General features: G+C 69.4%; 47 protein-coding genes (1 of these 47 only partly in view). 23 read left to right on the top strand and 24 right to left on the bottom strand.

Annotated features, from left to right (window positions below; all coding sequences use genetic code 11):
• The coding region (locus tag ENSA7_RS43850) for a hypothetical protein (RefSeq protein ID WP_181233877.1) at nt 1-625 on the bottom strand (625 nt) is incomplete at its 3' end.
• Between the two features lie 76 nt (nt 626-701).
• Nucleotides 702-3407 carry a protein kinase domain-containing protein gene (locus ENSA7_RS18475; RefSeq protein ID WP_181233876.1) on the bottom strand — a complete coding sequence of 902 codons (2706 nt, stop codon included), beginning with the start codon at nt 3405-3407 and terminating at the stop codon, nt 702-704.
• Nucleotides 3408-3465: 58 nt separating this feature from the next.
• Between ENSA7_RS18475 and ENSA7_RS18470 the strand changes: the two genes are divergently transcribed.
• From ENSA7_RS18470 to apaG, 3 genes are read left to right on the top strand one after another with little or no spacing between them, the layout of a single operon-like run.
• A complete protein-coding gene (locus tag ENSA7_RS18470) occupies nt 3466-4797 on the top strand; it encodes a DUF4388 domain-containing protein (protein ID WP_181233875.1) in 1332 nt (443 codons plus the stop codon).
• Between the two features lie 39 nt (nt 4798-4836).
• Nucleotides 4837-5415: a response regulator gene (locus ENSA7_RS18465; RefSeq protein WP_146157837.1), complete on the top strand. Its 579-nt coding sequence runs from the start codon at nt 4837-4839 to the stop codon at nt 5413-5415.
• Between the two features lie 56 nt (nt 5416-5471).
• Nucleotides 5472-5864, top strand: coding sequence for a Co2+/Mg2+ efflux facilitator ApaG/CorD (gene apaG, locus ENSA7_RS18460; protein WP_106090617.1), 393 nt, complete (start codon nt 5472-5474; stop codon nt 5862-5864).
• A gap of 68 nt (nt 5865-5932) precedes the next feature.
• On the opposite strand, the gene ENSA7_RS18455 is transcribed toward apaG, so the two are convergent.
• Nucleotides 5933-6415, bottom strand: a complete 483-nt coding sequence (locus ENSA7_RS18455) for a hypothetical protein (protein ID WP_106090616.1) — start codon at nt 6413-6415, stop codon at nt 5933-5935.
• 179 nt (nt 6416-6594) lie between these two features.
• A complete protein-coding gene (locus tag ENSA7_RS18450; protein WP_106090615.1) occupies nt 6595-7761 on the bottom strand; it encodes a D-Ala-D-Ala carboxypeptidase family metallohydrolase in 1167 nt (388 codons plus the stop codon).
• A gap of 224 nt (nt 7762-7985) precedes the next feature.
• On the opposite strand from ENSA7_RS18450, the gene ENSA7_RS18445 reads away from it, so the two are divergent.
• Nucleotides 7986-8732: a hypothetical protein gene (locus ENSA7_RS18445; RefSeq protein WP_146157836.1), complete on the top strand. Its 747-nt coding sequence runs from the start codon at nt 7986-7988 to the stop codon at nt 8730-8732.
• A 256-nt stretch (nt 8733-8988) separates the two neighbouring features.
• Here the strand turns inward: ENSA7_RS18445 and ENSA7_RS18440 are convergent, their stop codons facing one another.
• Together ENSA7_RS18440 and ENSA7_RS18435 are read right to left on the bottom strand one after the other, a co-directional pair.
• Entirely contained in the window at nt 8989-9321 is a 333-nt protein-coding gene (locus ENSA7_RS18440) for a hypothetical protein (protein ID WP_106090613.1), read from the bottom strand.
• Between the two features lie 278 nt (nt 9322-9599).
• Entirely contained in the window at nt 9600-10742 is a 1143-nt protein-coding gene (locus tag ENSA7_RS18435; protein ID WP_106090612.1) for an acyl-CoA dehydrogenase family protein, read from the bottom strand.
• A gap of 127 nt (nt 10743-10869) precedes the next feature.
• Between ENSA7_RS18435 and ENSA7_RS18430 the strand changes: the two genes are divergently transcribed.
• From ENSA7_RS18430 to ENSA7_RS18410, 5 genes are read left to right on the top strand one after another with little or no spacing between them, the layout of a single operon-like run.
• Nucleotides 10870-11658, top strand: a complete 789-nt coding sequence (locus ENSA7_RS18430) for a 4'-phosphopantetheinyl transferase family protein (RefSeq protein ID WP_181233874.1) — start codon at nt 10870-10872, stop codon at nt 11656-11658.
• Between the two features lie 41 nt (nt 11659-11699).
• Nucleotides 11700-12827 (top strand): hypothetical protein, encoded by a 1128-nt coding sequence (locus ENSA7_RS18425; protein ID WP_106090610.1) that lies wholly within the window; start codon nt 11700-11702, stop codon nt 12825-12827.
• Between the two features lie 48 nt (nt 12828-12875).
• The gene (locus ENSA7_RS18420; protein WP_106090609.1) at nt 12876-14018 is read left to right on the top strand and encodes an HD domain-containing protein; all 1143 of its coding nucleotides are present in this window, start codon (nt 12876-12878) and stop codon (nt 14016-14018) included.
• An 11-nt stretch (nt 14019-14029) separates the two neighbouring features.
• Complete coding sequence (locus ENSA7_RS18415) at nt 14030-15076, top strand: nucleotidyltransferase family protein (protein WP_146157835.1); 1047 nt, start codon at nt 14030-14032, stop codon at nt 15074-15076.
• Between the two features lie 4 nt (nt 15077-15080).
• Nucleotides 15081-16055: a sigma-70 family RNA polymerase sigma factor gene (locus ENSA7_RS18410; protein ID WP_106090607.1), complete on the top strand. Its 975-nt coding sequence runs from the start codon at nt 15081-15083 to the stop codon at nt 16053-16055.
• On the opposite strand, the gene ENSA7_RS18405 is transcribed toward ENSA7_RS18410, so the two are convergent.
• From ENSA7_RS18405 to ENSA7_RS18390, 4 genes are all read right to left on the bottom strand, one after another.
• Nucleotides 16027-21621 carry a trifunctional serine/threonine-protein kinase/ATP-binding protein/sensor histidine kinase gene (locus tag ENSA7_RS18405; protein WP_106090606.1) on the bottom strand — a complete coding sequence of 1865 codons (5595 nt, stop codon included), beginning with the start codon at nt 21619-21621 and terminating at the stop codon, nt 16027-16029. The two genes, ENSA7_RS18410 and ENSA7_RS18405, sit on opposite strands and share 29 nt — an antisense overlap.
• A gap of 133 nt (nt 21622-21754) precedes the next feature.
• Nucleotides 21755-22780, bottom strand: coding sequence for a hypothetical protein (locus ENSA7_RS18400; RefSeq protein WP_106090605.1), 1026 nt, complete (start codon nt 22778-22780; stop codon nt 21755-21757).
• Nucleotides 22777-23607, bottom strand: coding sequence for a gamma-glutamyl-gamma-aminobutyrate hydrolase family protein (locus ENSA7_RS18395; RefSeq protein WP_106090604.1), 831 nt, complete (start codon nt 23605-23607; stop codon nt 22777-22779). Before ENSA7_RS18395 ends, ENSA7_RS18400 begins: the two co-directional genes overlap by 4 nt.
• Nucleotides 23604-25700 (bottom strand): M3 family metallopeptidase, encoded by a 2097-nt coding sequence (locus ENSA7_RS18390; RefSeq protein WP_106090603.1) that lies wholly within the window; start codon nt 25698-25700, stop codon nt 23604-23606. The genes ENSA7_RS18395 and ENSA7_RS18390 overlap by 4 nt, the downstream gene beginning before the upstream one ends.
• A 78-nt stretch (nt 25701-25778) precedes the next feature.
• Here ENSA7_RS18390 and ENSA7_RS18385 point away from each other — a divergent pair, with 78 nt between their 5' ends.
• Nucleotides 25779-26648, top strand: a complete 870-nt coding sequence (locus tag ENSA7_RS18385; protein WP_146157834.1) for a patatin-like phospholipase family protein — start codon at nt 25779-25781, stop codon at nt 26646-26648.
• On the opposite strand, the gene ENSA7_RS18380 is transcribed toward ENSA7_RS18385, so the two are convergent.
• Both ENSA7_RS18380 and ENSA7_RS18375 read right to left on the bottom strand, forming a co-directional pair.
• Nucleotides 26645-28474: a D-alanyl-D-alanine carboxypeptidase/D-alanyl-D-alanine-endopeptidase gene (locus ENSA7_RS18380; protein ID WP_181233872.1), complete on the bottom strand. Its 1830-nt coding sequence runs from the start codon at nt 28472-28474 to the stop codon at nt 26645-26647. The genes ENSA7_RS18385 and ENSA7_RS18380 overlap by 4 nt on opposite strands.
• Nucleotides 28475-28645: 171 nt before the next feature.
• Nucleotides 28646-29917 (bottom strand): RNA polymerase sigma factor RpoD/SigA, encoded by a 1272-nt coding sequence (locus tag ENSA7_RS18375; RefSeq protein ID WP_106090600.1) that lies wholly within the window; start codon nt 29915-29917, stop codon nt 28646-28648.
• Nucleotides 29918-30920: 1003 nt separating this feature from the next.
• On the opposite strand from ENSA7_RS18375, the gene ENSA7_RS18370 reads away from it, so the two are divergent.
• From ENSA7_RS18370 to ENSA7_RS18360, 3 genes are read left to right on the top strand one after another with little or no spacing between them, the layout of a single operon-like run.
• Nucleotides 30921-31697, top strand: a complete 777-nt coding sequence (locus tag ENSA7_RS18370; RefSeq protein ID WP_106090599.1) for a peptidyl-prolyl cis-trans isomerase — start codon at nt 30921-30923, stop codon at nt 31695-31697.
• Nucleotides 31698-31754: 57 nt separating this feature from the next.
• On the top strand, nt 31755-32738 hold the full coding sequence (locus ENSA7_RS18365) for a peptidyl-prolyl cis-trans isomerase (protein WP_146157833.1): 984 nt from the start codon (nt 31755-31757) through the stop codon (nt 32736-32738).
• 29 nt (nt 32739-32767) lie between these two features.
• Nucleotides 32768-33166: a TerB family tellurite resistance protein gene (locus ENSA7_RS18360; protein WP_106090597.1), complete on the top strand. Its 399-nt coding sequence runs from the start codon at nt 32768-32770 to the stop codon at nt 33164-33166.
• On the opposite strand, the gene ENSA7_RS18355 is transcribed toward ENSA7_RS18360, so the two are convergent.
• From ENSA7_RS18355 to ENSA7_RS18335, 5 genes are all read right to left on the bottom strand, one after another.
• On the bottom strand, nt 33167-33526 hold the full coding sequence (locus ENSA7_RS18355; protein ID WP_106090596.1) for a Rieske (2Fe-2S) protein: 360 nt from the start codon (nt 33524-33526) through the stop codon (nt 33167-33169).
• A gap of 5 nt (nt 33527-33531) precedes the next feature.
• Complete coding sequence (locus ENSA7_RS18350; RefSeq protein ID WP_106090595.1) at nt 33532-34203, bottom strand: YceI family protein; 672 nt, start codon at nt 34201-34203, stop codon at nt 33532-33534.
• An 89-nt stretch (nt 34204-34292) separates the two neighbouring features.
• Nucleotides 34293-35321 carry a PA0069 family radical SAM protein gene (locus tag ENSA7_RS18345; RefSeq protein ID WP_244923841.1) on the bottom strand — a complete coding sequence of 343 codons (1029 nt, stop codon included), beginning with the start codon at nt 35319-35321 and terminating at the stop codon, nt 34293-34295.
• Nucleotides 35322-35328: 7 nt separating this feature from the next.
• Nucleotides 35329-36414 carry a lipase family protein gene (locus tag ENSA7_RS18340; RefSeq protein WP_181233871.1) on the bottom strand — a complete coding sequence of 362 codons (1086 nt, stop codon included), beginning with the start codon at nt 36412-36414 and terminating at the stop codon, nt 35329-35331.
• A 120-nt stretch (nt 36415-36534) separates the two neighbouring features.
• On the bottom strand, nt 36535-36714 hold the full coding sequence (locus ENSA7_RS18335) for a hypothetical protein (protein WP_106090592.1): 180 nt from the start codon (nt 36712-36714) through the stop codon (nt 36535-36537).
• Between the two features lie 101 nt (nt 36715-36815).
• On the opposite strand from ENSA7_RS18335, the gene ENSA7_RS18330 reads away from it, so the two are divergent.
• Entirely contained in the window at nt 36816-37643 is an 828-nt protein-coding gene (locus tag ENSA7_RS18330; RefSeq protein ID WP_106090591.1) for an undecaprenyl-diphosphate phosphatase, read from the top strand.
• 16 nt (nt 37644-37659) lie between these two features.
• On the opposite strand, the gene ENSA7_RS18325 is transcribed toward ENSA7_RS18330, so the two are convergent.
• Nucleotides 37660-38631, bottom strand: coding sequence for a homoserine kinase (locus ENSA7_RS18325; RefSeq protein WP_106090590.1), 972 nt, complete (start codon nt 38629-38631; stop codon nt 37660-37662).
• Nucleotides 38632-38640: 9 nt separating this feature from the next.
• Entirely contained in the window at nt 38641-39606 is a 966-nt protein-coding gene (locus ENSA7_RS18320; protein ID WP_106090589.1) for a DsbA family protein, read from the bottom strand.
• A gap of 144 nt (nt 39607-39750) precedes the next feature.
• On the opposite strand from ENSA7_RS18320, the gene ENSA7_RS43845 reads away from it, so the two are divergent.
• The 9 genes from ENSA7_RS43845 to ENSA7_RS18275 all read left to right on the top strand — a co-directional run bounded on the left by ENSA7_RS43845 (nt 39751) and on the right by ENSA7_RS18275 (nt 51850).
• Nucleotides 39751-40575 carry an electron transfer flavoprotein subunit beta/FixA family protein gene (locus tag ENSA7_RS43845; protein ID WP_181233870.1) on the top strand — a complete coding sequence of 275 codons (825 nt, stop codon included), beginning with the start codon at nt 39751-39753 and terminating at the stop codon, nt 40573-40575.
• The gene (locus tag ENSA7_RS18310; protein WP_106090588.1) at nt 40572-41537 is read left to right on the top strand and encodes an electron transfer flavoprotein subunit alpha/FixB family protein; all 966 of its coding nucleotides are present in this window, start codon (nt 40572-40574) and stop codon (nt 41535-41537) included. Before ENSA7_RS43845 ends, ENSA7_RS18310 begins: the two co-directional genes overlap by 4 nt.
• A gap of 248 nt (nt 41538-41785) precedes the next feature.
• Nucleotides 41786-43495, top strand: coding sequence for a sensor histidine kinase (locus tag ENSA7_RS18305; RefSeq protein ID WP_146157832.1), 1710 nt, complete (start codon nt 41786-41788; stop codon nt 43493-43495).
• The gene (locus ENSA7_RS18300) at nt 43492-45558 is read left to right on the top strand and encodes a sensor histidine kinase (RefSeq protein ID WP_106090586.1); all 2067 of its coding nucleotides are present in this window, start codon (nt 43492-43494) and stop codon (nt 45556-45558) included. The genes ENSA7_RS18305 and ENSA7_RS18300 overlap by 4 nt, the downstream gene beginning before the upstream one ends.
• A 331-nt stretch (nt 45559-45889) precedes the next feature.
• Nucleotides 45890-47080 carry a pyridoxal phosphate-dependent aminotransferase gene (locus ENSA7_RS18295; protein WP_106090585.1) on the top strand — a complete coding sequence of 397 codons (1191 nt, stop codon included), beginning with the start codon at nt 45890-45892 and terminating at the stop codon, nt 47078-47080.
• Between the two features lie 90 nt (nt 47081-47170).
• Nucleotides 47171-47845: a peptide-methionine (S)-S-oxide reductase MsrA gene (gene msrA, locus ENSA7_RS18290; protein WP_106090584.1), complete on the top strand. Its 675-nt coding sequence runs from the start codon at nt 47171-47173 to the stop codon at nt 47843-47845.
• A gap of 78 nt (nt 47846-47923) precedes the next feature.
• Nucleotides 47924-50860, top strand: a complete 2937-nt coding sequence (locus ENSA7_RS45790) for a serine/threonine-protein kinase (protein ID WP_181233869.1) — start codon at nt 47924-47926, stop codon at nt 50858-50860.
• A 37-nt stretch (nt 50861-50897) separates the two neighbouring features.
• Nucleotides 50898-51302, top strand: coding sequence for a type VI secretion system amidase effector protein Tae4 (locus ENSA7_RS18280; RefSeq protein ID WP_106090582.1), 405 nt, complete (start codon nt 50898-50900; stop codon nt 51300-51302).
• Nucleotides 51302-51850 (top strand): hypothetical protein, encoded by a 549-nt coding sequence (locus ENSA7_RS18275; RefSeq protein WP_106090581.1) that lies wholly within the window; start codon nt 51302-51304, stop codon nt 51848-51850. Before ENSA7_RS18280 ends, ENSA7_RS18275 begins: the two co-directional genes overlap by 1 nt.
• A gap of 33 nt (nt 51851-51883) precedes the next feature.
• Here ENSA7_RS18275 and ENSA7_RS18270 read toward each other — a convergent pair whose 3' ends face one another.
• From ENSA7_RS18270 to ENSA7_RS18250, 5 genes are all read right to left on the bottom strand, one after another.
• Entirely contained in the window at nt 51884-53125 is a 1242-nt protein-coding gene (locus ENSA7_RS18270; protein ID WP_146157831.1) for a hypothetical protein, read from the bottom strand.
• Between the two features lie 83 nt (nt 53126-53208).
• Entirely contained in the window at nt 53209-54084 is an 876-nt protein-coding gene (locus ENSA7_RS18265; RefSeq protein WP_106090579.1) for a hypothetical protein, read from the bottom strand.
• A 64-nt stretch (nt 54085-54148) separates the two neighbouring features.
• Complete coding sequence (locus ENSA7_RS43840; RefSeq protein ID WP_181233868.1) at nt 54149-55162, bottom strand: hypothetical protein; 1014 nt, start codon at nt 55160-55162, stop codon at nt 54149-54151.
• 119 nt (nt 55163-55281) lie between these two features.
• Nucleotides 55282-56670, bottom strand: coding sequence for an NHL repeat-containing protein (locus ENSA7_RS42300; RefSeq protein WP_146157830.1), 1389 nt, complete (start codon nt 56668-56670; stop codon nt 55282-55284).
• Between the two features lie 111 nt (nt 56671-56781).
• Nucleotides 56782-57185 carry the 3' portion of a hypothetical protein gene (locus ENSA7_RS18250; RefSeq protein WP_146157829.1) on the bottom strand. 493 nt of this gene lie beyond the right edge of the window, so only the last 404 of its 897 coding nucleotides appear in the window; the start codon falls outside the window, past its right edge; its stop codon occupies nt 56782-56784.

Raw genomic sequence — 57185 nt, 5'->3', positions numbered from 1 at the left:
CCCCCAGCCCAACCCCCGCGAACCCCAGCGGTCCGATCGCCTTCACCTCACCGCCATCACCACCATCATCCCCGCCGCCATCCTCAGCTCCGCCGTCCTCGCCACCGTCATCTCCCCCGGCCTCCACCACCTGGTGCTTGCGGGCCAGCTTCAACAACCCCGGCAGCTCGTCCTCGATCCGCTCGATCAGCTCCGTCCGCGTGCACAGCGAGCAGTCCGCCTGCCGGGCGCTTCCGGCCACGATCTCCTCGCCTCGCTCGATCGAGAACCCGACCACGAACCCGGGGTTCTCCTCGGTCCCGGTCCGCTCCACCACCACCATGATCCGCGGATCTCCGTCGTCCCGCGCACCGTCAAACCCCTCGGCCTCGAACAACCGCGCCGCGGTCTCTTCGATCTTCGCCTTCAGCGGCTCCCCGGCGCTGCCGAGATCCCCGGTCTCCACCTGCAGCCCGGCCCGCGCACGCGCGGGCCCCGGCTCGGGCGCGACCATCATCCGCCCGACCAGCCGCGGGGCCAGCTGATCGGAGGCGTGGGTCATACCTGGCATCCCGATCGTCACCACGCTCAGCGTCAGCGTGGCCACTACGATCGAGCTCATCTTCTCGCGGGCAAGCTCCTTCATGATCCGTCGTTCGCCCCCAGCAAACAACGAACCGCCGCACGGGGCAAGTGAAAAGCCGGCGTGCCGCTCGCGGGGGTCACAGGTGACCCTTGCAGATATTGACCCAGCCCTTGACCTTGCCGCTCGGATGGCTCGCGCCAGCCTTGACGCACTTCTCCCAGCGCTCGCTCTCCATCAGCGCCTCGACCTCGAGCTTGACGTTGTCGTTGCGCTGCGATTTTGACCAGCATTTGCGCTGCGCGGTCAGACTCAGCACGGCGTCCCACTTGAACGCCTTGGCCGCCGCCTCGGCGTCGTCCCGAACCCGCTTGCACTCGGCGGTCTCGTGCTTGGCGGTGGTTGGTGCCTGAACCTGCCCGGAATCGGTGCCAGTCTCGGTGCCAGAATCGGTGCCAGTCTCACCGCCGGTCTCCGTACCGCCGCCAGTCTCGGTGCCAGCCCCGGTCTCGGTGCCACCCGTCGCCGCGGTGTCCAGCGGGGCGACCTCCTCACCCGCGTCGGGATCGCCCTTGGTGTCACTCGGACGCGTGTCGACGGCGGCCGCAGAGTCTGCGGTCGTCCCCGACTCGGAGCCTGGACCACCGCCCCGATCGGTGAACGCGACCCACAGGCCCAAGATGATGACCAGCACGACGCCGACCAGCAGCACATAATAGATGGGAGGCGTCGGCGGCTCGACGACGACGGGCGGGCGCGGGATCGCGGGCGCGGGGGTCTGCTCGAGCTCGTCGGTGACGTCGCTGGCTTCGGGCGGAGTCGGCTTGGGGACGACCTTCGGCGGCACCCCGCGCGTCAGCGAGGCCTCGAACGCGATCTTGGTCGAGCCGCTCTCGCGCGGGATCCTGCGCAGGACGTCCTCGAGGCGAGCGAGGAACAGCTGCGCGGACTTGGGTCGCCGCTCGGGCTCCACGGCGAGGCAGTCGTCGACCAGGGAGACCAGATCGTCGGGGATGTCATCGCGCTTGGACCCGATCGAGGGCGCCGCCTCGCTGGTCTTGCGGGTGACAATCTCGAACACGTTGGTGCCATGAAAAGGCGGGTCACCCGTGAGCAACTCGAAGAACATCACGCCGAGCGCATAGATGTCGAACAGCTCGTCGGCCTGGTGGCCCTTGGCCTGCTCGGGCGCCATGTACTCTGGAGTGCCCAGCGCCTGGCCGACGTTGGTCAGGCGCTGCTCACCTGCAGAGCGCTCGGCCGAGGACGAGATCCCAAAGTCGAGGACCTTGACGAGCTCACCTTCGTCGCGGCCACGGTCGACGAGCATGACGTTGTCCGGCTTGAGATCGCGGTGGATCACCCCGACCTCGTGCGCGGCTCGGATCGCTCGACCGACGTCGCGCATGATGTGACACGCCCGCGCGACCGGCATCGGCCCGACGGTCTGGACCTCTTCGAACAGGTTGCGCCCGGTGAGGAACTCCATCACCAGGTACAGGCGACCATCCGCGAGCTCGCCGGCGTCGAACACCTCGACGATGTTGGGGTGGCCCGCCGCGCTCGCGGCTCGAGCCTCGGCCCGAAACCTTTGCGCGACCGAGGTGGTGCGACTCCAGTCGTGCGTGAGGACCTTGATCGCGACGGACCGACCCACGGTCACGTGCTCGCCCAGGTACACGTAGCCCATGCCGCCACGGCCGAGCCGGGACAGAACGCGGTAGCGTTCGGCGATCACCGTGCCCGCGTCGATCAACTCCTTGGCGTCGAGCCCGGGCGCCGCCGCGCCAAGCCGCGCCGACCCGCGCGAGTCACGGGGCTCCGCGTCGACCTGGTTGCTCTCCTCGAGGATCTGCGTTCCAGACGCGGCCCGGTGCGAGCTCGTGAGCTCACGCAGCAGCTCGGCCCGCGAGGAGGACTCGACCTCACGCGCGTTTCCAAACAACTTGCGCATGAAGTCCGAGACCATCTCCTGACCCATCTCGGGGGAGTGGTCCGCGAGCCACTGGTTCAGCGCGAGCATCATCGCCTGGGCGCTGTCCCAGCGCTTATCGCGGTGGCGCTCCAACCCCTTGGCGACGATCTCGTCGAGGTGCGCGTCGACCCGGCGACTGCGCGAGCTCGGGGGCGGCGCCTCGAACCGCGAGACCGAGTCGGTGCTCATGCCGTCGGGTGAGCGCAGCGGCCGGCCCGTCAGCAGTTCCCACAAGATCGCGGCGACCGCGCAGACGTCGGCCCGACCGTCGAGGGGTTCGTGGCGGGCCTGCTCGGGGCTCATGTAGCCGACCTTGCCAAACACGACCCCCGGCAAGGTCAGGCTGGCCTTGAGGCTCGAGGTCGCGAGGCCAAAGTCGGCCAGGCGGATCGCACCTGCCCAGTCGATCAGCACGTTGGAGGGCGAGACGTCGCGGTGCACGAGGCCGAGGCCCGGGAAGGTGTGGGCGTAGTGCAAACCGCGCAGGACTTCGCGGCAGGTGTGGACCGCGAGCGGCACGGGGAACGCCCGGCCGACCTCGGCGCAGCGATCCCAAACGTCTGCAAGGTCACGGCCCTCGATCGCCTCCATCGCGATGTAGAGCTGCCCGTCGATCTCCCCGGCGGCCCGGACGTCGACGATGTTGTTGTGGTGCAGCCGCACCACCAACCGCGCTTCATCGAGGAAACGGGTCATGTAGTCGTGATCTGGCAGGTTCGCTCGCAAGAGCTTCACCGCGCACATGCGGGCGAGGGGGCCGGAGCCCACGCCGGCCAGATAGACCGTCGCCATGCCCCCCTCGCCGAGCGCTGCGAGCAGCGTGAGTTCTCCGAGGACCCGCGGCGGATCGAGCCGCTCAAGGGCGCCCATGACCATGGCCGGGACGCTACCACGCCGAGCCCGATTCCGAGTAGACTTTGCCGGCTCAATGCCCGACTCGCCCAAAGCGCGCACGGCCCCGGGGATCCTCTACTACGACCCCAACCCCACGACCGCGAAGCTGGCGACCGCCAGTCTCCGGCTGGCGGGCTACAACGTCTTCAACGCCGCGGGACAACGGGACGCCGTCTCGATGTTCAAGGTACACGGTGCCAGCGGCGACAACTCGATCGTCGCGCTGCTGCTCGACGCCTCCGCCGATCCAACGGTCAGTGCGTCGGTCCTGCGCGAGCTGGTGCGTCTGCCCGGCGCCGCGAACCTGCCCGGCATCCTGATCGTGAGCCGGCGCAACCCCAACCCGATCCCCGCCGCCGCAGGGCTTCCGACGGTGCGGCGTCCGTTCTCGAGCCCCGCGCTGCTCAAGGTCGTCAGTGAGACCGTCGCGTCGATCGACGCCGCGAAGCTGCCGGCCGACATGGACGACATCCCGGACCAGCGCAAGGTCCAGCTCGCCCGGCTGTTGGCCAAGCACTTCCCGTCGCTGGGCGATCTCGATCACCTGGACATGGGCGCGGTGGACCAATTGTTCACCGATCTCGAGGGCGCAGAGGAGCTGCCCAGCCCGCCCGGTGAGCAGGCGATCCATGTCGATCTCGCGGCCCAGCGGCTCGAGTCGCTGCTCGAGATGCTCAGCGACGACTCGGTGACGGGCGTGCTGTCGATCTCCTCGGTCGGCCGTGAGGCCCGCCTCCACCTCGCTGGCGGGCAGATCCGCCTGGCCGAGTATTTTGGCGACGACGAAGATCTCAAGCTCGGCCGGTTCGTGGTCGAGGGCGGGTTCATGCGCGACGACGAGCTCGAGGCGTTCATCGTCGGCCGCGATCCCGCCGGTCGGCCGCTCGGGCAGCGCCTGGTCGAGGCCGGGTTCATCACCCCCGGCGAGCTGGCCACGGCGATCCTCGCCCAGGCCCGCGAGATCACCTGCCACGTGCTGACCTTTCGCAAGGGCATCGCGGGGTTCGTCCCGCTCGCCGAGCTCGAGGCTTCTTCAGCGGCGGGCGCCGACGAGAACAAGGTCGAGCTCGCCGTGTCCGAGGCGCTGCTCGACGGGCTGCGCCGGCTCGACGAGAACGCGATGATGGGCCCGCACATGCCCGAGCTCGAAGACATCTATGTGCGCGACGACGCCAAGGTCAGCCGCATGGCCCGAGAGATCCTCGCCCGCGACGAGCTCGAGGTGCTCGAGCTCATCAACGGGCGCAACTCCGTCAAAGACATCGCCCGGCGCACACGCACCGGCACCTTCGCGGTCTCGCGGATCGTCTACCGACTCAGCAAGTCCAACGTGGTGCGTCGGCGCGTGACCCCCGTGACCGTGTAGGTCAGGTGGCCGCCTGGCAACCTGGCATAGGAACCCCAATTGACCGCTCCCCCTCAGGTGCCTCCACGCCCCGCGCCGCCGCCACGCCCCGGCAGCTCGAAGCTCGCGGCGCCGGTGATCGTGCCCAAGCCCAACGTCAAGGTTGGCGCGTGGAAGACCATCATGGTGGTCGACCCCGACCCCGACAACCGCAAGCGGGTGGTCGGGCTCCTGCGCGAGGCCGCGCTCCGGGCCTCGGACTCCGAGACCGCGACGCCTCCCCCGGCCAACTCCCGCACCCTCGCGGTCCACGAGGCCGACAACGGCAGCGCTGCGTGGGCGCTGATCGAGGTCGTGAAGCCCGATCTGGTGGTCGCCGAGATCCTGCTCGAGGGGATCAGCGGGATGCAGCTGCTCCGCCGGCTCCGGGATCGCTACGGCGGCGACGCCCCCGCGATGATCTTCGTCACCTCGATGAGCAACGAGGTCGACCGCTACTGGGCGCTGCGCAACGGCGCGACGGCCTACGTCATCAAGCCGTTCGACGATGACTTCTTGCGAACCCGCGCGACGAAATTCTTCGAGGACCGGGTCGAGAGCGGCCTCGACTTGGACTCGAACTGGGTCGCAGATCCCTGACGGGCCCGGCCGCCGAACTTCAGGACTCAGGACTCAGGACTTCAGGACTCAGGATCATGCCCGACAGCTCACAGGCCGTCACGCGCAACATCCGGGTGAGCGTGCACGCTCACTACATCGAGCAGCGCTCTCGTCCCGAGGACGGGCTGTGGTTCTTCGCGTATCGGGTCGAACTCGAGAACGTCGGCGACGAGACCACCCAGTTGATCAGTCGCCACTGGGTGATCACCGATGGCGAGGGTCGCGTCGAGGAGGTGCGTGGACCCGGGGTGATCGGCGAACAGCCGGTGCTCGCCCCCGGTGACAAGTTCCACTACACCTCCGCGTGTCCGCTGCCGACCTCGTTTGGAACGATGCACGGCAGCTATCAAATGGTCACGTCGGAGGGGGACCGGTTCGACGCGAAGATCGCCCCGTTCTCGCTCAGCCTGCCCCACGCGGTTCACTGACGCTGAGCGGTGGCTGGACTGGCCTGGGCTGTGTTGACAGGCTGTGTTGACAGGCTGTGCTGTTGGGCTCAGGGCTTCGGGACCACGAGTGGTCGGTAGCGCGTCGAGCTGGTGACGCCCGTGCGCTCGACCTGCCCAGCCTCGACCAGGCGGCGCAGGGATCCGAGCAGCTTCCAGCGAGGCCCACCCACGCGCACGCGCAGGTAGCTGGCCGACACGGGTTGACCGCCCGCGCTCTGGATCGCCTGCAGCACGCACGCGTCGAACGCTTCACCGGTCAGCCGCTTGGCCCGCTCGAGCGCGCCGCGATCGATGACTGGCCCGCCGTCACTCGGGAGGTCGAGGGCGACCTTGGTGTCGGTCAGCTCGCGGATCGTGATGGTCTGGAGGATCTCGCCATAGCGACCGGTGAAGCACGCTTGCAGTTGGTCGAGGGTCAGCTCCGGCCGCGAGCGAAGCACGGCCACGAGCGCTCGGCGCTCGGCTTGGTGAAGGATCGTTTCGAGTCGGTCGCTGAGCTGCGTCATGTTGTTGCCCGGGAGATGCGGCACGACGGCGCTCGAGAGGCGGTCCGCAGGCCGAAGGTGTAGTCGGCAAATTCGTTCGACCTGATCCCACGACGACGCGCGCTGCGATGCGCGTCGTCGACAATCTAGCCTCCGAATGCAGCGGTAACATCTGCCCGGTCGGGACGACGATTCAGTCGTCCAACAATGCGATCTGTTCGTTGCTACTCACGCTCGCTGATCAGCCGCACCCGAGCACCGACGAGCACCTCGACGTACTCGGTCCCAAGCGGCGCTTCGAACGAGCGCCCACGCGCGTGCACGAGCACCTCATCATCCGCACCGTAGGCGGTCCAGCGCCGCATCGGCTCGCCCTCGTCAAACCCGCTCGCGGGCGCGCGCCAGTGCCCCGTCTGCTGATCCCGCTCGAGCGAAGCTGCGAGCACCGGGAGCTCGTCGTTGGGCGCCTCGCCGCTCGGGAGCCCAAAGAACCCGACGTGGACGTCGACGTTGCGCCAGTCGCAGTGGACGTGGCTCTCGTACTCGACCAGGAACCCGGCGTTGTTGCTGCACGCGGTCTCGAGCGTGGCGAGCGGGACGTCGATCGGATCGAGATCGAAGCCATCCCCATAGATGTGCCTCGACGAGTTGGCGCCGCCGATCATCAAGTTGTACGCGGGCGGGCGATATCCGGAGTTCACCGCGATCGCCCCGACCACGTCCCGCAGATCTTGGGCGTACGCCACCGCGTGTGGTTGCAGCACCGCGTAGCGGCCCTTCCATGTCTGCGCAAACTCATCGAGGGTGAAGTTTGGCGCGATCTGGGCGGACTGATCGATCGCGTCGAGATCGAGGTAGCGGACCGGCGCGCGATAGTTGGGGTTGCCCTGATAGGGCGCCGGGTAGTCGTAGCCATCGGGCAGCGGCGCGGGCACCACGATCGGAAAACACACGCTGTAGTCGTCGTTGGGGCCGGGATAGCAGGCCTGGTCGAGGTTCGGATCGCCGTCCCCGTCGCCATCCCCGTCCCCGGTCTCTGGATCACCGTCACCCGTATCGCCGTCGCCATCACCCGAGTCGTCGTCACCGTCGCCGCTGTCGCCATCGCCATCGCCATCGCCATCGCCGGCGTCTCCGTCACCGCTGCTGGCCGTCTCCCCGCCAAACCCCTCGTCGCCGGCCTCGCACTCGCAAGGCAGGAAGCCCGCGCCATCGACTCGACACCACGCCACGCTGCTCAGCCCGCTCGCGCAGGTGCACATCTGCCCCTCCCCTGGATCACAGACGATCCCGACATCCTCGGCGCCAGTGCCCTCGCTACACCCGAGGTACAGCCCGGCAGGGGCGGCGAGCAACAGACACAGGAGCGCGCGGTCGATCCGGGCAGGCATGGTGGTGATGGTCGTCCGAGTCCGCCACCACGGCAACTCTGTTTTCAGCTCGGGTCAGGCTCCTCGGGCATCGGTCGGAGCTCGAGCCACTTGGGGGCGCACACCCGCTCCCGCGAGGATCGGTCGAGTTTCGTCCCGACCCTGCAGATAGCTTGAAAACCGGCCCGGCGGGGGCCGAAGAGATGTCGAAGGCGTCCCTCGGGCGCGCCCAGGAGACCGACATCATGCCCAGCTCAACCCGACATGGACGCATCCTCAATACACTGCTCCTCCTCGCCTGCGTCCTGTTCTCGGCCGCCTGCGGAGTCTCGAGCGACATCGCCTCGCTCCATCCGCCGCCTCTCGCCCCGCAGCTCCCGTTGGGCCCGACCATCGCCCACGGGATCGGCCACGGGCGACACCTCGCGCTCGAGTCCCAGCCGTCATCGCGCACCGCCGCGCTGCTCCCCGCCCACGCCCACTACCGCGTGGTGCTCGGGGGCCCGAGCGAGCTCGCGCTGGTCGTCGTCGACCCCGGCGGCCAGATCGCGGGCCGCCTCCACATTCGCCCCCTCGGCGGCTCGCTCGGAGGTCCCGCCGCCAGCATCGTCCTCGACGACTTCGACGGTCCCCCCGCCCAGATCGACGCGTGGTCAACCGTCGACGGCCTGCGCGGCGAAGCGATCGTCGGCGGACGCTCCGCCACCTGGCGCGTCCACCTCGACACCGCCGGAGCCCTCGTCGGCGAGGCATGGAGCGCCAAGCAGGGATCCCGCGGCCCCGAGCTCGCCCAACTACGTCGCGCCCGAGCGATCGGATCCGACCTCAACCTGCTCGGCGCACAGCTCCAAGACGGCGCCTCGCTCGAGCCCGCCACCGAGCGCGAATTACTCGAACTACTGAGCTTCACCGAGCTCGCCCTCGAGCTCAGCCTACGCGCCTGGGAGGGCCGCGGCCGCAGCCACCTCCCCAAACTCGAGCTCCCCAATTAGCCGCCCGCGAAGCGGCCGCAGCACGCGAGGTACCAACCTCTCTGTGAGAGTCAAAGGCCCACACATGCCCAAGCGCACAGCAGCCCGCCCCGATGAGGTAGAGCTAGAGACGCCCGCTCGAGAGATCGAGCCCCCTCCTAGGGGGCCACACATGCCCATGCGCACAGCAGACCGCCCCGACGAGGGAGCGCAAGCGACCGACCGGACGCGAAGCGTCCGCCTTCGGCAAAGTGCAGTGCGCCCACGGGGGTCAAAACTAGTTGTCTTCGGCGCGGATGAGCGAGCTGACGTCGTCGGCGATCTCGCGCAGCACCGCGCGCCCAACCTCCGCGGTCACGGCTTGCTCCCCGCCCGGATCGACGCGCAACCCTGGCAGCTCGGCGCGGCGTGACTCGAGCATGTGCTCGACCATCGCCACGACCTGGCGCCGCATGCTCTCGCGGCCAGCCTTGAAGGCGATGCGGGCGACCTCTTCGTCGTACGCGTCGAACGTGTACGGCGTCTGCTCGTGAGACTCCTCGAGCGCCTGCCAGAAATCGTCGAAGTCGGCCCAGGTGAGGATCTGAATGCGGTTCGAAGGTTTCGCCATGCTCGAACTCTCGGGTGGGGCTTGCGGGCCCGCAGCGCTGCCTGATTGCTAGCTGGCACTCTGCGATCCCGAGACCACGCTACCACGGTCCGCAGACCGAACCAGCGAGGAGCGATGCCGAGCGCGACAGCGCGCGTGCGTGGGTTGACGTTCCCGGACGCCGCCCGGGTTTTGGCGAGCCGTCGCGCCACGACACAAACCATTTTTCTTTTGGCAGCCATGCGCTGCGAGCCGTGCGCGTAGCGTGCGCGAGGCCGGCGCCCCCGGTCAGCGCCAGCTCAGATCCCCATTTGCTTGGCGATGATCACCTTCATGATCTCGTTGGTGCCGGCGTAGATCCGCTGGACCCGAGCGTCGATGTACGCGCGTGAGATCGGATACTCGAGCATATAGCCGTATCCGCCATAGAACTGCAGGCACTCGTCGACTACCCGACCGAGCATCTCCGAGTGCCAGAGCTTGGACATCGAGCACTCCTTCACGAGGTACTCGCCGGCCGCGTGACGGCGGATCACGGCGTCGCAAAAATGCCGTCCGACCTCGACCTCGGTCGCGCACTCCGCCAGCTTGAACTGGGTGTTCTGGAACTTGATGATCGGCCGTCCAAACGCGGCGCGCTGCTTGGCGTAGGCGATGGTGTCGGTGAGCACCTGCTCGGCCGCGCTCTGGCAGATCACACCGACGACGAGCCGCTCTTGCTGCAGCTTCTGCATCAGCATCATGAACCCGGCCCCCTCGGCGCCGAGCCGGTTGGCGGCGGGGATCCGGCAGTCCTCGAACGCGATCTCGGCGGTGTCTTGCGAGGCCAGCCCCATCTTGGCCAGCTTCTTGGACCGAATGAAGCCCGGCGTGCCGCCCTCGACCACGAACAGCGAGACCGCGCGGTGCGGATCCTCGGAGTTCTCGGTCTTGGCCGCGACGATCACCAGATCACACAAGAACCCGTTCGAGATGAAGGTCTTCGAGCCGTTGATCACGTACTCGTCACCGTCGCGCCTGGCGGTGGTGCGGATCGCCGCGAGGTCCGAGCCGGTGTCGGGCTCGGTCATGGCGATCGCGCTGATCAGCTCACCGCTGACGCACCCGGCCAACCACCGCTCCCGCTGCGCGTCGTCCCCAAAGCTGTGAATGTAGGGCACGACGATGTCGGAGTGGAGCGGGATCGCAAACCCAGACTCGTACACGCGCGCGAGCTCCTCGCAGACGATCACCGAATGCAAGAAGTCTCCGCCGGGCCCGCCCCAGCGCTCCTCCACCCACGGGCACAGCAGCCCGGCTTCACCAGCTGACCGCCATGTCTCGCGATCCACGCTGCCGTCGGCCATCCACTGCTCTTGCTTGGGGACGACCTCGCGGCGCATGAACTCGCGGACGCTCTGGCGATAAATTTCGTGATCTTCGTCGAACAGCTCGCGCTTCACCTGCGTACCTCGGCGCCGCAGTGTACACCTAAGCCGTGCCACCACTGCGCGTGTCTCCCACCTCCACGCTCGCCCGGGGCCCACGCGGCGTCACGCCGAGGCGGGCACAGAACGGAGCTCGGCGCTGGTGATCCGACCGCAGCTCGCCGACGCCTTCACGCCGCGCGCGGGCGTGTTGGATCTGTGGGAGATCGACCTGGCGCGACCGATCAGCGAGTCAGACCGCGACCTGCTCACGGTCGAGGAGACCGCCAAGGCCGACCGCATCATCATCGAGTCCAAGCAGCGCCAGTCCTACCGGGCCCGCGCGGAGCTGCGCCGGATCCTCGCTTGCTACCTCGACGCCGATCCGGGCGCGCTGTGCTTCGCGTACGGCGAGCAGGGCAAGCCGGCGCTGCTACCCGATCCCGAGCGCGGGCCGGCGCCGCTGTGCTTCAACCTCTCGCACTCCGGCACGGTCGGGCTCGTCGGCGTGATCTTTGGCGCCGCAGACGAGCAGCTCGGGGTCGACGTCGAGGAGACCCGCCCAAGTCGCGAGTTCGCGTCGATCGCCGAGAGCTTCTTCGCGCCAGATGAGGTCGAGGTGTTCCGCCGGCTCCCTGTCGCCGAGCACCCCGCGGCGTTCTATCGGGCGTGGACCCGCAAAGAAGCCTATCTCAAGGCGATCGGCACCGGCCTGAGCTTCGCGTCGTCAGCGTTCTCGATCAGCTTTGGACGCGGCGAGCCGGCCCGGTTGCTGCGGACCACACGAGCCGGCGACCACCCGAGCCGCTGGCGCATGATCGACGTGCCGTGCCCGGCGGGCTACGCGGCCGCGGCTTGTTGGAGCGGCCCCGAGCTCGAGCTGCGCCACTTTTTTGCGCCCTGCTCCGCTCCAGCGCCGACGTCCCGGGCCACCTACTCGTCCGCGACCTGAGTGGCCCGTCGAGGGCACCTGCTACAGTCGGGTCGTCACCCATGTTGCATGCGACGATCCACATCGATCTTCCCAGCGAGCCGGAGCTGCGCGAGCGGACCTTGCTCGACTGGTTCTCGCGCCTGATCGGCCGCCAGCTCGATCGCGTCCCCACCCACGACGTCGCCGCGATCACCGGGCTGAGCGTGTTCAAGCCGATCACCGAGGCCCTCGCGCAGGTCGGCGTCAGCGATCTGCTCAACGTGATCGTCGACCGCAAGAGCGTGTACGTGGACACCGCCGAAGACTCGGGCGACCTCGCGATCGCGGTCGCCGAGCTCGACGAGCGCGGCGTGCTCGAGCGCGAGTTCGAGACCATGACGCTGACCCTGTCCGACCGCCGGGACGGGCTGCGCACCCTCGTCGACGTCACGCTCGCCCGGCGAGTCCCCGCGAGCGCCCCGGAGCTGAGCCTGCGGTTCGCGGCCCGGCTCGACAGCATGCAGGTCGCTCGGGGTGACTCGCCGCTGAGCTACGCGCAGCGGCTGCGGACGGTCGCAGCTGACGCGTCGGAGCTGCTGGCCGCCCGCGATCGCTTCACGGCGCTGGTCAGCGAGACCGAGCGAGCGCTCGCGTCGCAGCTCGGCCCGCTGTGCCTGGCGAGCTCGCTGACCCCGGTCGAGCTGCGGCTGATCCGTCCAGGCCCGCGCCAGCTCAATCACTTCCGGAGCCTGACTTGGGGCTCGGGCGTGCGCCTGCCCAAGTATCGCCCGCTCCCGATCTCGGATCGCAAGGGCGCCTACGACTCGCCCTTCTATCACTACTACTACGATCCCTACTTCGACTTCGTGGCGTGGGTGACCCTGGCCGAGATCGCCGCTGGCCGCGGCTGGCAGGGGCTGGCGTTCGAGGTGGTCGATCCCAACGGCGCCCGTGTCGAGCCGGACCAGCCGCTCGACGGTGGCCTCGCCGGCCTCGTCCAGCTCAGCGAAGACGCGGTCGTCGTGGATCCGCAGATCCCCAGCTTCGGCGGACAAGATCCAGGCGAGGCCGGCGATCCCCGACTCACGGTCGGGTTCGGCGGTGACTCGAGCAACCTGACGGGCGCGACCTCGGACGCGTCCGGCCCCGACGTCGGCGATGTCGACGCCAGCTGCGGCGCCTCGTGTGGTGGCTGTGGCGGCGGCTGAACCGCCCGATCCGGACCCGCGATAGACTCCCAGCGCTGACCCGCCAGGATGAACACCGCCCAACAGCGCGCTCGGCTGGTCGAGCTCCTCGGCGACAGCTTGCTGGCCAGCCCCTGGCTCGCGCGCCTCGGTCGGATCAGCTTCCTCGGCACCCTCGACGCCCACCCGCGCAGCCGCCGGGCCTCGACCCGGCTCGAGCACTCGTTCGGGGTCGCGACCTTGGCCCGCGAGGCGTCGGTGTCGCTCGAGCTGCAGCCCGAGCTCGCGCGCTTGTTCGTCGCCGCGTGTCTGCTCCACGACGTCGGGCACTACCCGCTCTCGCACGCCGCCGAGCCTGCGTTCACCAAGCTGCTCGGCGCGTCGCACCATGACGTGGGCCGCTGGATCGTGCTCGGCGACGGGCCGATCCCACGCCAGCGATCACTGCGGCCCGTGCTCGAGCAAGCCAACATCGACCCCGACGCGACCTGGGCGATCATCGATCGCAGCGAGGCCCTCGATCCCAGCTTGGTGCCGCTCGCCGAGCTGCTCAAGGCCCCGATCAACCTCGACACGCTCGAGGGCATTCACCGGGTCGCCCGCGACTTTCGCCTGCGCCGGACCAAGCTGCCCGAGCGGATCTTCACCTGGGTCGACGGCGAGCTCGGGATCAGCCGCGCCGCCCTGCCGGCCATGGATCGATTCTGGGCGCTCAAGGATCACGCCTATGACCGCGTCATCAACCTGCCCTCGAACATCCTGGCCGAGGCGCGGCTGTGTGAGCTGGTCGCGGCCAAGCTCGACCGCGATGACCCCGAGATCCTCGACAGCCTCGATCTGTTCGACGATCCCGCGCTGCGACGGCGGCTCGGCGCGGAGGCCCTGACCCGCGCGCTGCTCGACGGCGGCGAGGACGGCGACTACGAGCTGTGGACCTCGGAGGCCTACGGCGAGATCGTTGGCAGCGCCCAGACCCACGCCGGGGGTGAGCGCCGGCCCGTGCTGGTCCGCACCCGCAAGCGCTACTTCGTCGATCCCGGCGTCGAGCCGGGCGAGCGCGGGCTCCCCCTGCGCAGCTGGGCCACGCGGTTTCGGCACGAGCGAACCCAGGGCTGGCTGGTCTCGCGCCGCCAGGACCAGCTCAGCCTGCCCGGCTTGCGCCCGAGCCTGGCGCCCAGCCTCGACACGAGCCTCGACGCCCCGGAGTTTTGATCGTGCACGACGTGTCCTCAGCCACGGCCCCGGTGGAGCGCTCGGCCTTCGTCGAGTGCCTGCCGCGCGTCGGGCTGTCGCCCGCTCAGATCCCCGCGATCGTGACGGCCGAGGCGTTCTCCCGCGGCCGGCTCCGGTTCGCCCGCGCGCAGCTGGCCGAGCTGAACCGCGGTCACCCGCAGCCGCAGCTGTGGGAGGCCTGCGCCGTGTTTGCGCTGGGCTCGCTCGGGCGGCTCGAGGCCTCGACCGAGTCAGACCTCGATCTGGCGTTCATCTACGACGGCGCGCGCGTGACCCCGGCCCAAGCCACGCAGCTGCGCGCAGAGGTGCTCGCGCGGCTGCGCGACAGCTTCGACATCCCCCAAAAGACCTTCGATCACGCGGTGGATCTACACCGCCTGATCCACAACATCGGCGGCCGGGTCGACACCAACGAGACCCTGACCTACCGCGCGCTGCTGCTCACGGAGGGCGCGTGGCTGGCCGGGGCTGGCCGCGACACCAAGCACACGGTGTTTCGCACCTACGCCGACGCGCAGATCTCCCGCGGCCGGTTCCTGACCTCGCTCGGCAACGATCTGCACCGCTACTACCGGACCTTGTGCATGGACTATCGCCACAAGGTCGAGGAGCTCGACAAGAGCTGGGCGATCCGGGTGCTCAAGCTTCGTCACTCCCGCAAGCTGTGGCACCTGGCCAACCTCGCGCTGCAGTGCTGGGCCGTCGACGCGATCGACGACGACGCCTCGCGCGACGTGAGCCTGGCGGCACGGGTCGGCTGGCCTTCGTTGCTGCGCCTGGTCACCGCGCTCGATCACTTCGGCGCCCCCGAGCTCGCGCGCGAGCCGTTCACCTGCTTCGACCGATTCTTGGCCGCGCTCGCCACCGCCGAGGTCCGCGACGAGCTGCTGCACCTCGACTACGAGCGCCGCGAGACCTCGGACATCTACCGAGAGCTACACGCGAACGCCACGCGCCTCGACGCCGCGGCCGAGCAGATCGTCGATCTCTTGTTTGGCCGCTGCCGCGCGTTCATGGTTCGCTTCTGTATTCTCTGAGGGTATGGATCCCAGCATCCCCAGCATCCCCTGGCCCGCGTTGTTCGCCGAACACCAGCGCTATCTGTGGAGCGTCTGCTACCGGATGACGGGTGACGCTCAGGACGCCGAAGACCTCGTGCAGGCGACCTTCGAGCGGGCGATGCAACGCCCACCCGAGCAGCTCGACCGGCCGTGGCGACCGTGGCTGACCCGGGTCGCCACCAACCTCTCGATCGATCTGCTCCGTCGCCGCAGCCATCAAGCCTACGACGGCCCGTGGCTGCCGGCCCCGGTCGAGGAGTTGCTCGAGGTCGAGGGCTGGACCTGCGATCGACACGGCGGCGACATCAGCGAATTCGAGGTTCGCTATGGCCAGCTCGAGAGCGCCCGCCTGGCGTTCCTGCTCGCGCTCGAGACCCTCGATCCACGCGGCCGCGCGGTCCTGATCTTGCGTGACGTGCTCGGCTACTCGGGCCCCGAGATCGGCGAGTTTCTGGGGCTGACCGGCGCCAACGTGCGGGTGATCCTGCATCGCGCCCGCAAGGCCCTCGACGAGGCCCGGGGCCAGACCGACGACCAGCCACGAGCGCCCGATCACGCCGACGCGAGCGTACACGCGGCGATCGAGCGGCTGATGACCGCGATCCGCTCCGGCGATCCAGCCGCGCTGAGCGAGCTGCTCGCCGAGGACGTCCGGATCTGCACCGACGCGGGCGGCGAGTTCCTGGCCGCGCGCAAGGTCGTCAGCGGCCGCGACTCCGTGGCCAAGCTATTGCTGGGCATCGCCAAGCTCCCGCCGACCTGGACCGAGTTTCGGCAGATCAACGGAGAGCCGGGGCTGGTCATGGAGCTCGCGCCGACGCCGCTGCGCACCGCTCGGCGTGCGGTGCTGCATCTCGAGCTCGCTGGCTCGCAGATCAAGCAGCTGCAGCTTCACCTCGCCTCGCGCAAGCTGGTCGGTATCGACTTCACCACCCGTGCAGCGTCTCGGCCGTAACGAGGCCGGGCAGCTCGAGCAAGAACCGGGTCCCCACGCCCAGCTCCGTCTCGAACGAGAGCTCGCCGCCGTGCTCGGCGACGATCCCATGCGAGAGCGCGAGGCCGAGGCCCGTGCCCTCGTTGCGGGACTTGGTAGTGAAGAAGGGATCGAAGATGCGGGCCTGCACCGCGACGGGGATCCCTCCACCCGAGTCCTCCACGACGACGCGGACCCAGCCCGGTCGCGGCGAGCGTACGACCCTCACGTCGATCCGCTTGCCGGCTTCCGACTGTTCTTTGCGCTCGTTGAGCGCGTCGCGAGCGTTGGTGATCAGGTTCATCACGACCTGCTGGATCTGCTGGGCGCGACACCGGATCAGCGGGAGCTCAGGGTCGGCCTCGAAGCTGAACGCGATGTGATCCCCGCGCAGCACCGAGCGAACCAGGGTCAGCGTGGCCTCGACGACCTCGCCGGGGCGCGCGGCCTCGGGGGCGTCGTCGGCGTCCTGGCGCGAGAACGCCAGCAGGTTGCGGACGATCGTCGCGACCCGCTGCGACTCGTGGGTGATCTCGCTGGCGAACTCCACGACGATCTCGGGCTCGGCCGCATGCGCGACGATCAGATCGGCATAGTTCATGATCCCCTGGACGGGGTTGTTGATCTCGTGCGCGACGCCGCTGGCGAGGGTGCCGACCGACTCGAGCCGCTGTTGCTGACGCAGCTGGCCCTCGAGCTGATGCTTGTCGAGCTCGGCCTGCTTGCGCGCGGTGACGTCGGTGGCCGCCGCGACCGCGTTGCGCCGCACGGCCTCGCCCTCACCCCCCAGCGCACGATGCAGCTCGATCGGAGCGACGCGCACGGCGTACCAACGCGGCGGCTGCCCGGTCGGCACGTACTCGAGCTCGAGCTCGGACCGCTGCCCGGCAACCAGCACGGCCTCGACGGCCTCGCGCCAGCGCTCCGCGGACTCGGGCGCCAGGCGCCCCGCGTCGAGGTCCTCGTCGGCGTCGTCTTCGTCGATCCCGGTCAGCGGTCCGCTGTGGTTGCGAAACACGACCCGCCCCCGCTCGTCGAGCAACGCGATGAGATCCGGGGCGCCATCCACCAGTGAGCGCCAGCGGGCTTCGCTGCGGTGCAGCGCGCTGTAGAGCTGCGCGTTCTCGAGGGTGCTGGCCGCCTGGCGCGTGATCATCTGCAGGGTCTCGACGCTCGTCGGGCTGAAGCCCCGGGTCGTGAGCCGGTTCTCGAGCACCAGCGCGCCCAGCCGGCGATCGCCCTTGAGCAGCGGCAGCGCCAACACCGAGCGAATGTCCTCGGCGTCGAGGTAGGCATCTCCGGCGAAGCGCAGATCGACGCGAGCATCATCGAGCACCACCGCCTGCCCCGTGCGGACCACGAAATTGATCAGCGTGACCGGGGCCTGCTCGTTGAGCTCGCGCAGCAGCGGCGGATCCGTGAGCACTTCGCGGGTCCCGTCCGCGTGGCCTTTGGCGACCAGCGCGAGCTCCCCCGCCTGTTCGAGCACCAGCATCCCGCGGTCGGCTCCCACGCTGGTGAGGGTCGCGTCGAGCAGTCGGCGAAGGACCTCCTCGAGCCGGAGGTCCTCGGTGATCGCCCCGACGCTGCGCAGCACCGCGGCGAGGTCGAGCGCGGGCGTGGTCCCGGTGTGCGAGTGCCCGCTGGTCTGGAACTGAACCGAGGCCGTGATCGAGCCGGCGTTCGTCGGGCGTCCGCGCTCACTTCGGGCCTGGTTGAACAGCTCGCCGTGAACCTCGCGCAGCTGCGCGAGCTTGGCCTCGGCGCCCCACGCCGCGTAGGCATCCCAGGCTCGGCGCCGGGCCCCATCCACGAGCGCGCCCATGCCTTCGCGCTCGAGCAGGGCGGCGAGGTGCTCGGCCGCGAGGCCCTCGATCCAGCGACAGCCACGCTTGCGGGCCTGCGCCCACGCGCGATCGAGGGTCCGGACCGCGGGTCCGATCTGACCGCTGACCGCCTGCCGGAGTCCAGCCACGAGATCGACGTAGTGCCCGTAGTTGGCGGCGTTGTGCTTGGCCCAGCGGCGAAGCAGACGCTCGCCCTTGCGCGCCGCCTTCCGCCCCGCCGCGCCGCGCTCGGCCCCCGCGAGCACGCAGGAATAGTGGGCCGCGCACGTGAGCACCAGCATCCTGGCCACGAACCACGTATTGAACGCGCCCTTCTCGATGTCCTCCACGCCGCGCAGGCACGTCGCTAGGCCCGCCTCGTGCTCACCGAGCACCAACTGGATCATCGCCTTGAGGATCAGCGCCACGAAAAAATTCGTGCGGACCCCGTCGCGGGCAAACACCTCGTCGGGATCGAGCGTCCACCCACGCTCTCCGTCATCGCCTGTTGGGGTCGCCAGCGGCTCGAGTCCGGGTCCCAACAGCGCGTCGCAGGCCCCGCGCAATGTCCAGATCAGGACCCGCATCTGATTGGGACACTGGCGGCCGACATCCTGCGCGACGCGAGCGCAGCGACGATTGAGCACGCGCAGGTGGGTCCCCACGTCGAGCTGCACGTCCGCGCCAAAGCCCCCCATGAACGCGGCGGGGTCGAACTCGCCGACCTCGAGCGCGGCCTGATAGCAGCTGTCGTAGAGCCGCACGATCTCGGCGAACGGCCGGCCGCGATGCAGCGCCAGGCCGCCACCGAGCGCGACCAGCCGGGCCAGGGTCGACGCCGTCGGATCGCGGCGGGCGAGCGCCAGCCCCAGGTCGAACAGCGCCATGCCCTCGGCGACCCTGCCAAGCCCCCCGCAGACCCCGGCCGACAGCTCGCTGAGCGCACGCGGCAGGCTGGGGTGATAGCCGCGCGCGCGAATGCTCAGGGTGTGCTGGGCGACGAGAAACAAGAACAGGTTGAAGCTGACGGTGAACGCCGGGTACTTGAGCTGCGCGATGATCCCGACGATCGCCTGGTCGCGCGGCGCCTCGCACGGGCGCATCGCCTCGACCGCGGGCACGTTGAGCGCGCGGGCGAACCGCCAGGCCCGCACGATCGAGATCCCCGCCCGCGCGCGCCCAGGATCGAGGCGGACGCCGACGCCGAGGCGCGCGAGCGCAGCGAGGCCCAGCTCGACGGCCTCGGGATGGCGCGACTCGACCCACAACAATCGCACCCGTCGCGCGACGACCTCGCCAAAGTGGTGGTCTTCGAGCTGCCAGTCGAGCAGCTCGGCGAACGCCTGATCCGCCGGGCCGCGGCGTCCCGCCAGGTTCAACGAGTACGCCATCTGAAAGTGGAGGCGGAACACCAGCTCGTAGTCGGACGCCGAGGCGCCGCGCGTGGCGACCTCCTGCCGCTGCTCGACCGTCAGCGCGATCCCCTGGCCAAAGTAGCGCTGGGCCAGATCGAAGGCAGCAGCGTCCAGCGCTCGCTCCCCGGCGCGCAGGTTCAGGCGCGCGAGCTCGAGGCGGTGCGCATCCTCGATGTCCGCGGGGAGGCCCGCGTGCAGATGCTCGACGATCTCGAACAGGCGCTCGTCCGACTCCCCCGCGCTCGCGAGCAGCTCACGCCCGATCGCCCAGCGCAGCCGCTGGCGCGCCGTCGCGTCCAACCCACGCTGCGCCGCGTCCTGGATGCTCTCATGGGTAAACCGATACTCGCCGCTCACGCGCACGAGCAACCCGGCCTCCTCGAGCTCGAACAGGTTGGCGGCCAGCTCGCTGCGGGCGTGGTCACACACCGACGACACCCGCGCGAGATCAAAGCGCGGGCCGATGCAGGCCGCGCGACGGATCACATCGCGCGCGCCGGGACTGAGCGCGTCGAGCTTGGCGCTCATCACCGCGACCGCGTCGTCCGGGATCGGCTCGGCCTCGACGGCGGCCAGGTCCCAGCTCCACCCGCGCTTGGCTGCCCGCAAGAGTCCTCGCCCGGCCAGCTGGGTGAGAAACTGACCGATGAACAGCGGCACGCCGCCAGTCTTGCGCGCGAGGACCTGGGCCAGCAGCTCGGGGTTGGCCACGCCCGGCAGCGTGTCGACGACGAGCGACTCGATCGCCTCGCTCGCCAGCCCCGTGAGCGCGAGTTCCTCGACTGGCCCACCGAACGCCGCGCGCACGGGCGCGAGCGGATGCACGGCGTCGAGTTGATCCACGCGCAGGCTGAGCACCAGCAGCAGCGGTCCGTCGCTGGCGTGGATCAGCGAGTCGAGCAGTCGCGCATCGCCTTGCCCGGCCCACTGCAGGCCCTCGAGCGCCAACACCAGCGGTCGCTCGTCCTTGCAGACGATCGAGAGCAGCCGCGCGACGGCCACGTTCAGGCGGTTGCCCGCTTCGACCGCCCCGAGCTGCGCGGGCGCTGGCTGCGGCCCCACGATGAGCTCGAGGATCGGGCACAGCTCGGCGAGCACCCCCGTGAGACCCCCGAGCCCGGCCCGCAGCTGCCGACGCCAGCGCCCCAGCCGAGCGTCGCTCTCCGACAACATCTGCTCGAACAGACTCGTGAACGCCTGGACGAAGCCCAGGTAGGGCCGCTCCTCGAAGGGGTCGAACTTGCCCCGGATCATGTAGCCCTCGCTGCCCACGACCAGGGTCTCGAGGTCGCTGACCAACACCGACTTGCCGATCCCCAGCGGCCCCGTCAGCGCGATCGTCCGGCGTCCCTTCGATCGCGCGACAGCGGAGAACGCCGCGGCTAGGACCCCGCGCTCGTGCTCGCGACCGTAGCGCCGACTGGGCAGCTGAAAGCTCGTTGCGAAGTCCTCGCCGCCGAGCTCGAAGCTGGCGCCGTCATCCCCGGCCTCATGCAGCGCCTGCAAGCTGCGAAGATCCGCCGCGAGACCCGCTGCGGTCTGATACCGACGCTCTGGCGGCTTGGCCAACAGCTTGATGACGACCCGCGACAGGCCGTCGGGCAGCCCGGGCCGCAGGGTGTCCGGCGACGACGGCTGCTTGGCGAGGTGCGCGTGAATCAACTCGAGCGGGGGCAGGTTCTCGAACGGCTGACGGCCGGTGAGCAGCTCGAAGAAGGTCGCGCCCAGCGAGTAGAGGTCGCTGCGAAAGTCGACCGGTCGGCCCGTGCGCCCGGTCTGCTCGGGCGAGATGTACGGCAGCGTCCCCATGAAGACGTCGCTGTCGTAGATGTGTCGGCGCTCGCTCTCGAGCAGCACCGAGATGCCAAAGTCAGCCAGATAGATCCGCCTGTCCTCGGGATCGATCAGGATGTTCGTGGGCTTGATGTCACGATGGATCACCCGCGCCGCGTGGGTGCGCGCGAGGATGTCTGCGATCTGGATGGCGATCTGCCAGAACACCTCGAGCGCCAGCGCTTCGCCGCCGCAAAATTGCGCCAAGTCGACGCCTGGCACCCGCTGCAGGATCAGGACCAGCTGATCCCCAACCCGACGGAGCTCGTGGGCTTTGACGACCCCGTCGAGCTCCAGGCTGCAGATCAGCTCGAACTCGTGCTGGACTCGATCTTCGTCGGTCTCGTCTTCGATGTCGAAGACCTTGGCGATGACCTCGTCGGCGCCTCGCTCGGAAACGGCCGCGTACACGCGCGATCGGGCGGACTCGCGAATGAGGCGAGTCGCTCGATAATCTGCCAATGGTAGGGCCATATGGTCGATGACGCCGAACGGCAGTCTACCGCGCAAACTGGGTAAATTGGCTGAAATTCCCGCGAGCTTGCCCACCCGTACCGTGCAGCGCGCAGGCGCGAAACTGCCCCGGGTGCCACGAGTGCTTTTCGCGTCACTTGCAGCGGATCCACGCGTCGCGGTCGAGCCCGCCGCCGTCACCCAACGTCGCCTGAACCTGGGCGATGAACCGCTTGGCGTCCTCGGGGTAACCGGCCGTCGGACGCAGCTCGATCACCCGCGCGGCGAAGTATCGATTGAACGCGCGCAAGATTAGCTCGCGCAGATACTTCGCGAGGATCGAGCCCCACGAGATCCGCGGGTCGACCCGATCGCCCCCCATCACGAACCCGAGCTCGACTCGACGGCGACCGAGGCCGACCTGGTAGTGGCTGCGATCGCGCTGCTCGAGGACCACGCCGATGCGCTTGGTCGAGTCGGGCCAAACGCGGTGCAGCGGCTCGAGGTAGGCCTGCCGGCCCCCGGCCTTGTCGCACCACAGCGCGATCGTCGGGGCGTCGACGCTGTCGACCGCGTGCTTCGCCAGGCGCAGGACCGCGTGAGTCGCCCAGGTGTTCTTGGTCCCTTCCAGCAGGTGTTCAGCGGCCAGCTCACGATTGACCCGCGCGGCGGACACCAGGTCGGCGCGGTACCACAGCGGCGTGATGCCGGCCGCGTCGGCGACCTCGCGCAGGCGGCCGGCGGCGTGCTCGAGGTCGCCCCGATCACCCGCGATCGGCAAGGCCTCGTCGAGCATGGTCCACCACGGCGCCCTGCGATCATCGGGGACGTCGAACTCGCGAACCAGCACGAGCTCGAGCAGCTCGGACACGCTGCGGGGGACCTGACCGTATACCCACCCGACCGTCGCCAGCGCGCTCCGCTCGATCCGCGCCAGCTTGTGGGCGCCTGTGTGGATCTTCTTGCTGTCACCGACCTCGACCCGACCATCACGAATCCCTGGCGGACCGACGATCGACGCCAGCGGACCGAGCAGATCATCGATGGGGCCGTGGTCACGACCACCGTCCGCCCGCACGCGAGTGGCGAACCCCGCCACGACCAGCGGACCGAGCGTCGGTCCGAGTCCGGCCTCATCAAACCCCGCGCGCACCAGCGCGGTCGGGCGCGCACGACTCACGAGCCGCCCGCAGCGCGCTCGCGACAGACCTCGACGAAGCGCGAGAACAACGGGTTGCCCGGGGTCCGGTGCGGCCCGCCCTCGTCCGAGCCATCGAGCCACTCCGGGTGCCACTGCACGCCGACGGCCCAGCGCTCGGCGTTGATCAGCTCGAGCGCCTCGATCACACCGTCGGGCGCGCGCGCGCAGACGGTCAGCGAGTCCGCCACGCGATTGACCGACTGGTGGTGGACGGTGTTGGTCAGCAGCGTGAGCTCGTCGTCACCCGACCCCAACTGCCCGTGATCCCGCCCGTGATCCCGAAACACGTCGCCCAGCCACGACTCGCGCGCGAGCGCGACGGTGTGCTCGATGATCTCGTAGCGATTCCAGTCGCGGTGAACCAGGCTGCCCGCGACCTGGGTCTCGATGTCTTGATAGAGGCTGCCGCCCAGCGCGACGTTGAGCACCTGGATCCCACGACAGATCCCCAGGATCGGCTTGCCGAGCGCGACCGCGACCTCGATCGCCGCGAGCTCGTGTTGGTCGCGGATCCAGTCGCCCTTCCACTCCGGTCGCAGGGGCTGCTCGCCGTAGCTGAGCGGGGCCACGTCGGCGCCACCTTGCAAGAGCAGCCCGTCGCACACGGAGAGCGCCTGCTCGAGGGCCTCGCGCTCGCGCAGATCCAGCAGCTGGATCGGCAGCCCGCCACCGCGCCAGACCGCGTGGGCCATCTTCTGCTCGCTGAACTGCAGGGCCTTGCCCTTGAACAGCGCGCGGTTCGGGTCTTCGTGGATGATCGCGGCCGTGAGCGCGATCCGGGGTCGGTCAGCGTGGCGCGCGGTCACGCGGCGCTCCGCTGCACCAACCCGGAGCGGACCAACAGCGCGTCGAGATCTGGATCTTGGCCGCGGAACTCACGGTAGAGCTCAGCCGGGTCACGGCTGTCGCCGCGCGCCAGCACCCGCTCGCGAAACCGCTGCCCGACCTCCCGACTGAACACCCCATCCGCCTTGAACTGCGAGAACGCGTCGGCGTCGAGCACCTCGGCCCACTTGTAGCTGTAGTAGCCCGCTGCGTAGGCCACCGATGATGAGAACAGGTGGCCAAACCCGCAGATCATCGCGTAGTCAACTGGCAGCGGCGCGACCGAGAACGGCTGCATCTGCGCGTTGCAGAACTCGAGCAGCGGCGGCGCCTGCTGATCGGGCGCCTGCAACAGCGGGGCATAGTTGAGGTGCAGCGCGAGATCGAGGCTCGCAAACCCGAGCTGCCGCATCATCGCGGTCGCGCTCATGAAATTGCGGGCGCGGATCATCTTGTCGAACAGCTCGTCGGGGATCCGCTCGCCGGTCTCGTAGTGCCGCGCGAACAGATCGAGCGACGCCCGCTCCCAGCACCAGTTCTCCATGATCTGCGACGGCAGCTCGACGAAGTCCCAGGCCACGTTGGTGCCCGCGAGGCTGCGCACCTCCACCTCGCTCAGCAGGTGGTGGAGCAGGTGGCCAAACTCGTGAAAGATCGTCTCGACCTCGCGGTGGGTCAGCAGCGCTGGCTCGTCGCCCAGCGGCTCGGTCAGGTTGGCGCAGATCAGGCCCAGGTGCGGTCGGCCAGCGCTGGGCAGCCCAGTGATCAGGCTGTTCATCCACGCGCCGCCGCGCTTGTCCTCGCGCGGGTGCAGATCCGCGTAGAAGCAGCCAAGCTCGACCTCGCCGTCGCGGACCCGATAGGTGCGGACATCGTCGTGCCACTTGGGCAGATCCTCGACGACCTCCACGTTGATGCCGTACAGCCGGTGGACCAGCTCGAACATGCCGTCGAGCACGGCCTCGAGCGCGAAGTAAGGCCGCAGCTGCTCCTCGTCGAAGTCGTAGCGAGCCCGGCGGGCCTTCTCTGACCAGTAGCCGACATCCCAGCCGGCCAGCTCGCGAGACTCGGCTGGGCCCGATGCCTGGCCCGATGTCTGGGCCAGCTCGGTCGCGCGAAACTCCTGGAGTTCGACGATCTCGGCCCTGAAGAACGCCTCGCTGCGTTCGCGCAGATCCTCGACGAAGGTCCGCGCCGTCTCGCCGCGCTTGGCCATGCGATCTTCGAGGACGAGATCCGCGAAGCTCGCGTACCCCAGCAGCTTGGCCTTGGTCTCGCGCAGCTTCAGGATCTGTCGGATCAGCTCGCGGTTGTCTCGCTCGCCCGCGCTGGCTCGGGTCGCGTAGGCCATCCACACCTGGCGACGGATCTCGGCGTCATCGAGATAGGTCAGCAGCGGGATCATCGACGGTGCATGAAGCGTGAACCGCCAGCCGGCCACGCCCTTCTTGTCCGCCGAGGCCTTCGCCGCTGCGCGGGCGCTGTCTGGCAGCCCGGCCAGCTGGGCCTCGTCCGTGATGCACAGCTCGTAGTCGTTTGTCGCGTCCAGCACGTTCTGGCTGAACTTGGTGGTGATCTTCGCCAGCTCGACCTCGAGCTCGGCGAGCCGCTGCTTGTCGTCGGGGCCCAGCTCCGCGCCGTTGCGGCGGAAGGCGTCGAGCAGCTTGCGCAGCAGCCGGGCGTGGGTCGGGTCGAGCGCGGCGGCCTCCGAGGTGGCGGCGAACTGCTTCAGCGCGGCGTAGAGCCCGGGATCCTGATAGACCCGCGAGCTGAACAGGCTGACCTTGGGCTGGACGGCCTCGTAGGCGGCGCGGAGCTCGGGCGTCGTGGCCACCGACTCCAGGTGTCCGACCACGCCCATCGCCCACTCGAGCCCACGGCCGAGCTCTTCGAACGCGTGCAGGGTGTTGGCGGTGGTCCGCGGCTCCCCGTCGGGCAGCGCGACGATCGCCTGCAGCTCGGCCTCGGCCTGGTCGAGCAGGTGTGCGATCGCAGGCTCCACCTGGGCCGCGTCGATCTGGTCAAACGCGATCGAGAAGCGCTCGTGGACGAGGGGGTTGGCCGCGAGGGTCATCGGTCGTTTTTGGCGCCCCCGGGCGACGAGCGCAAGGGCAGGAGTGCCAAACCGGCGACAGCGGCCTATAGTTCCGTCGTGGTCGACGCCCCTGACTCGGGCTTGTCCGTGGTGTTCGCGGGCGGCGGTTGCAAGACCTTCTGGGGCATGGGTGTGCTGCGGGCGCTCGAGGGCTTGCTCCCGCCCGTCGACAATTGGGCGGGCACCAGCGCTGGCTCGATCATGGCCCTCGTCAACGTCAGCGAGCGCGTCGACGAGTCGCTGGCCTACTTCCTCGAGATCACGAGCAAGAACCCGCGCAACTTCTATGCCCACCGCGCGCTCGTGGGTGAGCCCGTGTTCCCGCACGACTCGATCGTCCGGAGCACGCTGCGCTTCATCATGGACGGCGGCGGGTTCGCGCGGATCCGCGAGGCCGCGCCGGTCCACATCTTGATGTCGGTGCTGCGCGCGGAGTCACCGGTGCTGCGCACGTGCATCAACGCGCTGCGCCAGTTCGAGCAGCGCAACCGGATCGGCCGCGTGCATGGGCCGGCTGCGCCGCCACCGGGGATCGACGCCCGGATTGTGCGCTCGATCGACGCGACGGGTCCCGAGCAGCTCCTGGAGTGGGCGGTGATGTCGGCGAGCACGCCCCCGGTCACGCCTGCGCCGTGTCGCGACGGGCTTCGCTACCTCGACGGCGCGCTGGTCGACAACGTGCCGGTCCGGGCGCTGCCGGACCAGGCCCGCCGCGGCCGGATCCTGGTCCTGCTGAGCAGCCCGTTCAAGGTCGCCCGCTGTCCGCTGCGGTTGCCCGAGGGCGGGCGCATCTTGTACTTGGCGCCGGGCGACGAGCTGCCGGTCACGACCTGGGACTACACCTCGCCCGACAACGTGCTGGCGACCTACGAGCTGGGCCAGCGCGAGGGCACCGTGCTGCGCCGCCGGGTTGCGAGCTTGCTTTAGTTGAGGGGCGCCCGGACGGGGCTCGCGGTGATCGGCTCGGGCGTGACGGCGATCGGCTCGAGGTCGAGGATCAAGGTGCCGCGCACGGCCTCCCACCCGTCGATGTGGTCGAGCACCGACAGGACGATGCTGTCCTCGGTCTTGTGCCGAGCTGGGGCGGCCATCTGGCCGTGCTCGCGCACGTTGATCAGGATCGAGAAGGCGACCTGGGCCCGGCCGTCTTCGGTCGTGATCACCCCAGTCAAGCCGCTGACGCCGTCGAGGGTGCCCGTCTTGGCGCGGACGCGCTTACCGGACCGACGCAGTCGCGTGCGCAGCGTCCCGACTGGCCCGCCCGCGATCGGGAGCGCGTCGATCAGCCCGGAGCCCGCGGCGTTGGTGCGCGCGGCGACGGCCATCAGATCGACCAGGCCCGAGGTCGTGACCCGCCCGACCGAGCTCAGGCCCGAGCCGTTCTCGAACACGAGGGCGTCGGGGTCGTTGCCGAGCGCGGCCCAGTACCCGCGCACGACCTCGCTGCCGTTGTCCCAGTCGCCCGGGTCGCCCGTCATCCGCCAGCCCAGGCTGCGCATGATCTGCTCGGCCATGAAGTTGTTGGAGTAGGTCAGGACCCCGTTGACGATCTCGAGCAGCGGCGGGCTGCGGCGCACGGCGACCAGCAGCACGTCGTCGGGGCCGTCGTGATCGAGCATCTGGGGGAACTCGAGGTGATCACCGTCGCCTTGCTCGTCGTCGAGGCTGCGCGGGTAGACGGGCGGCGCGACCCCGAGCCGCACCGGGAGCTGCTCGCTCTGGCTGGCCTCGGCCAGCATCAGGGCGAACGCGCCGCCCGTGAACAGGCCGGGGTCGACGACCCGGCGGCGAACCTTGTAGCCGCTGCTGGTCTTGCTCAGGGTGCCCTGGATCGCCACGTGGGTCACACCGACCTCGCGCGGTGGCTCGCCGCTCGACTCCCGGCCGAGCTGCTCACGTCGGGTGCGGATGTCCAGGTTGCTCGCTCCCGAGCCGAGCCGGGCGCGGTTCTCGACGACCACGTGCGGGCTGCTGGGCACGATCCCGACGGCCGGCCGGCTCGCGCCCTTGATCGGGTAGACGGTGATCTCGACGGTGTTGAAGTTGAGGCTCAGCGCGCCGCTTGGGGCCATGTACGACGGGCCCCAGCCGTCGTCCGAGTAGCCGGGCCCGAACACCTGCGGCGAGAAGGCGGTGTCGTCGACGACGATCTCGCTGATCGTCGCGACTGGCAGCCGCTCGGCGACTTCGTGAGCGAGGATCTCGAGCGCCTCGGCGTCGATCGTGGGGTCACCCTCACCGATCAGATACAGCACCTCGCCGACGAGCAGCACCCGGGTCTCGAACACGTAGTCCGGGCCAAGCAGGTCGAGCGCGGCGGAGGTGGTGAGCAGCTTGTGGTTGCTGGCCGGGTTGAGCAGGGTGTCGCCAAAGTAGTCGAACAACACCCGGCCCGAGTCGAGGTCCCGGATGTGAACGGAGACCTGCGCCCGATCCTCGATGCCAGCGATCGCCCGCTCGATGCTGTCGCGCAGTGACTCCGAGCCAAACGCGACCAACGGCGGCTGGGCCTTGTCACCCCGGACTTGCTCGACGTGCCGAGCGAACGCCCCGAGTCGCTGCTCGAGCTTCTCCTGGGCGGTCGGTGGCGGCAGCGGAGCTGGCAGCGGCGGCACCAACACCAGCGGGTGGGCCCACGGCCGTGAGTCCGAGCTCGGCAGGTCCTGGATCGTGGGCGCGCGATAGGCCTGCGCTCGCTTCCACCGCATCGTGAGCCCCGCTGCGCACACACACAGCAGCACCAGCAACAACACTGGTGCACGTCGGGCTGGACTGACGGGTAGCCGGATACTGCTCCCGCTCGCGGCGGGAACGACTTTGCTCGAGCGGGGCATCGGATGAGGCCGGCAGCACGGGCGACCGTGTCACCCGCTGCCCCGCTGATCTTGCGCGTCTGAGCGAAAACGGCAAGCGTATGTTTGCGATCACACCAGCTCGCGCCGGGCGAACTCGCGGCGGAGCTTGCCGAGCGCGCGCTCTTGCAGCTGCCGGATCCGCTCGCGCGACAGCGAGTGCCGCTCGCCGAGCTGGCGCAGGGTCATCGGCTCGAAGTCGCTCTCACCGGTGTCTCCGCCGTCGATCCCGTAGCGCCGCCGCAGGATATCCAGCTCGATCGGCTGGAGATCGGTGAGCGACTCGTACAGGTGGTCGCTCAGCGCCTCGACCTCCAGCATCTCGGCGACCTCGGGGTTCGAGTCGTCCTCGAGCCGGTCGAGCATGCCACGCCCATCTTCTTCGCTGGTGGGCGCGTCGAGGCTGACGGTTCCGTCGAGCGTCAGCTTGCTGAGCTTGCGGACCCGGACCTTGCTGAGCCCAGTCTCCTTGGCCAGCTGCGCGGTCGTGGGCTTGTCACCGGTCTTGGCCTCGATCTCGCGGGTGGCCCGACGCAGGCGCTGGAGATCCGCCGACACGTGGGCCGGGAGCCGGACCGTGCGACCCTTGTTGGCCAGCGCGCGATTGATCGCGTGCCGGATCCACCAGGTGGCGTAGGTCGAGAACCGGTAGCCCCGGCGCCCGTCGAACCGATCGACCGCCTTCATCAGGCCCAGGTTGCCCTCTTGCACGAGGTCCTGCAGCGGCATCAGGCCGTGGTCGAAGCGCCGGGCGATCGTCACGACCAGGCGCAGGTTGGCCTTGACGAACTTGTTCTTGGAGTAGCGCATCGCCTGGTTGGCGCCGCGGACCCGCTGGATGTAGCGGGCGAACGGTCGGCTGCCCTTGGGCGGGAAGGTGACCTGCAAGGTCACGCACTCGCGCCGGTTGGCGTCGATCGCCTCGAGGTCGGCGCCGATCATGTCGGCGTATTTGGCGTCGAGATCCAGCTCCGCCATGGCCGCCGCCAGTGCCTGCTGCGCAGCGTAATAGGCCTCGCGGTTGGACTTGGTCTCGCGGTCTCGATAGGCCCGCGAGGTCTCGGCGATCTGCGTCAGCTCCGCGTGGGGGAGCCCCTCACAGTTGTCATCTTCCAGCGCCTTCGTCAGCACTTCGATGATGCCGCCGACGAACGGCGGGTACGACAACAGCGCTTTCCAGCAAGCCAGCCGGCGAGTTGCGATCTCGGCGGCGAGGGACTGTTCTTCCTCGGGTGTCAGCACGTCGACCTTGGATACGTCGCCGAGGTAGGCACCGAGCGGCGTCTCGGACTTGCGGGCGCTGGAACGACGGGTTGGGGTCGGGGTGGTTTTGGTGGGTGCCATGACAGCTCCTCTTTTCTTGACTTACGGGTCTTGCTTGCAGGGGAAGCTCTAGCGAGCTACGCAACTTTGGTGCTCGAGCCCTCAGGAACCCAGCTTCGACAGCGGATCCGTGGGGGCGGCGCAGGGAGTACAGCGAGCGACTGCGAGGTCGGTGTGACCTGCGGCGCATGCAAGTACGAGAACGGGGTTTCAGTTGTTTCAGGGGTGGGTCCAGCGGGCGCGGGCGCGACCGACTCGAGTGACTGCCTGCGCGCGTGGGATTGAGGTCCCACACCCGCGCGCGTGAATCCGGTTGGCCTCGCGCGGGTACCCGGCGGAATCGCGCGGGTATCGGAATGCATTCGCGGCGTCACTGCCCGAATGCGTGTGCACATTTCGGGCCGAGCCCGTTCGGACCCCTCATGTACGTAGGGCAACCGATGTTCTGACCAGCTGTGGCACGCTGGCGCTGGCAATTTCGCGCTCGATCCATGCACGGCTTGGTGCGCACATGTGTGACGAAAGTGGATGCTGCTGGCATTGCAGGGGTCGTTAGCTGCGCAGGTGCGATTCGAGGTCGGCGAGCTGGCCGCTGCAGCGCGTGGCCACGGCGCGCGCGCGACAGCTGTGGTCCGTGGCTCACTGTCTAGCCAGATCCACGCCGCGATCGCTACGCATGGGGCTGAACTCCCCGTCCATTTTTGCGCCCGCCCCCGCGTGTCATCACGACACACTTGCCGACTTCCGATACACCGCGGGCAGCCGCAGCCGCTCGATCGATGCCGCCCGCGCGCGGGCCAGAATCCTGGCGCGCGCGCAGAACAGTTTGACGACGATCGTTGCACGGGTCGTTACGCGATTGACGCTCGATGGAACAGATCCACCGCGCGCGCAGCCTCCAAAAACCACGTGGCTGCGTTATTGTGCCGCGGTGCACCCTCGAACTCGATCGAGTCATCCGATGACCGCACCGCCATTGTGCGCTCGGTCGCGCCGTTTGAGCAAGGGGGCAATCGGACTAGCCGTGACCAGCGTGGTCATGCTCGCGGCATGCGAGGCCACGATCGAGGGCGTTCCAGCAGGCGCGGTCGCACGCGTCGGCGAGGTCGTGGTCGAGACGGCACAGGTCGAGGCCTCGCAGGCCCAGCTCGACGCGTTTGGCCAGGCCAGGTTTCGCGGCCCAGATGGCCAGCGCGCGCTGGTGGCCGCGATCATCAACGAGGAGCTGCTGGTCCAGGAGGCTCGCGACGCCGGGCTCACCGACCATCCGCGGGTCGAGTGGGCGGTGCTCGAGGAGCTCGCGCAGCTGCAGCTCGCGGCCATGCTGGAGCGCCGACTTCCGCGGGCCGAGGTCGCGGCCGACACCCCGGCCCTGCGAGCTCGCTACGAGCGCGAGCGTGAGCGCTTCGCCACACCCGAGCGCAGGCGAATGCGGGTGGTTCGTGTCCAGACCTGGGAGCAGGGCGAGCGTGACCTGGCGCGGCTGGGCGCGGGCGAGCTGCGCCTCGACGAGCTCGGGGCCGTCGTCCGGACTCCCCTGATGAAGCGTGACGACGCCGAGTTCCCGGCCTACCACCGCGTGCTGTTCGACCCGAAGCTCGGCGTGGGCGACGTGGTCCCGTCGCCGGTGTTGAGCGGGCAGGTCCTGATGATCGGCGAGGTCGACGAGATCGTCCCGGCCGGCCTGCTCGCGTTCGAGGATCCCGAGGTCCAAGAGCAGCTGGTGGAGGCCGAGCGCGAGGCTCGGCTGGTCGCCGTCGAGGCCGAGCTCCACGCCGAGCTGGCCAAGCGGTTCCAGTAGGCTGGAATCCGCTCGGGCGCCCGTGTTGTGCAGGGCGAAACATGCTACTCAGCGGGGGTGCGCGCCATCGCTCGACGCTCGCTGTTCGCCGTGTCCGCCGCCTCGCTGGTGGTGACGTTGGTGGGTCGACCCGCCCACGCCGAGCCTGTGGTGCTCGACCGGATCGTCGCGGTCGTCAACGACGACATCATCCTCGACAGCGATCTCGACGTGTGGATGGTCTACGACGAGCGCGTGTCTGCGGAGCTGGCCCAGCTGCAGAGCCAAAATGCCAGCGAAGACCAGATGCTGCGCAAGCTCGCGGAGCTGCGGCCGTCGGCGCTCGACGAGCTGGTCGCCCGCAAGCTGATGCTCGCGCAGGCCCCGACCTTCCAGATCACGGCGACCGAGGCCGAGGTCGAGGCCTACCTGCAGAACCTGGCCCGCAACGCCGGCCTCGGCGGCGTCCCCGAGCTCAAGCGCGCGGTCGAAGAGAGCCTGCGCTACGGCACGTGGGCCCAGTACCGGACCAAGCTGCGCGAGGACATCATCCTCTACAAGCTGCTCGGGATGCTGCTCAACGTCGCGGTCAGCGATCAGCAGGTGCTCGACCGCTACCGCCAGCTCAGCAAGGGCGAAGAGGCCCGGCTCGAGGTCCGGCGCCTGGTGTTCCAGTCGACCGACGACCCGGCCGAGCGCGACGCCCAGCTCAAGGCCAGCAAGGCCGTGGTCCGGCGCCTGACCCAGGGTGAGGACGTCGAGGCCGTCGCCGCCGAGCTGCAGCAGCCAGCGAAGCTCGAGCAGGTCACGCGCAGCTCGGTGTCTCGGCCGATCGGTGAGCGCCTGTTCGCGGCCTCCGCGGGCGACGTCATCGGCCCGCTCGAGTCGGGCCAGGGCTTCGTGGTGTTTGTCGTCGAGGAGGTCGTGAGCTCGGATCTGCTCGGCTTCGAGGAAGCCAAGGAGCCGCTGCGCGAGCAGATCTTCACCGAGGTTCGCAACAAGGCCGAGGCCGATCTGCGCGAGCAGCTGCGCGGCCGGGCCCATGTGGACATTCGCCTGTAGGGACATTCGCCTGTAGGGACCGGACCGCCATGACCACCTGGAACGAGCAGGACCCAGCCGCGATCGCGTTCTTGTTTGTCGCCTGTGCCCGCACCGCCGACGGCGAGCTGGTCGAGGCCGAGCTCGTGCGGATCGTCGAGCGCGTCGGCCAGTGGATGCCCGGGGCGACCCGCGAGCAGCTGCACGAAGTCCTCGAGCGGGCGGTCGCGCTGTACCAGGGGGCGCCGGATCAGCGCGCGGTGTTCAGCCTGGTCGAGGCCACGGCCGCGCGCCTGCGTGACCTGCTCGTCCGCGAAGATCGCGAGCGGCTCGTGACCGAGCTGATCGGGCTGGCCTACGCCGACGGTCAGGTCGACATCGGCGAGACCGACTTCGTGCTGGCGACGGCGCGGATCCTGGGCGTGGAAGTCGCGCTGGCGACCGAGTGACTACCAGCGCGGATCCGGGTCGACGTCGGCGATCGTGATCACCGCGTCGACCCCGTCGAGCTCGAGCTCGAACCGCTCGAGCCCGTCGCCAGCGCAGGGCCCCGCGTCGCAGAAGCCCGAGCTGGGCACGAACAGCGCGCCGTGGCTGCTACAGATGATGCGATCGGTGAGCGCCGAGTAGAACCGCCCCTCGCCCATGTCGAGATCGACGCCCAGGTGCGGGCAGCGATTGTGATAGGCGACCAAGTCCTGGCCCGAGCGCAGCACGAATCCCTCACAGACCTCGCCGCCGCGCTCGAACCCGAACTTTCGCGCCTGCCCGTGGGCGAGGCTGACGACGCTCGTGACGCGAACCTGCATCGTGCTTACTTGAAGTTGAGATCGAGCAGCAGCGCGACCTCGTCCTTGATCAGATCATCGGGCTTGCCGGGGTAGTCGATGCCCCACAGCTTGCGGTCGATCGAGAACTCGGCCTTGCCGTGGACGCCCGCGTCGGAGACCTCGAGCGTGGCCGGGAACGTGACCTTCTTGGCTTGGCCCTTGAGCTCGAGGTTGCCGGCGATCTCGTGGGTCGCCCCACCCTCGCCAGACTTCTCGGTGATGCTCAGCGAGGTGAACTTGGCCTGGGGATGCTCGGCGATGTTGAAAAAGTCGGCGCTGGTCAGGTGACCGGTGAGATCCGCGGCGTCGGTCGTCATCGAGCCGACCTCGATCGTGACCTCCAGAGAGCTGAGCTTGCCGCCCTCGACCTGGGCGTTGCCTTCGAACTTGTCGAAGCTGCCCTTGTGGTCACCGGTCAGCTTGGCGCCGATGAACCCGACGCTCGAGCCCTCGGTCACCAGCGCCAGGGTCTTGGCCTCGGTGGCCTCGGCCCCGTCTGGCTTGTCGGGCGCCTTCTCGGGCGCCTTCTCGGCGTCTTCGACCTTGGCCTTGGGCTTTTCGTCGATCTCGCTCTTGCAGGCGGCGAGGCTCGTGAGCGCGAGGGCCAGGGCCAGGTTGCGTGGGGACAGGATGGTTCGGAAGCGTTGCGTGGTCATATCGAGTTCGGGGGGGACTGTGTATCGCGGCTTTGCGAGCGCGTCTCGGGCCGGCGTCGAGGATGCCGTTCGCCGGCCCCAACCGACAGTTACCCCAACTCGAACAGCTCGCGCTGCGCGCGGGGCCGTCGAAAGCTGGGCGCCTGCTCGATCGGCGTGCTGGTCGTGTCTTCGAGGCCCAGGCGGCGACGATGGGCCTGAAACAGGGTCTCGATCGCCTGCCACCGCGGACCTTGCCCGCGCATCCGCGAGCCGAACCGGGCGTCGTTTCGCTGGCCGCCGCGCATGTCCTCGATCGCGCGAAACACCTTGGCGGCTCGCAGCGGCACGGCCTCGGTCAGGCGCTCCTCGAACACGGGCAACACCGAGCCCGGCAGCCGCAGCAAGATCATGAACGCCCAGCTCGCCCCCGCTTGCTTGGCGGTCGCGAGCAGCTCGGGGATCTGATCGTCGTTGAGTCCGGGGATCACGGGCGAGACCGAGATCCCGACCGGGACCCCGGCGTCGGCCAGCGCTCGCATGGCGGCGAAGCGGCGACTCGGCGGGCTCGCCCACGGCTCGATCTTGCGGGCCATGGCGTCGTCGACGAATCCGATCGAGAGCGTGACCGAGGCCGCGGCCTCGCGGGCGAGCCTGGCCAGCAGCTCGGCGTCGCGCCGCACCAGCGCGCCCTTGGTGATGAACGACGCCGGGTTGCGGTAGTCCACGCACAGCTCGAGGCACGCGCGGGTCAGCCCATACGCGGCCTCGAGCGGTTGGTAGCAGTCGGTCACCCCGGAGAACATCAGCGCCTCGCCCGTCCACGAGCGGGACTCGAAGCGCGCGCGCAGCAGCTCGGCCGCGTTTTGCTTGACCACGATCTTGCGCTCGAAGTCGGTCCCGGCCCCAAACCCCAGGTACTCGTGGCCGGGCCGGGCGTAGCAGTAGGCGCAGCCGTGGTAGCAGCCCCGGTACGGGTTGATCGACCAGCGAAACGGGATGTCGGGGCTGTCGTTGCGATTGACGATCGACTTGGCCTGCTCCTCATAGACCTCGAGCTTGGCGTCCGGCGGTGGGCCGAGCCACTCGACGTGGGACGAGAGCCACGGGTTCGGCGGGTTCGCGAGCGGGCGGGGCACGGCGGCTCTACTGCGCGACGGGTCCGTCGTCCGTGCCCGAGCACAGCCCCAGGATCGCGTCGACGTCGATCTGCCCGGCGAGCCCGAGCAGCTCGACGTAGGCATGCAGGTGCTGGTACGCGGCCTGGGCCGCGTAGCTCGGCGGCAGCTGGGTGTTGAGCTGGCCCGGCAGCACCCGCGCGGGCGGCTGCTCGTACTCGACGCCGTGGCGCTCGAGCTCCTCGCCGAGCGCCTCGATCACGACCCGGATCACGGTGGGCTCGACGACGTGCGGTCGGTAGAGATCCGCCAGCCCGACCAGCGTCTGGGTGTCCCACAGCGCGGCCGCGTGATCGAGGGAGTTGTGGATCAGCTCGAGCTGCGCGCCCAGCCGCTCGCTGATGTAGATCGCAAAGTCACCGTTGCCAGCGGTGGGCCCGGCGAAGGCCATGCAGTGCAGCTTGGCGTGGCGGGCCGGATCCCAGCCGACATCGCGGGAGGCGCCGCTACCCTGGGTATCGCGCAACCACAGGGCCACGACCGTCGCCAGCGCGCCGCCGAGCCCGTGACCGACCACGTGCACGGGCAGCTTGCGATCGCCGTCGAGCGCATTGACGGACGCGGCCAAAAATTCTGCGAGGCTCCGGCCCGCGCCGGGCAGCTGCTCGTCCACGGTCAGCTCGCGGATCACGTCGAGCTGCCGATGGATCCCGCTGCACACCGCCGGCGCCAGGTCACCCGGATTGCGGGCCCAGACCCACGGCTCTTGCTCGAACCAGCCCAAGCTCTCGACGCTGGGATCGCACACGCAAAGCGGCGCGCCTCCGCGGATCACCACATAGCACGCGTCGTCGTCGGGTCGGCGCGAGCGAGTCACGAACACGACCAACGCGGGCGCGCTCGGTTGCCACCACAGCCGAAAGCTCGCCGGGCCCCACACGATCTCGTGATCCTGTGTGACCGGTAGTTCGGCCAGCCAACCGGCGAGGCTTCGATGCAGCGCGCTGGCTCGCCGAGCGGACTCGCCAGCCGCCCCCGCGTACGCCACGAGCGACAGGCACAGTTGCACGCGGTCCGCGTCGGCCCCCATCTGCCCGACGCTATCACCAGCCACGCGAGCGGTGACCTCGCGCTCACACCGCCTTGCTTTAAGATTGGCTCGCTACCGCACCGTCGCCTCCCACGGCCGCTGCGGGCGCATTGGAGCACACCGAAAAATCCGCGCCCTGCTGATCTAGTCGAACAGCAGCTCGGGAACCCGGGTCGCCACGAGCGCGACGACGAGCAGCACGAGCGCGACCGGAGCCGCGAACACCCCGAGCAGCCGCCGGCCCGCGGGCGCGCTGGGCTGGCCGATCCAGACCACCGCCTGAACCAGACCGACGAGCGCGAGACCTGCGAGGAGCCAACGCATCCGCGCCTTCTATACCTCACCTGTGCTCACCCGCGCTCAGCCGACCGTGCGTCCGCGGGGCCAAATTTGGTGCCCACGAGCGGCCGGGATACAAGCCAGCGATGCTCGCCAGCCCCGGCGCCGAGCTTGGCTATGGCCTCGCTGCGTTCCTTGGCGCGGTTCAGGGCGTCGCCGAGTTCCTGCCGATCTCGTCATCGGGGCACCTGTCGCTGGCCGAGGCCTGGCTCGGCGTCGACGCCGAGGCGGCCGGCCACAGCTTCAACATCGTCGTCCACGCCGGGACCTTGCTGGCGGTGTTGGTGGTGTTCCGCCGCGATCTCGCTGAGCTCGTGCGCGGACTGCTGGACCCCCAGGCGATCGCCTGGGCCCGCCCCATGTGGCTCGCGCTGATCATCGGCTCGCTGCCGCTCGGCGTGGTGTTGCTGCCCGGGGTCGAAGAACTGGTGGTCCGCATGGAGGGCGAGGTCCGCTGGATCGGCGCAGCGCTGATTTTGACCGCGGCGTTGCTGGCCTTCACCCACCGCAGCCGGCCGCCGACCGACGATCGAGCGTCCGCCCCGCGACTGCAGCATGCGCTGCTGATCGGCTGCGCGCAGCTGCTCGCCGTGACTCCGGGGGTGTCCCGCTCGGGCTCGACGATCGCGGCGGGTCTCGCCCTCGGCCTCGGCCGCGCCCGCGCAGCTCGGTTCTCGTTCCTGCTGAGCATTCCGGCGATCACGGCCGCGACCGGCAAGGAGGCCCTCGATCTACTTGGCGGCGACGCCCCGACGCACGTCGCCGCCGGGCCGTTCGCGCTTGGCTTCGTCGTCAGCTTCGCGGTTGGACTGGTGTCGCTGCAGCTGCTGCTACGTCTGATCGAGAAGGTCGGCATGCTGCCGTTCGTCCCCTACCTGGCGGTGCTCGGGACGATCGCGCTGGTCGTTGGCTGATACCGCCGCGTCGAGTTCAATGCAGCGGCTTCGAGGTCACCCGCGCGCCGGGCCCGACCTGATCGACCTGACCGCGACCGCTGACCCCCGAGTGCGTGAAGCTCTCGTCGAGGATCTCGAGCAGCGCGACGGCCTGCTCGTTCGAGCTCGCCAGCGCGAAGCAGGTTGGGCCGGCGCCGCTGATCGTGCACGCGAGCGCGCCGGCCTCGATCGCGTTGATCTTGGCGTCCATGAACCCGGGGATCAGGTGGGCGCGGGCGGGCTCGACGAGTTCGTCGACGATCGCCTCGCCGAGCAGCGCGAGGTCGCCGGTGTGCAGCGCGTGGACCAGGAGGGCCAGGCGGGCCGACTGACGAACTGCGGCGTCCAGTCCGACCTGGTGCGGCAACACAGCGCGCGCGTCGGCGGTCTTGACCTCGCATCCAGGGGTGTAGATGGCGAGCCACAGATCTTCGGGGACCGGCAGCGACACCACGCGCAGCGGCTGGGTGGCGGCGATCAGCACGATGCCTCCGAGGATCGCGGGCGCGACGTTGTCGGGGTGCGGGCTGCCGCAGGCGACCGCCTCGCCCGCGCGGGCTGCCTCGATCATGGCGTCGTTGCCCACGTGCAGATCCAGGGCTCCCGCGGCGGCGAGCAGGGCCGCGCACGCGCTCGCGCCCGATGAGCCCAGACCGCTGCCGAGCGGCAGGCCCTTGTCGAGCTCGAGCTCGACGCCGAGCGTGTCAGCCACACCCGCGCGCTCGAGCATCGCGGTGACCGCCACGCAGGCGGTGTTCTGATCGGCGGCCAACGGCAGGCGGCCGCCGTCACCGGTGATCTTGGTCAGCACCACGCCAGGTTGTCGACGCCGACGCGCCCGCACGGTGTCGCCGGGACCGTGGACGGCGAGCCCGAGGCAGTCGAACCCAGGTCCGAGGTTGGACACGGTCGCGGGCGCGTAGGCTTCTACCCACGGATGCGGCCACGCACGCTGGTCGTCGCTCATGGGGTGGCCCTAACGGCGCAGGGCGTCGTCGATCCACGCCTCGAGGCTGCCGCCCCACAGCAGTGGCGTGACGTGGCGTCCGTTGACGTACACGGCCGGCGTCCCCTGAATGTCGAGGGTCTCGCCGAGCGCACGATCCTTGGCGACCGCGAGCTTGCTGCTCTCGGACTGGAAGTCGGCCTTCCACTGTTGCAGATCCAGGCCCTGGATCTGGCCGGCGTAGCGCTCGAGATCTTCGTCTTCGAGCTGGGTCTGGTGGTCGAACACCAGGTCGTGCATCTCCCAGAACTTGCCCTGACGGAACGCGGCCTCGGTTGCCCAGGACGCGACCTCCGCCCGCGCGTGCATGCGCAGCGGGAAGTGCAGGTAGACCAGGCGGGCCTGGCCGCGATACTGCTGCACGGCCTTGCGCAGCTTCGGCGCCTCCATCTTGCAGTGCGGGCACTCGAAGTCGGCGAACACCACGACGGTCACCGGGGCGCGCTCGTTGCCGTAGACCGGCCGGCCCTCGGTGGGGATTTCATACGGCGTCAGCGCGCGCACGACCTCGTCGATGTCGAGCTTGACGTCCGAGGGCGTCGCGCCGCTGGCCAGGCGGTCGGCGATGAACTGGGCGACGATCATCGAGTTGCGGCAGTCCTGATCGACGCGCAGCGAGGTCGCCAGCGAGTGCGGCTTGTCGCACGCGCTCTGCTCGGTGTTGATCATCGTATAGAAGGTGGCCTGCTGGGTCTCGCTGAGCTTGCCCAGGTCGACGCCCTTGGCCACGCGGATCATCTGATCTTCGGGCGGCGGCGGCAGCTCTTCACGCTCGCGCTTGGGCCGGACCGGCTCGGTCCGGCTGGCCCCCGAGGTGTCGGGCTGATCCGGACCTGGCGGTGTGCAGGCGGTGCAGGCTGTCGTCGCGACCACAGCGCACAGCGCCGTGATCAGAGCCAGGGAAGCGCGGTCGAACAATTCGCGGATGCAACGCATCTTGGGCAGCTGTCGCGTGGCGCGACGCGCGGGAACGCTAGCGCAGCGCGTGGGAGCCTGCAAGCGGGTCCGGCTGGCCGGGCCCTGCTCCCGCTTGACGCTGGCGGCCTCAGGGGCGATATAGCCGCCCTCAGGAGAAGCCCGTTGACGAAGATTTTAGTGACCGTCAAGCGGATCCCAGATCCGGACGAGAGCCTCAAGTTCGCTGGCAGCGAGCTCGATCTCTCTTCGGTGAAGTGGGTCCCGAATGCATTCGACGAGTACGCGGTCGAGACCGCGCTGCGGCTCGCCGAGGACGTCAACAACAAGAAGAGCAAGCTGGCCGAGATCATCGTGCTCTCGATCTGCCCGCAGAAGCAGCGTCAGCACATGACGCAGTTTCTGGCGATGGGCGCAGATCGTGGCGTGATCGTCGACGCCGACGACAGCGAGCTCGACACCGCGGCGATCTCCAAGATCATCGCCAAGGTCGCGCAGGACGAGGGCGTCGACATGGTGATCACCGGAAAGCTGTCGCAGGACAACGAGGGCAACCAGGTCGGCCAGCGCGTGGCCGGGCTGCTCGGCTGGCCGCAGGCCTGCTTCGCGGCCGAGATCGACTGGGATCAGAGCGGGAACACGCTCAGCGTCCACCGCGAGGTCGACGACGGCGTCGAGGTCAAGAAGCTGCCGCTCCCGGCGGTCGTGAGCGTCGACTTGCGCGTCGTGCTGCCAACCAGCGTGCGCAACGGCGTCAACCCGGCGGATCACAAGTTCACCGACGGTCCTCGCCTCGCCTCGCTGCGCGGCATCACCATGGCCAAGCGCAAGAAGGTCGACGTCAAGACGCCGAGTGACCTGGGCGTGACCAACGCTGGCGGCGAGTCCACGGTCGCCGTCAACAAGCCGCCCGGTCGCATGGCCGGCCAAATGATCGGGTCGATCGAAGAGCTGGTCGAGAAACTGGCCACGGAGGCGAAGGTCCTATGAGCAAGGTACTCGTTGTCCTCGAGACCGCTGGCGGCAAGCTGCGCCCGCACTGCCTGCCCGGCATCGCGGCGGCCAAACAGATCGCCGACGCCCGCGGGATCCCGCTGCACCTGCTGGTGCTTGGCGCGGACGCCTCGGCGGCCGCCGAGATCGCGGCGGCCGGCTACGGCGCCGCGACCGTCCACACGATCCAAGATCCCGCGCTCGAGCCGTTCACGGCCGAGGCCTGGGCCGACGCGATCGTGCACGCGACCAAGACCGTGGGTGCGTCGGTGATCGGTGGCACCGCCAGCTCGACGCTGCGTGACTGCCTGCCGCGCGCGGCGGCGGTCCTCGACGCGCCCCTGTGCGCCGAGGTCGTGGCCGTCAAGAGCGGCGACACCTTTACCCGCCCGATCTCGGCCGGTCGCGCGCTGCTCGATGAGAAACTCAGCGGCGAGATCGTGTTCTTCACGGCGCGCGGCAGCGAGTTCGAGCCCGCGGCGGCCGGGGCCGCGGCCTCGGTGTCCGCGATCGACGGCGTCAGCGTCGACACCCGCGGCGTCGAGGTCGTCGGGATCCAAAAGACCCAGAGCAGCCGCCCCGCGCTGACCGAGGCCGATGTGGTCGTCTCGGGTGGCCGCGGCATGCGCGAGGGACCCAACTTCAAGGTGCTCGAGGACCTCACCGATCTGCTCGGTGGCGCGCTCGGAGCCAGCCGGGCCGCGACCGACGCGGGCATGGTCCCCGCCGATCTCCAGGTCGGCCAGACCGGCAAGATCGTGGCGCCCAACCTCTACATCGCCGTGGCGATCTCGGGGGCGATTCAGCACCTCGCTGGCATGAAGGGCAGCAAGACGATCGTGGCGATCAACAAAGACGCGGAGGCGCCGATCTTCCAGGTCGCCGACTACGGTCTGGTCGCCAAGTGGGAAGACGCGCTGCCCCGCTTCGTCGAGCTCGTTCAGGCCCGCAAGTCCTAGCGGGGGTCTGGGCCTAGCGGCCCAGTTCGCTGCCCACGCTGAGCCAGTCTACGAATGGCGCCTGCAAGCGGGCGAGGAGTCTCGCCCGAGCTGACAACAGCCTGCAAGCGGGCGAGGAGTCTCGCCCGAGCTGATAACCGCCTGACCCGAGCTGATGACAGTTGGGCGGTCAGCTCGCCGATCGTCGGCGGAAAAGTGTAAAACCATAGACGTTGTCGCAGGGAGACAAGCGCGGCGCCGATGTGCCGGTGCCGCGGAAGACGGCTGTCACGGGCAGTCACGTGTTGCTGCCCAGCGCGATCCCGGCGCGTCGCCTGCTCGCGGCCGTGGGCTTGGCCGCGCTCGCCCACCTGCTGAGCAGCTGGGGGCTGCTGCAGCTGCTCATTCATGGCCAGGCGTGGCTCGATACCGACCTCTCGGGATCGCTGCTGCTGGTCGTGTCGCTGACCGGGGTCGCCGCGCTCATCACGGCCGATCTCGCGCGCCGCCGCGGCATCGATCAGGCCACGCGCACGGCCCCGGCGGTGTTTGGGCTGCTGCCTCCGTTCTTGAGCGTGGCGATCGGGCTGCCGTGGGTGTGGGCGGGCAGCACCCTCGAGTTCGAGCGGGCGCTGCTGAGCACGGTCCCGCTGCTGGCCGCCACGACCGCGCCGGGGTTGGGGATCGCGCTGACCCTCGAGCACGCGCTGTCGGCCGTGGCCGTGCGCCTCGGTGAGGCCGACGCGCTGGCACGCCGCGCGACCGGCGGGCTCGGGCCGATCCCCCGCCGCGGACGCCTCGAGCCGCCAACCCTGACGGGCCGGCTCGTGCGACTGGTGGTCGGGCTCGCCGTCGCGACCTGTCTGCTGGTCCTCGCCCACGCGATCGTCCAGAGCAACGGCGCGCAGAACTGGGGCGAGAGCTGGTTCGGATATCGGGGCTCGTGGATGGCGCTGCTCGGCGTGACCGCGGTCGTCATCATCGCCGTGCTCGCGGCCGCGAGCGCCGGGCTCAGCCCTGGCCGCGACGTCCAGGCGCTCGCCACCCGGCTCGACGCGATCGGCTGGGACGACGCCGCCGGGACCAGCATGGCGATCAACATGGCAGCCAGCGCCGACGCCCGACCGCTGGCCAGCTCGGTCCGCATCACCAGCTTCGACGCCGTCGGCGATCTGTTCTCCAACCTCGAGCGGCTGCGGGCCCGACTCGCCGAAGACGTCGGCACCTACCAGCGCGCGCTCGACCGCACCCACGAGGCCGACGCCTCGAAGCGCGAGTTCTTGGCCGCGGTCAGCCACGAGCTGCGCACCCCGCTCAACTCGATCCGCGGGTTCGCCCAGCTGTTGCTCGAGACCGAGCTGACCGAGTCCCAGGCCGAGGATGTGCGCCTGATCCTCGCGGGTGGGCAGCAGCTACAGGATCTGATCGAGGACATCCTCGATCTGTCGATGATCGAGAGCGGCGAGCTCGAGCTGCGGTTCGCGGCCTGCGACGTCGGCGAGCTCGTCGAGCAGATCGTCGACATCCACCGCTCGCAGGTGCGCGAGCGCGGGGTCGAGCTGGCCGCCGACATTCAAGGCGAGATCCCCCCGGTCGTGTGCGACGCCAAGCGCATTGGCCAGGTCGTCACCAACTTGCTGAGCAACGCGATCAAGTTCACCGAGGCCGGCCGCGTGGGCGTGCGGGTCCGGTATGAGCCGCGCCGCGGCACGGTCGCGATCGCGGTCGCGGACACCGGAGTCGGGATCGCGGCCGACGAGCTCGGGGCGATCTTCGAGGAGTATCAGCAAGTCGGCGCGACCAAGCGAAAGCAGCGGGGCACCGGGCTGGGCCTGGCGATCGCGCGCCGCATCGCCGCGGCCCACGGCGGCTCGCTGTCGGCCAAGAGCCGGCTGGAGGTCGGCTCCACCTTCACGCTGCGGCTGCCGCTCGAGGCCGCTCTCGACGATGACTCCGTGTCCCAGCGGGGGCTGACGTGAGCGCGCCCCCGCCCTCGCCCGTGTTCGGTCGGCTCGCGGTCGAGAAGCGCGTGGTTGGCCTGCTCGCGGTGCTCGGCACGCTGCACCTCGGGTGTCTGGCGACGTGGGTGACCTCGAGCCTCGAGGCCCACACCTTCGCGGCGCTCTCGCGCGGGCCCACGCTGAGCCTGATGGTCGGCTTGGCCGTCGCCGCGCTGGTTGCGAACGCCCTGCACGTGTCGCTGCGGCTCCCGCAGACCCGCTGGGCGCGTCACGACGGCAACCCTGGCCCGAGCCCGGCGCCGCTGGGCTTGGCGGGCGCGCCCTCGCTGTTGGTGTGGCCGTTGCTGGCATGGCGTGACCGGCGGGCCCGCGCGCAGGCGGTCGAGGCTCGCGCGTCGCGAGCCGCCGACCAGCCCGATCACGAGGTGGAGCTGGGCTTTCGCGAGCTGCTCGCGATGCCGCGGATCGCCGCGACGAGCTTCGCGGTCTGGCTGACAGTTGCGACCCTCGCCGTCGCGGCGGTGATCGCCCGCGACACCAACGTCGACACCGGCACCCTCACCACCCTCGTCGCGCTCTCGCTGGCCTCGCTCGCGCCGCTGGTCAGCCTCGCGACCAGCCGGATCCGCGCGATGTTGGTGCCCGAGTACCTCGCTGCCCCGCGCCCGGATCCGCTCGCGCTGCCCAACCGGCGCAGCCTCGCCCTGCGGCTTGGCGGTCCGGCTGGGCTCGCGCTGCTCGGTGCCGTGATCGTCCCTGTGCTCGCGGGCGCGCTGTGGACGGAGCGCGTCGCGCTGATCGAAGCCGGCGAGGTCGCTGAGCGTGCGTCGCTGTCCTTGCTCGCGATTGCGCAGTCGGGTGACCAGCGAGCAATTGACACGATGCTGGCACAACACCCTGATCGGGGTCTGCTCACCCCGACCGAACGGTTCGGACGAGTTCCCGAGCAGCTAGGCGACGCGCGCGGGCTGGTCGACCTCGACCAAGACGGCCACGTCGACCATGCAATTAGCGCGGACGACGAGGTGGGTATCGCGTGTGTGGCCCTGGCCCCGCGCGCGTCAACGCCACTATCGGCGTGGTTGGCGATTGTCGCGCTCGCGCTCATTACTGGCTACGCCGCGCTCGCCCTGTTGCTGCGCGACGTCGAGCGAGACCTTGGGCGTGCAAGCCGCCAAGTCGCGGCCGTCGCAGGTGGCGAGATACCCGAACCAATGGCGGTCGAGACCTTCGCCACCGCGGAGTTGCGGGGCCTCGTCGCCGCCGTCGACCGCCTCGTCAGTCGCATCACCGACGCCAACGTCCACAAGTATGTGCTGATCGAGCACGGGCATGAGGCCGACCGGCTCAAGAGTCAGTTCCTCGCCAACATGAGCCACGATCTGCGCTCACCGCTCAACTCCGTGCTCGGCTTCAGCGAGCTGCTGACTGCCGGGATCGAGGGTGAGCTCGAGGCCCAGCAGCTCGAGATGCTCGGCACCATCCACCGCACGGGCAAGGACCTGCTCCAGCAGATCGACGATATCCTCGACACCGCCAAGATCGAGGCGGGGCGGATGGAGCTGCACCGCGAGCCAACCCCGCCAGCGACGTTGATCTCGCGCGCGATTCGCCGCGCGCGCGTGCGCATTGGTCAGCCAATCGAATTCGAGACCAGCTTTGCCCCAGGCCTGCCCCCCGCGTTTGCCGATCCTTACCGGACCACCCAGGCGCTCGAGAATATCCTGCTATTCGCCGCCGAGGGGCTGCAGAACGGCACTATCGAGATTTGCTGCGAGGCCCAGCGCGACGCCAGCGGCGGCCGCGAGATCGTCATTCGCGTGGTCAGTCCGCGCGCGCTCGTGCCCCTCGCCGAGCTCGAGCAAGCCCGGCGAGGGTTCTTCCGCCTGCCGGGCCACACCGGACTCGGGCTCGGGCTGCCGATCGCCACCAGCATCATCGAGTTGCAAGGTGGCAATCTCTCGACCGAGGCCGGCGCGAGCAGCAGCCTGGGAAGCCGGGCGGCGATGGGCTTCCAGCTTCGGTTGCCCGCGCTCGAGCGCAGGCGCGTGCCCTCTCGGCCACCCGGCGATTCAGCTTAGAGCGCCGTGGGGGCGACACCGCACGCCAATTGGCGGGGTCACGCCGCGCTCGCGGTCGCGCCATATTTGCGCTCGCGGTTCGTGCGCCTGACTCGATTTTCGTTGTTCGTACGACCACCAGTAAAAGCACACTTTCGGTCAACGACGATCACCCGTTGCCAAACGAGCGTCTCGCGGACATCTCGGTCGAAGGATCAGCGACGTCACAGCAAAGACTCGTCATTCGCGCGGTCGTTGATTCGGTATCGAATGGGGGCAAAACGACACACATCAATATCGGGCCAATTTCACAACAACCACACCCGCGATCACATGCAATAGTCTCGCAGTCATGTTCTCGCATCGGACGGCATGGGACGCCTCGCCCAACCGGCTCGCACACGCGCGCCTCCACCATCAGAGCTGCGGACGCACGGCGCTCGACCTGTCGTGCAGCAACCCGACCACGCTCGACCTCGCCTACGACGAGGACTTCTACGCCGAGCTGTTCGACGCCCGCGCGATGGCCTACGAGCCCGAGCCGTTCGGGCTGCGGGCGGGTCGCGAAGCGGTCGCCAACCAATATTATGGACGTCGGGGCATGCGGATCAGCGACGAGCGCGTGTGCCTGACCGCGAGCACCAGCGAGAGCTACGCCCACCTGCTCGCGCTGCTGTGCGATCCCGGCGACGTGATCCTGGTTCCAAGCCCGAGCTATCCCCTGCTCGACTACCTCGCCGAGCTCGCCCGCGTGGAGCTGGTCTGCTACCCGATCAACTACGACGGGCACTGGTGGGTCGACACGGCGGCGCTGGCCGAGCTCGTGCGCCGCTATGGCTCGCGGGTCAAGGCCGTGGTCTGCGTGGCCCCCAACAACCCGACCGGCTCGTACCTGACCCACGAAGAGCTCGACGCGATCGAGAGCCTGTGCACCAACGCCGACCTCGCGCTGATCGTCGACGAGGTGTTCTCGGACTATCCCCTGTACCCGGGGCCCCGCCGCGTCGGCTCGGTCGTCGGCGAGCGCGAGTGCCTGACCTTCGTGCTGTCGGGCCTGTCCAAGGTCGCCGCGCTGCCCCAGTTCAAGCTCGCGTGGACGGTCGCCTGCGGACCCGATGAGATGGTTCGCCCGGCGCTCGCGCGGCTGTCGATCATCGCCGACACCTACTTGAACGTCTCGACCCCGGTTCAGCACGCGCTGCCCAAGATCTTCGAAGCGAGCGAGCCGATGCAGAGTCGGATTCGCCGACGCATGCTCTCCAACCTCGAGACCCTCGACGCCGCGATCAAGGACAGCCCGATCTCCCGGCTGCGCGTCGAAGCTGGGTGGTCGACGATCATCCGGCTCCCGCACCTCGGCGAGCTCGATGACGAGGGGTGGGTGCTGCGCATGCTCGAGCGCATCGATCTGTGGGCCCAGCCCGGCTCGCTCTACGACATGCAGGGCTGCCACCTGGTGCTCTCGCTGCTGACCCCGCCGCACCAGCTGGCCGAGGGCCTGTCGCGCGTGGTCGCCTGCGTCGAGCAAGAGTGCAGGTGCTAGATCGCTAGCCTCGGCTGGGCATCGCTCGGTAGAAGCTGCTGGAGACCAGCGCCGGAAACCAGCGGCTGATCGGTGGCGTAGACTCGGCACATGCGCCGACCACGTCTCGCCGTCGCTCTGGCCCTGCTGCTCGTGCCGCTCGCGCAGGGGTGCTCCTCGCCCTCGAGCGAGGTGGCCCACAGCTCGGACCCGGTCACCAACACGCCCGCGGCGGCGGCGACCCATCGTGTGGATCCACCGGACCCGCCGATCGACGCGGCGAAGCTCGAGGCCGCGGGCGGGGTCGCGTACTTCGCTGGCGGCTGCTTTTGGGGCGTCGAACACTTCCTAGAGCAGATCGACGGGGTCTTGCGGGTCGAGTCAGGCTACATGGGCGGCCACCTCGACAATCCCACGTACGCCGACGTCTCGAGCGAGACCACCGGCCACCTCGAGACCGTGCGGGTCTACTTCGACCCCGAGCGGGTCAGCTACGAGGCCGTCGCCAAGCGCTTCTTCGAGATCCACGATCCCACCCAGGCCAACGGCCAGGGGCCGGACATTGGCTCCGAGTACCTGTCGGCGGTGTTCGTGACCGGGCCCGAGCAGCGCGAGGCCACCCAGGCCCTGATCATGCGCCTGAAGGACCGTGGCTATGAGGTGGTGACCAAGGTCGAGCCGGCCGCGAGCTTCTGGCTGGCCGAGGATTATCACCAGAACTACTACGTGAAGCACAACAAGCAGCCCTACTGCCACAGCCCGGTCGACCGCTTCGGCGATCAATAGCGGCGCCGATCCGATTGAGCTGCGTGGCCCCGCGGCCCTATGCTCTGCCGGCAGCAGCCACGCGCCGTCCGGATCGCCATGAAGCCGCCTCGGTCCACGCCGTCTTCGGACGCATCCGTTCATCACCGCGACGAGACCGAGCAAGCCGGCGTCGACCTGCTCAGCACGGAGCCGCACGAGCGAGGGGTCGACGCGGATCCGTCGACGTCCGGCGAGCGAGTGCGCGGCGCCGGGCGAGGATCGAGGCTGGGTCGCTACGTGTTGTTGGACCGGATCGGCGCGGGCGGCATGGGGGTCGTGCACGCGGCGTGGGATCCCGAGCTCGATCGGCGGGTCGCGATCAAGCTGATCTCGGATCGCCGGCCCGCGCTGCACGGCCAGCTGCGGCTCCGCCTGCGCCGCGAGGCCCAGGCGATGGCCCGCCTCCATCACCCCAACGTCGTGCAGGTCTACGACGCGGGCGAGACGGACGGTCGCCTGTTCGTCGCGATGGAGTACGTCGACGGGCTGAGCCTGCGGCGGTGGTTACAGGCGCGCGCGCGCACGGGTCCAGCGATCCTCGCGGCGTTTCGGCTCGCGGGTGAGGGGCTCGGGGCCGCCCACGCGCGCGGGATCGTTCACCGTGACTTCAAGCCCGACAACGTGCTCGTCGCGAAGGACGACCGGGTCCTCGTGCTGGACTTCGGCCTGGCCAGCTGGGTGTCGAGTCCAGGCGCGGGGCTCGACGAGGACGCTCCCGACGGCTTTACCAGCCCCGCCAGCCCCGCCAGCCCCGCCAGCCCAGACAGTCCCGCCAGCCCAGACAGCCCAGACAGCCCCGTGGGTCGCGGCGGGTCGCGGCCGCTCGCCGAGGCGATCGAGACCGACTTCGGCCAGCTGACCGCGACGGGGGCCGTGCTCGGGACCCCGGCCTACATGGCGCCCGAGCAGCGACGCGGGCGCCCGATCGACGCACGCAGTGATCAGTACTCGTTCTGCGCGGCGCTGTGGGAGGCGCTGTCGGGCAACCTTCCATTTGGGCGCGGCGAGGTGGTGCTGGCGCGGGCGCGGACGGGCCAGTTCTCCGCGTTCGAGCGCCGCGACGTGCCCGCCACGGTCGAGCGAGCGCTGCGCCGCGGGTTGGAGTGGCACGCCGACAAGCGCTGGCCCGACATGCGGGCGCTGCTCGACGCGCTCGAGCCCCCGGTGGCCCGACGCCGCTGGGTATTCGTCGTGCCCGCGATCGCGGCGGGCCTGGCCGCGCTCGCGGTCACGCTCGTGGTCCACGAAGCCAACCGCGCGCCCCCACCCGCGAGCGTCGACGTGTGCGAGGACGGGCGCGAGCGGGTGACGGCGATCTGGAACCCGAGCAGCGCCGACGCGCTCGCGCAGGAGTTCGTCACCCGGGGCCGCCTCGCCGATCAGACCTGGCCGTACCTGCGGACCGAGATCGATCGCTGGACCAGGCGCTGGCTCGCGGCGGACACCGAGCTGTGCCAGCGCTACCGCCGGTTCTCCGCGCTCGACGGCGGCGCGCATCTCCAGCAGGTCGCGTGCCTCGATCGCCAGCTCTCGCACCTCGAGCTGCTGATCGAGCTGCTCGCGACCGTGTCCGAGGATGAGATCTCGAAGTCCTTTGACCTGCTCGCTACCTTGCCGAGCCCGCAGCACTGCCGCGAGGCCGGCGACTATCAGCCCGAGCGCGCGCCAACGATCGTCGATCCGGCCGAGCTCGCCGCCCTCGATCGTGCGATCGCCCGGGTCGAGCTCGAGCATCAGCTCTCGCGCCGCGACAGCGTCGACGAGGCGAGCCAGCGGCTGCTCGCGCAGACCGACGCGCCAGGGTTCGAGGCGCAGCACCGACGGATCGCCGCGCTGCGGGCCGGCGTGCTGATCGACACCCAGCGCGGACAGGAGGCCGTCGACGTGGCGATCTCGGGGCTCGAGGCGGCCGAGCGCAGCGGCCTCGCCTCGCAGCGGCTGCTGGCCCTGCTCGACGTCGCGCACATGTTCGCCCTGGTCCAGGACACGATCGCCGCCGAGCGCTGGCTGCGGCCGGCCCAGGCGCTCGCGGCCGAGCTCGAGCTCGATCGTGCGACCCGAGCCAAGCTCGCCACGACCGAGGCCATGATCGCGCTGACCGACGGCCGGTTCGCCGACGCCCTGGTTCGCTGGGATCAGGCGCTCGCGGCCACGCTGCCCGAGCAAGAGCGCTTCGAGTACATCGACCGGCTGCACCATCGCGCCACGACCTTGTTCATGGCCGACGCGGCGACCGAGGGCCTCGAGCTGCTGCGCCGCTGCGCCACGCTCTACGAGGGTCTGGTCGGACCCAACCACGAGGGCCTCTTACAGCTGCGACTCGACATCGCCCACGCGCAGGAGAAGGCCGGCGAGCGCGAGGAGGCTCGCGCGGCGTTCTTGGCCGTCGCCAGCGACATCGAGGCCGCGCGCGGTGGACCGACGACCTACTCGCTCGCGGCCCGCGGCCACGCGGCCGGCATTCGTGATCAGCTCGGTGACTGCGAGGGCGCGTTGGTCGAGCTCGAGCCGGTCCTCGCCGCGTCGCTCGAGCTCATGGTCTACCCCTCACCCTTGCTCGGCAACATGCTGCGCAGGCGGGTCAAGATCTGCGCCTACGCGACGCCCGAGGCGGTCGAGTACGCCGAGCGGACCCTGAAGCTGTACCGCGACGCGCTGACCGACGAGCACGCCGCGACCGCCAGCAGCTACGCGGATCTCGGCTACGCGCTGCTCGTCGCTGGTGAATTCGAGCGCGCCCGGATCGAGGTCGCCCGCGGGCTCGAGATCTACGCGGCGCTCGGACCCGACGCCGCCGAGAACGGCCCGCACATCCGCACGGCCGAGGCCATCCTCGCGCTCGTCCGCCACGCCCTCGGCGAGCCGGGTGCGCTCGACGGCGGGACCCCTCTGCTCGCGGAGCTGCCCAAGGAGTCACACATCACGGCGCGTTTGGCCGCTGCCATGGCCCAGGCCGCAGGCGCCCCAACTCCAGGGCGGGCCCCAATCCCATGATGACAACTGTGGCGATTAAACCTGGTATTGTCCGGTCATGGGCGTCAGCTATGGGTCACTTCGAGAATCCTATCCAACCGATCGCTCGCCGTGTGGAGACGGCTGGGGCAACCAGTGTGCGATCCGCATGAGCATCGCGCTGGAGGGCGCGGGGTTCAGCTTCAAGGGCTACGGCGATCCAATGTGCAGCCATGGGCATGCGCGCGGGGCCGAGTCACTCGCCAACCATTTGTGGCGCGAGTGGGGGCGACCGCAGGTGATCACCACGCCGAGCACGGCCAAGCGCGGGATCGGGACCTCGTCGGGCATCATCCTGTTCAAGGACATCGCCGGGTTCCGCGGTGGGTCTGGCGATCACATCGATCTGTGGAACGGGATCGGCACGATGACCGGCGAGTACTTCAGCGCGTGCAACCAAGTATGGTTCTTCCGCTGCGACTGATGATCGTGACCTCGGCGCTGGCGCTGGTCGCCTGCGTGCGGGGCAACACGACCGACACGCCCGCCAGCGATGGCGGTGACGGGTCCGCGTCGACCTCGACGGTGGCCCCCGTCGAGGTCGAGCCCAGCGAGGGCGGCGTGCCGCTCGAGGTGCGCCGCGCTGGCGATGCCCCCGAGAAGATCGAGCTCAAAGGTGTCCTGCTCGGGCTCGACCCTGACGACTGCGTGCTGATCGCAGAGCTCGGGTCGCAGCGGCTCGAGCACAGCTTCGAATTCCCGGCGGCGTGTCACTTTGCGACCGACGCCGCTGGGCGGCCGCGCATGGTCGAGACCGACACCGGGCCCGCGCTGATCGTCGAGAGCTCGAAGCCGATCGGGCAGGACTGCGACACCGCGCTGCGCGTGGTCGTGATCACGAGCGCGGGGCCGCGCTTGTCGAAGGCCGAACAACACGTGGCCATGTGCGCCCCCAGTGACTGGGACGAGCTCATGTTCCATGTGCTCGCCAGCAGCCCCGTCGCGTTCGGGACGCCTGGCGCGGAGCCGTGACGGCGACGACGGATTCGCCGTCGTCAACTTCACTCACGGCAGCGCGAGCGCGTCAGCGATGCGCTCGAGCTGCTCGGGCGTGTCGACGATCCGCTCGAGCTCGGTCAGCGACAGCGACGCGATCAGTCCTCCGCTGGTCCCCTCGCACGCAAACCCGAGTGGCTCGAGGCGCGCCGCGACGCTGGCCAGGAACGACCCGCCGGCCTGGCCAGGAACCAAGATCAGCAGCTGCCGCACAGCCGCGCCGCGGTCTTGCGCCTGGGGCACCACCGTCAGCGCCCACCATGGTGGGCCCGTCGCCGCGATGAAGGCGTAGCCGAGCCCGGCGCAGATCTGCCGCTGGCTGAAGTCGCCCGTCCAGTGGGTCACCAACCACTGCGCGAAGCTGTCGAGATCGCGGGACATCGTGCCGCTCGCGCGGGCGCTCAGGCGCTCGACCGCCGCGAGCCAGCGACGCATTCGACGACGGCGCAGGCTCAACGGAATTCCGACGCCCGCGAGGCTCGCCAGCGCGAGCGCGTCCATGATCGCCAGCTCGAGAGGCGGCGGCGCAGGCCCACCCAACAGCGCGCGCACGGTGACCACCGCCGCACCGACCACCCACAGCATGCCGACCCCTCCGATCACGAAGAACGGAACGAGGTCGGTCCGAGGGTCGCGGTTGTTGTGGGCCGCCAGCCGCCAGCGCTGATGCACGCTGACCCGACGCTCACGCTCGGCGCTGTCCTGTGCGACCCGGATCAGCTCGGCCAGCGCGACCTCGTCGGCAGCCAGCGCGCCCGCACAGTAGCGACACGCCAGCACCGGCGCGTCGGCCAGCAGCTCGCTCTGGCCGCCACAGGTGGGGCAGTGGACCGGCACGGTGCGCTCCTGCTCGCGCGCGGCTACGGCTTGGGCCCTAAACTCTCGCTGACGACGCTTGGCCAGCACGCCCAAGACCACAAACGGGGTCACGAAGATCGTCAACCCGAGCGCGATCGCGGCGGGGGTCTCGGGCAGCATCACCGCGCCCGCGACCAGCCAAGAAGCCACGAACACGCCCCCCCACCCGCGGCCGAACGAGCGGGTCACCTGCGCGAGCACGGCCTGCTCGGTCGCGTGATCCGTCTGCTGGCGGTAGCCACCCACGCGACGCTGGTGGGTGTGGAGGGCCTCGAGTAGCTCTCCCTCGATCCGGTTGACGCTGCCGCAGCTGGGGCACAGCACCGACGCGACATCGGGCGTGACCGTTGGCAGGCTCGATCCGCATTGAAGACAACGGAGCGCCGCGGCCATGCTTCGTTGTACGGGCGCGCGCCCAGCTTCGGCAAGGTCGCCCGGCATGGACCGCAAGCGCCGACGCTAGATGATCGAGTAGCTCAGCGTCTCGGGTGATGCCAACGGTCAGCGCCTCGCCGCCCTGCAGGGCCGCGTACAGCGTCACCGTGACCGGCCCGCGCCCCCTCCCGGCAGCGGATCCCCGAGGGGTTTGCCCGCAGCTGTGCGTCGATCTCTATGTCATAGCGGTCGACGACCCGACCGCCGCCGTCGACGAGCTCGAGCGTGAGCGCCTGCTCGTCGGGAGCCGGCATGGGCAGCGGCGCGAGCGAGCCCGTCGCGTCGCCGGGCTCGGCCAGCGTGACGGCCCAGCGCCCGTCCGGGTAGCGAGCACGCAGCGCGCCTCGGGTCCAACACGAGGGAGGAAGCGGCGACAGACGCACGCGCAGGACAGTGTCCAGCTTCCGACCGCAGGTCCAGCGCTCGGCATAGACCTGCTCGAGCGCCGGACTCGGCAGGTCATCATCGAGTCCGACGACCGGCAACCCGCTGACCGGCAGCCCCTCACAGCCATGCATGTCGCAGATCCGCCCAAGCCCCTCGCACTCGAGCCGCCACAGCCACCAATCATCGAGCCACTCGTCAGAGGAGATCCACACCCAGTCGTCGACCGCCCCGACGTCAGATCGCGCTTGGAATCGCTCGATCACGGCCACCTGCGAGTCGCCGTTCTCCGCGATCCATTGGCAGCGGGCGTCGTTGCTCGAGTCGTGCACGCCGAACCACAGCCCGCCGGTCGATGCGAGGATCTCGGGCTCGGGACGATCGGCCTCGGGCGACAGCAACTCCCGACACGCATACTCGTCGGCGTGCACGCTCGCCGTCGCGAGCAGCGTCAGGCCGAACGCGAGGGTCCGCGTACATGGCCAGCTCGACCTGCGGCCCGAGCTCGAGGACGCGACGCAGCGGCTCGGCACCCTCCGCTCCGCGCGAACTCGAGCTGCCCTCGCAGCGTCTCGGTCGCCGTCGCGCGCGGGACCATCACCCGTCACAAACCGCGACCGTCTCACCCAAGTAGGGCTCGACCGCGAAGTCGGGCCACGGCGCCTGCAGCTTCCAGATCGAGATGTCGTCTTCCCACAGCTGCACGTCGTCGTTGTCGCCGCTCGCGTAGGCGCCCCAGTGCCACTGACACACGTCGCTGGTCGGTCGCGCGACCTCGCCAGACAGCAGCTTCTGGCCGTCCTGCCAGATGTGGATCGTCTCTTCGACGAGGTTGATGTAGATGGTCGTGCGGACCCAGGTGTCCAGGGCGATCGTGGGCGGGTTGGGCTCGAAGGTCACGGTCCCGCCGTTGTTGACGATGTGCGCCGGGGTCAGGCGGTGGGTCGGCTCCTCGAGCCCGAGCGTGATCACGTTCTCGTTCCAGCCGCAGTCCGAGTTGATCGTCCAGTACGAGAACCACCGCCCGCTCCCGAACGTGTAGGGGACCGAGAGCCGACTCCAGTAGGTGTTGACGATCCCGTAGGGCGCGTCGGTGCCGACGCCGACGTTGGTGTAGGCGGGCAGCGGCGTGTCCCCGTCGAACTGGACCCCGCCGTAGCCGCGATGCGAGCTGCCGGATCCGCAGGTGATCGCCGACCAGTGCGACTGGGTGCCCGAGACCGCGAACTCGCTGGAGAAGCCGTTGGTGGTGCAGCCGCTCCAGTCCGGGTCGTAGCCGCCCGTCCAGGCGTCGTAGGTGCCCGACTCGAAGTCCTCGAACCACAGTAGATCGGCCTCGAAGCAGTCGCCGTCACCGTCGCCGTCGCCCGTGCCTGGCTCGCCGTCGCCGTCGCCGTCGCCGTCGCCGTCGCCGTCGCCGTCGCCGGTGGTTGAATCTCCGTCACCGTCGCCGTCGCCGGTCGTCAAATCTCCGTCGCCGTCACCGTCGCCCGAGTCGCCGTCACCGGTTGTCCCATCGTCCGTCCCCTCACTCGTGGATCCAGCCGTGCCGTCGCTACAGGCGAACACGGAGAGGACGAGGGTGCAGACCAGGGCGCGCGCGCGATGCATGGTCAGACGATACGCCAGATCGTTCGAGCGCATGCGAGCTGCGGTAGCGCGAGTGATCTCCGGCCGCGCTGCGAGGCTGGGGCACCGGACGTGAACCGCCCGAGTGCCCTCATAGCCGCCTACCCCGACGGCGTGCCGACGTTGCTGAGCGCGTAGCCGGTCATGTCGGAGTACGTGTACGCCCCGACCAGCCCGTTGTAGGTCCAAAATTGCCCAGTCTCCGGGTCAATCTTGCTGGCCGTGTTCCCATACGCCACCGTCCACACATACCCTTCGAAGTCGATGCTGACCCCGTAGGATCCGCCCGCGTTCCACATCTTCTCGACCAACAGCGTGTCGCGGTTGACCCCGACGACCCCCTGTCCGCCGGTCGACATCCACAGCAGGCCGTCCTCGGCCGCGTCGGCCATGCACCCGGTGTAGCCGCCGACGCTCGCGGTCTGGAAGGTCTCGTCCGCGGGATCGAAGCGCGCGACCGTGCTGCTGCACAGCCACACGTAGCCCTCGGAGTCGACGGTCATGCCATACCACGAGCCGTTGTTGGGCGTGTCCCAGATGTCGTAGCTCATGTCGTCGCGGTTGACCCGGACCAGGCGACCGCTGCTGCCCAGCTGCGAGCCCCAGAAGTCACCGTTGCCATCGACGGCGCCGCCGTAGATCCCGTAGAAGCTGGCGGTCAGGCCGTTGCCGCCGGTCGGGATCGCGACCATCTCCTTGGTCGAGCCGTCGTCGCCGTCGAGCACGTAGACGTCGATCGTGCCGTTGTTGTTGGTGCCGGAGGTCCACAGCTCCTCGTCGTCCCACACGCAGCCGCCCTCGTTGAAGGTGCCCGCGCCCCAGGCGACCGGACGCTGGGACTGGTAGTTCATCGGCGTGTGCCAGGCCACGCACTCTTCTTGGCCCCACGGCAGGAACTGGTTGCTGTTCGACGTCTGGATGCCGGGCATCCCGTTGGTGTCCTCGCAGTAGTCCTCGCGGGCATAGATCTTGGTGACGCCGCCGCTGCGGTTGGCCACGGCGACGTGGCCCGAGAGGCTGACGGAGGTGCGCGAGGGCGAGCCGTTGCTGTCGGGCCGGACGATGTAGCGGCCGACCTCGGTCACGGTCTTGGTGTCGATCTTGGAGATCGTTCCCTGGGTGCTGTTGGCTGCCCACAGGAACGAGAAGTCGGGGTCGCTGCCGTTGCCGCCACCTTGGCCGCAGTTGAACGCGGAGTCCGGGAGCGTGCCGAGGTCCCACTTGGGGTTGTTCTCGCCGGTCGTGGTCGGATCACCGTCACCATCGCCGGGGTCGCCGTCACCGTCGCCCGTGTTGGTGTCGCCGTCTCCGTCGCCGGGAGTCGTCGAGTTGCTCGAAGAGTTGCTGTCGTTGCCGTCCGCGCTGGTGGTCCCGTCGGCCGAGGTCGGGACGCCGTCCATGCCCGCGCTCCCGTCACTCTGGCTATCGTCACCGCAGCCGCTCAGCGCCAAACCCAACCCAATCATCCAAGTAGTCGCCGTCTTGTGCATCGTTGAATCCTCGACTCATCGTAGTGCGAACGACCGGCTCGACTCAAATTTGGAGTCGTGCCCGCCCGGTGGTTGGGCGGGGGGTTTGGGGCGCACCTGCGCGCTCCGAAATCACACCGGATCCGCGCACACGCCGACGTTCTCGAGCCCGGGGACATCGGAGTCGAGGTCGATGCACGCGTTCCCCATGTCGCACACGTCGGGCTCGGTCACGTCGCAGTAACGGGTGCAGCAGTTGAACAGCCCGGTGCACCCCAGCACCTCGCTGGCGGGCACGCAGGCCAGGCCCACGGCGCAGTCATTGGCGAGCAGGCAGCCGTCGTACTCGAGCTTGGGTGTGGACGACGCAGGCGGCATGCACAGGAACGATGGCGCGAGCGCGCCCTCGGGCAGGCACGACCAACCGGGCCGGCCCTTGCCCGCGCAGTCCTGGATGAGCGGATCGCAGCGGGCCATGCACAGCGGCACGGTCTCGGCTTGCTCGATCATCTCGAAGAAGGCCTTGCAGATCTCTT

This window comes from Enhygromyxa salina (assembly GCF_002994635.1).
GTDB classification, from domain to species: Bacteria; Myxococcota_A; Polyangia; order Nannocystales; family Nannocystaceae; genus Plesiocystis; species Plesiocystis salina_B.
This window is presented reverse-complemented; position numbering and strand designations above follow the sequence as displayed.

Bases quoted from the DNA above. Each gene is read 5' to 3' on its own strand.
- ENSA7_RS18405 (WP_106090606.1), bottom strand. From the start codon at position 21,621: ATGGCCCTACCATTGGCAGATTATCGAGCGACTCGCCTCATTCGCGAG.
- ENSA7_RS18335 (WP_106090592.1), bottom strand. From the start codon at position 36,714: ATGCGTTGGCTCCTCGCAGGTCTCGCGCTCGTCGGTCTGGTTCAGGCG.
- ENSA7_RS43840 (WP_181233868.1), bottom strand. From the start codon at position 55,162: ATGCATCGCGCGCGCGCCCTGGTCTGCACCCTCGTCCTCTCCGTGTTC.
- ENSA7_RS18420 (WP_106090609.1), top strand. From the start codon at position 12,876: ATGAACACCGCCCAACAGCGCGCTCGGCTGGTCGAGCTCCTCGGCGAC.
- ENSA7_RS18445 (WP_146157836.1), top strand. From the start codon at position 7,986: ATGCCCAGCTCAACCCGACATGGACGCATCCTCAATACACTGCTCCTC.
- ENSA7_RS18275 (WP_106090581.1), top strand. From the start codon at position 51,302: ATGATCGTGACCTCGGCGCTGGCGCTGGTCGCCTGCGTGCGGGGCAAC.
- ENSA7_RS18270 (WP_146157831.1), bottom strand. From the start codon at position 53,125: ATGGCCGCGGCGCTCCGTTGTCTTCAATGCGGATCGAGCCTGCCAACG.
- ENSA7_RS18320 (WP_106090589.1), bottom strand. From the start codon at position 39,606: ATGCGTTGCATCCGCGAATTGTTCGACCGCGCTTCCCTGGCTCTGATC.
- ENSA7_RS18440 (WP_106090613.1), bottom strand. From the start codon at position 9,321: ATGGCGAAACCTTCGAACCGCATTCAGATCCTCACCTGGGCCGACTTC.
- ENSA7_RS18350 (WP_106090595.1), bottom strand. From the start codon at position 34,203: ATGACCACGCAACGCTTCCGAACCATCCTGTCCCCACGCAACCTGGCC.
- ENSA7_RS18425 (WP_106090610.1), top strand. From the start codon at position 11,700: ATGTTGCATGCGACGATCCACATCGATCTTCCCAGCGAGCCGGAGCTG.
- ENSA7_RS42300 (WP_146157830.1), bottom strand. From the start codon at position 56,670: ATGCACAAGACGGCGACTACTTGGATGATTGGGTTGGGTTTGGCGCTG.
- ENSA7_RS18280 (WP_106090582.1), top strand. From the start codon at position 50,898: ATGGGCGTCAGCTATGGGTCACTTCGAGAATCCTATCCAACCGATCGC.
- ENSA7_RS18295 (WP_106090585.1), top strand. From the start codon at position 45,890: ATGTTCTCGCATCGGACGGCATGGGACGCCTCGCCCAACCGGCTCGCA.
- ENSA7_RS18355 (WP_106090596.1), bottom strand. From the start codon at position 33,526: ATGCAGGTTCGCGTCACGAGCGTCGTCAGCCTCGCCCACGGGCAGGCG.
- apaG (WP_106090617.1), top strand. From the start codon at position 5,472: ATGCCCGACAGCTCACAGGCCGTCACGCGCAACATCCGGGTGAGCGTG.
- ENSA7_RS18330 (WP_106090591.1), top strand. From the start codon at position 36,816: ATGCTCGCCAGCCCCGGCGCCGAGCTTGGCTATGGCCTCGCTGCGTTC.
- ENSA7_RS45790 (WP_181233869.1), top strand. From the start codon at position 47,924: ATGAAGCCGCCTCGGTCCACGCCGTCTTCGGACGCATCCGTTCATCAC.
- ENSA7_RS18310 (WP_106090588.1), top strand. From the start codon at position 40,572: ATGAGCAAGGTACTCGTTGTCCTCGAGACCGCTGGCGGCAAGCTGCGC.
- ENSA7_RS18390 (WP_106090603.1), bottom strand. From the start codon at position 25,700: ATGACCCTCGCGGCCAACCCCCTCGTCCACGAGCGCTTCTCGATCGCG.
- ENSA7_RS18410 (WP_106090607.1), top strand. From the start codon at position 15,081: ATGGATCCCAGCATCCCCAGCATCCCCTGGCCCGCGTTGTTCGCCGAA.
- ENSA7_RS18450 (WP_106090615.1), bottom strand. From the start codon at position 7,761: ATGCCTGCCCGGATCGACCGCGCGCTCCTGTGTCTGTTGCTCGCCGCC.
- ENSA7_RS18475 (WP_181233876.1), bottom strand. From the start codon at position 3,407: ATGGGCGCCCTTGAGCGGCTCGATCCGCCGCGGGTCCTCGGAGAACTC.
- ENSA7_RS18375 (WP_106090600.1), bottom strand. From the start codon at position 29,917: ATGGCACCCACCAAAACCACCCCGACCCCAACCCGTCGTTCCAGCGCC.
- ENSA7_RS18470 (WP_181233875.1), top strand. From the start codon at position 3,466: ATGCCCGACTCGCCCAAAGCGCGCACGGCCCCGGGGATCCTCTACTAC.
- msrA (WP_106090584.1), top strand. From the start codon at position 47,171: ATGCGCCGACCACGTCTCGCCGTCGCTCTGGCCCTGCTGCTCGTGCCG.
- ENSA7_RS18360 (WP_106090597.1), top strand. From the start codon at position 32,768: ATGACCACCTGGAACGAGCAGGACCCAGCCGCGATCGCGTTCTTGTTT.
- ENSA7_RS18325 (WP_106090590.1), bottom strand. From the start codon at position 38,631: ATGAGCGACGACCAGCGTGCGTGGCCGCATCCGTGGGTAGAAGCCTAC.